This is a genomic window from Streptomyces sp. NPDC001100, assembly GCF_053598575.1.
Genome location: NZ_JBSFKO010000035.1, coordinates 56023 through 113261 on the forward strand (window position 1 = coordinate 56023; position 57239 = coordinate 113261).

Sequence of the window (57239 nt, forward strand, 5' to 3'; positions counted from 1 at the left end):
CCCCCATGGACCGCTGCCCGTGCGCGCACTCCTCGGCCCCTTGGCAAAGGGGACGACCTGTGTCCGCTCTCCCGCGTCCGCGTACCGTCGCCTACGCGGACGAGTCAGCCAGGCCCGCCTCTTCGGCTGGCGGCCCGTCAATCGGGCGGTGAAGAAAAGGGTCTTCTCCCTGCACGGCCGTCGTCTCCACTGCGTCGACCACGGCTCGGGCACGGAGGCGTTCTGTGAGGTTTCGTCGAGCGTCGACCGAAACGGCACTTCCCCTTGAAACTCCAGCAGTGACCGGCCGCTGCGTTGATTGAACCCCGACGATGCACTCCTCGTAGGGGCTGTCCGCCCCTCGTATGCCGCTTCCACGCCGAAGCCAACTGCGGCGGGAATCTGCTCGACACGATCTAGGACCCCGACCCGGCTGCTTTCCACTGTCGCGTCGAGAGTGAGTGCCTTCGCGGAACGGGGACATGGTCGACAAACGCGGAGAGTACTACTGTGCTACTTAGTAGCTTCTGTATTGCGATTGCTCGGACAGGAGGTCGACGTGGGATATCGCAAAGAGAACTGGGGCGTCGTGATGGCCGGTTCCGTCGAGATGCGTTCGGCGGTCGCGGATCCAGAGGCGTCCGCTCATGACGGCCGTGTTCAGTTCGATGATCCGTCTCTCGCTGCCTCCTATGCCGCCTCGTATCAGGGAGAGGGGCCCGCGAAGCGGTATTTCTCCTCCAGGCTCTATGCGGTGTTCCAGATCCTGGATCGATGTCCTGGTGGTGATCTTCTCGATGTCGGCTGCGGGCCAGGGGTGTTCGTCCGGCGTGTGCTCGACACTCGTCCCGGCGTTTTCCGGATCACCGCCGTCGACAGGGCGCCCGCGATGATCGCCGAGGCCGTGGGCCGCACGGCGGGTGCCGAGGTCGAACTGTCTGTCGGAAAGGCAGAGGCGCTGCCGTTCCCGGATGCGAGTTTCGACGTCGTGGTCGCGATGGGGGTGCTGGAGTACTGCGACCCTTCCGTGGTCTTGCGGGAACTTGGCCGCGTTGTGCGCCTGGACGGGCTCGTTCTCGTCAGTATGCTGAACCCGCTGAGCCCGTACCGCCTGTTCGAATGGGGGGTGTACTGGCCACTGCTCCGTCTCCTTGGCCAGGTCGAGGGTGTGCTCGGCCTGCCCCCGGAGCGAAGGCACGGTGTGCCGAAGTCCGGTATCAGGGCGCTCCCGGCTGGGCGTTTGCGGCGGCGGATGAGGGAAGCCGGGCTTCGTCCCGTCGACCTCGTCCACTACGACCTGACCCCCTCGGTCCCGCCATTCGATCGGTTCGTGTCCCGGTGGACGCGTCGACACCAACGACCGGCGGACACCATCGGTCGGGGTCTCTGCCGCTGGCCGGGGACGGCTTACCTGGTCGCCGCCACTCGTTCTCGATGAGAGCCGCGACGTCGGCCGAGGTCGCTCGACGCGGGTTCGGCTGAGGCCAAGGCGACTGAGTGCACGGCCCGGCCATCGGCGCGGCCTGTTCGGCGAGTGTTGCCGGAGGAGGACCGCCGGATCTTGCAAGTGATGAGGGCCGTAGAAGGGTCGGTGATGGCCAAGGGCTTGTGCACCGCCAGCCCGTGACAGCAGTAGAAAGGGTGTAACCAAGTTGCCCCTGGCGGTAGTTGGGATTGGGGTGAAGAAGACCAGCAGTCCCGCCGCGCCGAGGCGCCCGGCCGGAAAGGCCGGACGCCTCGGTCAACCCTGCCGCTCGCACACCTACTTGAAGGACCGCAGCCGCAGGCTGTTGGTCACCACGAAGACCGACGAGAACGCCATCGCGGCTCCGGCGATCATCGGGTTGAGCATCCCGAAGGCGGCGAGGGGGAGTGCGGCGACGTTGTAGCCGAAGGCCCAGAAGAGGTTGCCCTTGATCGTGGCCAGCGTGCGGCGGGAGAGGCGGATCGCGTCGGCGGCCACGCGCAGGTCGCCGCGTACGAGGGTCAGGTCGCCCGCCTCGATCGCCGCGTCGGTTCCGGTACCCATGGCCAGGCCCAGGTCGGCCGTGGCGAGAGCGGCAGCGTCGTTGACACCGTCACCGACCATCGCGACCGTACGGCCCTCGCCCTGCAGCCGCTTGACGACGTCGACCTTGTCCTGGGGGAGGACTTCGGCGATGACCTCGTCGATACCGACGGCCCTGGCAACGGACTCGGCGACGAGCTGGTTGTCGCCGGTCAGCAGGACCGGCTTCAGGCCCAGCCGACGCAGTTCGGCCACCGCTTCGGCGCTGGTCTCCTTGACGGCGTCGGCGACGCTGAGCACGCCGCGCGCCTCGCCGTCCCAGGCGACGGCGACCGCCGTACGTCCCTCGGCCTCCGCCGCGGCCTTGGCCTCGGCCAGCTCCTGGGGCAGGTCGATGGCCCACTCCTTGAGGAGCCTCCCGCGGCCGACGAGTACGGCGTGTCCGTCGACGACGCCCTGGACGCCGAGGCCGGCGACGTTCTCGAAGTTCTCCGGAACGGGCAGGCTTCCGACCAGTTCGGCGGCACCGGCCGCGATGGCCTGGGCGATCGGGTGCTCGGAGGCGTGCTCCAACGCGCCTGCCAGCCGTAGGAGTTCGTCCCTGTCCACGCCCTCGGCGACGTACACGTCCTGGAGCTGCATGCGGCCCGTGGTGACCGTGCCGGTTTTGTCGAGGACGACGGTGTCGACGCGGCGGGTGGACTCCAGGACCTCGGGGCCCTTGATGAGGATGCCGAGCTGAGCGCCGCGGCCGGTGCCGACCATGAGGGCGGTCGGGGTGGCCAGGCCCAGGGCGCACGGGCAGGCGATGATCAGGACCGCGACGGCCGCGGTGAAAGCAGCGGTGGCGTCGCCGGTGACGACCAGCCAGGTCAGCAGGGTGCCGAGGGCGATGAGGATGACGACGGGGACGAAGACGCCGGAGATCCGGTCGGCGAGCCGCTGTACCTCGGCCTTGCCGTTCTGCGCGTCCTCGACCAGCCTCGCCATGCGCGCGAGCTGGGTATCGGCTCCGATCCGGGCAGCCTCGACAACCAGGCGGCCTCCGGCGTTGACGGTCGCCCCTGTCACGGCATCGCCGACCGTCACATCCACCGGCACGGACTCGCCGGTCAGCATGGAGGCGTCCACCGCCGACTCACCCTCGACGACGGTCCCGTCGGTGGCGACCTTCTCGCCGGGTCGTACGACGAAGTGGTCACCGACGCCCAACTGCGTGACGGGAATGCGTACTTCTCTGCCGCCCCGGAGTACGGAGACGTCCTTCGCGCCCAGCTCCAGCAGCGCCCGCAGCGCCGCACCCGCCTTGCGCTTGGACTTCGCCTCCAGGTAGCGCCCGGCCAGGATGAACGTGGTCACGCCGGCCGCGGCCTCCAGGTAGATGGAGGAGGAGCCGTCGCTGCGTGAGACGGTGAACTCGAAGGCGTGCCGCATGCCCGTCATGCCCGCGTGCCCGAAGAACAGCGCCCACAGCGACCAGCCGAACGCGGCGAGTGTGCCGATGGACACCAGTGTGTCCATGGTCGCGGCACCGTGCCGCGCGTTCGTCCAGGCGGCCTTGTGGAAGGGGAAAGCACCCCAGACGACGACAGGAGCGGCGAGAGTCAGCGACAGCCACTGCCAGTTGTCGAACTGCAGGGAAGGAACCATCGCCATCGCCACGACGGGCACGGTGAGCACCAGCGACACGAACAGACGCTGCCGCAGGGACATCAGCTCGCCGTGCGCCGCCTCAGCGCCCTCGCTTTCGTGGGTGGACGCGGAAGCGGGTGGGGGCGGTTCCTCGGCGGTGTAGCCCGTCTTCTCGACGGTGGCGATGAGCTCGGCGACCTCGACACCCGCCGGATAAGAGACCTTCGCCTTCTCGGTGGCGAAGTTGACCGTCGCGGTGACGCCGTCCATGCGGTTGAGCTTCTTCTCGATGCGGGCGGCGCAGGAGGCGCACGTCATGCCGCCGATGGAGAGCTCGACCGCGTTGGCGGGCGCGGGTGCCGCCTCGGGGACTGTCTTCTCGGGAGCCGTGCTGGTCATGGGCGTATCTCCAGAGGGAGGCCGGAACGTACGGCGTCCGTATCAGCGGAGCGGTACGTCCGGGCGCGGGGAGGGATTCGCACTGCCGGGAGGACCCCGACGGGGTCGTCAGGCGTGGCCGACGAGCTCGTAGCCGGCCTCGTCGACGGCGGCACGGACGGCCTCCTCGTCGAGCTGGGCGGTGGAGGTGACGGTCACTTCGCCGGTCTTGGCGACGGCCGTGACCGCGGTGACGCCGTCCAGGGCGGATATCTCCCGGGAGACGGCGCCCTCGCAGTGGCCGCAGGTCATGCCGGAGACCTTGTAGACGGTGGTGACGCCGACGCCGACGCCGTGGACGTCGACGGTGGTGCCGGACCCGCAGGAACCGGTGCCGCAGCAGGAGTCGGAGTTCGTCTCGGTGGTCATGGCTCATTCCTCAGGTGTGGATGCGTGGGGTGGTTCGCCGGGAGGGGTGTCGTTCCTGGCCTCTCCGTCGGAGGCCAACGTTATACCCCCTAGGGGTATTGTCGCTACCTGTGGCGCTACGCACGCCGCTCCGTCCGGTAGGCGCACATCCGCCTAACTTACTTAGTAGGGACTGTGGTTTGGAATGGCGGCTTCACATCGAGGCCCGGCCCGATCTCGGACGGTGGCGCGCATGCCCCGCGTTCGCCGACTCGAAGGCCTGGCCTCCGTCGGCGCCTGCGTGAGGTGCTGGCGCCGATCAAGGTCCTCGACGCCTCAACTGACGTTCAGTGTGCCCCTCATGTTCGTGTCGAAGGTGCAGCGGAAGGCGTTACGACGGGCCTTCGGTAGCGCGGTGGAACGTTCTGGACCTGCCGCCGGAGATGCTTCCGGTGCCGAAGGTGCTGCCCTCGATGCTGTGACGGCGTGCCTGGAGTCCTTGTCGGCGAAAGTCGCGCCAGTACCACGTCAGGGGTGTGTGGACAGCGCCCGCCGACGGCCCGCGCTGGGGGCACGGGCTTCGAGTCCGCCCGGGCACCTGGGTTGCGCGGATCCGTTCTCGCCGTCCTGGACGCCGAATACGAAGCACCTTCGCAGGTGCGGGTTCGTGGTGATGGCGAAGCCCCCTGCGCTGCTCTGCGCTCCGGGCGGATGCGCGCTGTCGCCGTCGCGCCGATCAGTCGTCCCTGACCGTCACGCGACCATCATGAGCAGCATCGTGGACATGGTCCCGCCCATGCCGACGTGCGCCGCCAGCGCCGCGTCCGGTGCGGCTCCGGGTTTGCGGCGCCGACCGTGGCCGGACCTCTGCGCCATCCCGCTGCTGTCCCACACCGAGATCGTCAACGATGCCAGGAATACGAGCACCGTGTCCGGCATGGCGAGCAGCCAACGGCCCCAGCTGAACTGTGAGCCGGCATCCCCGCCGGTTCGATCGGTGCCCCGGACCCTTGCCCACAGGGACGCGCCGACCGACATCAGGAAGTACACGGCGAGCGTCGCGATCACGAACCGCCATACGGAAGAGGACCCACTGTCGGCAGCGGCCTGCGCCATCCCGGCCATGTCCATCCCTGGCATCGACTCCATGCCGGCCATCTGGTGCGTGCTCGTCGTGCTTGCCATGTTCTCCATACCCGGCATGTTCGCCATGGCGGAGCCGCCCAGAGCGAGCACCGGTCCGGACGACGTAGTCGTCATGGCCAGCGTCATGATCACCATGCCGGTGCTCCCGACGACAAGATGCACCCAGTGGCGCCCGTGCTTCCATCCGCCCGTACGGGTGTGCTTGACCGCCATCGCGGCGGCCCCGAGCCCGAGGAGGGCGAACGCCACCGCCCACCACAGGCCGTAGCCCGCGTACCAGCCCACCGTCGCGGGCAGGGCCATAGCGGCCATGCACAGGCCCATCAGAAGGTCGCCGCCCGCCGCGAACCGAGTCTCACCGCTGGTGGTGGCCACTCGGACCACGCTGACAGCGGCCACCAGGGTGGCGATCCCCGCCACGATCCAACTGAGCGCCAGAGTTCCCATCTTCACCTTCTCGATCGTCCGAGCACGGCGGGTCCGCTCCGTCGACGCCACTTCGTCGTACGGACCTGCCCTGGGGCAGTCGCGTGGGTAGTGACTGCTAGGTCCCTTAGTACGTTGAGTGGCCGGAGGGAGTTCAGGCGACCGGTGGGATTTCGCGTCGGGTCCGGCGGCTCGGACCGCTGCTGGGGTGGCCCCCGTGAGGGGTGCGTCTGTCGGGCCTGCTAGCGCCCGCCACCGTGCTCGTGGGCGCGGACCCGCTGGTCTCCGTAGCGCACCATCGTGTACGTGATCACGCTGATGGGCGCGGCCTCTTCACACTCCTGCTGCTCGCGGACGCCTCGCCGCCGGGCGGCGGCATCGTCGCCCGTACGAGGTGCTGGCCCCGCTGACCCTCGCCGCCGGATTGCTGGTGCTGGTACGGCTCTGGTCCACCCCTTCGAGATGGACGCCGTGGTCTCCCTGTTCGGCGGGCGGCTGGTCGCCACCCACTGCGGCCTGTACAACCCCGTCTCCGGCATCGCTATCGCCCCTGGCAACTCGCCGACACCTCCACCGGCCAACCCAGGCTCCTGTGGCGGGCGTCGAGCGGGGTGGGCGCCGGTTGCCCGCCGCCGTAGCAGCGCTGACCCGTACGGCGGGGCGGTTGCGGCCCGCCGAACCCCGGACGGCAGCTGAGCCGGCCGCCGTGGGCTGATCGTTCAGTGGTTGTGGATGTGCTGCCCCACCCTGGTGGTCATTGGCAGGGCTTGCCGAGGAGGAATTCGTCGATGAGGGCGGCGGTCTCGTCGGGCTGGTCCTCGGTGACGAAGGGGCCCGAGTCCTCGATGATGCGCAGCCGGGCGTCGGGGATGAGGCCTGCGAGCCGCTCGCCGTGGGCGAGGGGGAAGAAGTTCTGGCGGGCCCAGGCGATGAGGGCCGGGTGGGGGAAGGTCCGCAGGCCCTCGGCCGCTTCCTTGGTGAAGGTGGTGGAGATGGCGCGTACCAGGCGGGCGAAGTCCTGCCGGGTGGTGGGGTGTTCGCGGAGCGGGCCGGTGTAACTGGCCATGATGTCGGCGGGGATGGCACGGCGGGTGAGCAGGCCGAAGGCGATGGGTAACCGTTGGACGGTGCGCAGCCGCATCGACTCGGCGAGGATCTTGAGTCCGGCGGGAGTGCGGCCGAACACCTGCAGGTGGCGGATGGGCAGCGGCAGGAAGTTGTCGAAGGCGTCGCAGGGGGTGAGGACCAGGGACCCGATCCTTTCGGGGTGGCGCGCGGCCACGGCCTGGCAGATGGCACCGCCGGTGTCGTTGCCGACCAGGGCGGGCGCCTCCAGGCCGAGCGCCGCGATGGTGCGCTGGACGAGGTCGGCGAGGCCGAACAGGGTGAAGTCGGTGCCCGGACGCATGGGTGCGGTGTGCCCGCCCAGCGGCCAGTCCGGTGTGATGCACCGGTAGCGGTCGCTCAACCGCGCGACGACGCCGCGCCAGACGTCGGCGTTGGCGATGATGCCGTGCACGAACAGGATGGGCGGCCCTGTCCCGGTCTCGTGGTAGCGGATCACTCCCTCGGGGAGTTCGACGTCGTGCATGGGGCCCAGTTCGGAGACTGCGGTGGCCATGGCTACTCCTTGGTCTCTGCGGTGGGATCCGCGGCGGTGGTTGTGGCGGTGGTTGTGGCGGTGTCTGCGTCCGCGACGCTGGTCAGGAGTCCGGGGGTGATCAGGTCCAGCAGGGAGTCGGCGGCCCGGTCCGGCGGCCAGGCGTGGCCGGCGCGCATGTGCAGGTAGGTCCTGGTGATCACGTTGAACAGCAGCGTCGCGGTCTCCTCGGCGTCGAGGTGCGGATGCACGCTCCCGTCGCTCTGGCCGTCCTGGAGCAGCCGGCGGAACGGGGCCACGTAGACGTCCCGGGTGGAGCGGCCCGTACGGTCGCTCTCGCCGAAGTGGAAGACCGGGTCCGGCACGGTGGAAAGTCCCGTGAGCAGCCTCAGGTGTTCCTCGACCACCGCGCAGGCGGCGCGCAGCGCGCGCAGCAGTCGGTCCCCGCCGCTGCCCGGTGCGGTCATGGCCGGCCAGATGGCGGCCTGCCAGGCCTGCGCGGCGCCCACCACCAGGGCGTCGACCAGGACGTCCTTGGTGATGCCACGCCGGTAGAGCGTCACCCGGGAGATCCCCGAGGCCTCCGCCACGCGTTCCAGAGTGAAGTCGTGCCAGCCGTGCTCGGCCAGGACCTTGGCGGTGGCGGCGAGGACCGCCTCGTCCAGGACCGGACTCCCGGTGTTCGCCGTGCTTGCCACGTGGCCCCCCAAGGATGCAACACTTGCGTTGCAATAACGATACACACCTAGTTCAGGAGTGGGCGATGGGTACGTGGCAGCAGGGTGCGGCCGCCGCACTGTTCGGGGTGGGCACGGCCGAGATCCTCGCGGCGCTGTGGCAGACCGGGTCGCCGGTGGACGCCGCGGGCAAGCTCGTCGTGGACAGCGGTCCCCGGCCCGTGGTCGAACGCACCGTCAAGTACTTACGTGCCGCGGACAAACCGACGATCCGGGCACTGGTCGCCGGAACGGCTGTCGGGGCCGGTGCGGTACTCGGCCGGGCCGATCGCAGCCTCCCCAGGGATCTGGCGGTCACCGCTGCGGGTGCGGCGGGCTCCGCCCTCGCGCTGCGGCGGCGGGGCGCGTCGGACGCCGCAGGCGGACCCCAGCCGGCCCGGGCGCTGGGCACGGCCGCGGCGGGAGGCCTGGCCACGCTGCTGGCACTGTCCATGCCCCCAGGCGGCGCGCCCGCCCTCGCGCTGGCGGGCGGCGGCGCATTGACGGCGGCCTTGCGGGCCCGGAAGCGGCAGCTGTCCCGGCACGACACCGTCAGAGGAGCCGCCGAGCTGAAGGTGGCGCGCCCACTGCCGCCCCCGCGTGACGGTGCCGAGTCCTGGCCCGGGGTCAGCCCGCTGATGACCCCACCGCACGACTTCTACGTCACGGATGTCGCCATGCGGCCACCGCTGGTCGACCCGGACACCTGGCAACTGGACATCACCGGCGCATGCGCCTCGCCCCTGCGGATGTCGTACGCGCAGTTGCTCGCCAGGGACCTGGTCGAGTTCGACGCGGTGCTTTCCTGCGTCCACAACCGGCTGGGCTGGGGCCGGCTGGGCAACCAGCGCTGGACCGGGCTCTCGCTGCGGGACCTGATCGACGAGGTCGTACCGCATGCCGCGGCGGGCTTTCTGGTGACCCGCGCCACCGACGGCTGGGAGTGCACCCTGCCGCTGGATCTGGTGCGCACGCTGGACGCCTATGTGGTCGTCGGTATGGCCGGACGCCCGCTCAGTGCCGCGCACGGCTTTCCCGCCCGGGTGTTCGTGCCCGGTATCTACGGGCAGTTCACCGGCGCCAAATGGCTGACCGAACTGCGCCTGACCGAGCACCCGAACCAGGACTACTGGCTCCCGCGCGGCTGGCCGCGCGAGCCGGTGCCGGTACGCCCCACGGTACGTATCGACACACCAGCCGCAGGCCGCCTGCCGAGCACCCCGGTGGTGTGCTCCGGAGTGGCCTGGGCACCCCCGCACGGTGTCGAGGCGGTCGAGGTGAGGGTCGACGGCGGCCCCTGGCAGACCGCCGAACTCGCCGACGAACTCGCCCCCGCGGCCTGGCGTCGCTGGCGATTGCCGCTCTCCACGCCCCCGGGCCCGCACACGATCCAGGCCCGCTGCGCAGGGCGGGGCGGAGTGCTGCAGAGCGCGGTTCCCCGCGAACCGTTCCCGACCGGTGCCTCCGGGTATCACACGGTCGCCGTCACCACGACGGCCTGACACAGCCGCCGCAAGGCGGCGCCCGGCCGCCTCAAGGCCGGGACGTGGATGCCGCGTACGAGCGTGGCATCCACGCGCACGGGCAGAAGGCGAGAAATGCCGGCGTCTCGGGGCCGCGCGCACGGCACAGAGGGGCTCGCTGCCCTCAACTCGCTCTCCGCCGCGGTTTCTTGACGTTCTGCTGCATCGCCCCTTGGCTGCCGCTGCCGATGGCGTCCCTAGCGTGGAAGACGCCGACGACACCGCCGGTGTACGCGCACATCCCGCCGCCCCTGCCCCGGAGTGCACCTGACATGGCTGACCACAGTGACAACAAGACTGTCCCCCCGGATCACCGGCCGGTACCGTTCGTGCGCCCCAACAAGTGGTGGATGCTCGGTGCCGTCTCGGTGGCGACGTTCATGCTGCTGCTCGACGTCACCGTCGTCAACGTGGCGCTCCCCGACATGCAGAAGTCCCTGGGGGCGAGCTTCTTCGACCTCCAATGGGTCGTGGACTCCTACGCGCTGACCCTCGCGGTGTTCCTGCTGGCCGCCGGAACCCTGGCCGACCAACTCGGCCGCAAGCGCGTCTTCGTCATAGGCCTGGGCATCTTCACTCTGGCGTCGCTGCTGTGCGGGGTGGCGTCCAGTCCCCTGACGCTCAATCTCGCCCGGGCGGTCGAGGGCGTCGGCGGCGCCGTCATGTACGCGGTGTCACCCGCGCTGATCGCCAACGACTTCCACGGCAAGCAGCGCGGCATCGCCTTCGGCATCTCCGGAGGCGTCACCGGCCTCGCCGTGGCGGTCGGCCCGCTGCTCGGCGGCGCGCTGACGGCCATCAGCTGGCGGTGGATCTTCCTGCTGAACGTGCCGATCGGCTTGCTGGTGGCTCTGGTCATGGTCACCCGCGCCGCCGAGTCCCGCGACCCGGAACGCAAGCGAATCGACTGGCCCGGCCTCGCACTGTTCTCCACCGCGCTCGCGATGCTCGTCTTCGGGCTCATCCGTGGCGAATCGCAGGGCTGGACGCACCCGCTGATCATCGGTCTGTTCGCCGGCGCCGCGGTCCTGATGGCCACCTTCGTGGCCGTGGAGCGGGTACGCCCCGATCCGATGCTAGACCTGGCCCTGTTCCGCAACCGGTCCTTCAACGGACTGTCCATCGCGACGCTCGCCGCGAACGCGGCTCTCAACGTGGCCATCCTCTTCCAGGTCCTGTACATGCAGTACGTTCTGGGGTTCTCCGCCTACGGCACCGGGGTCCGCTATCTGCCGCTCACCGTCGCGGTGTTCATCGCGGCGGCCGTGGCGGGTACCTACTCGACCCGCATTCCCGCCCGGCTGCTCGTCGGGGTCGGATGCGTCGCACTGGGCATGGGGCTGCTCGCGACCGACGGCCTCGACGTCAACTCCACCTGGACCGATCTGCTGCCCGGCATGCTGCTCGCCGGTTTCGGCGCTGGTGTGTTCAACCCGGTCCGTGCCGCCGCCGCCGTCGCCCTCGTCCCGCTGCGCAGGGCGGGGATGTCCTCCGGCATCAGCGAGACCTTCCAGCAGGGCGGAGTCGCACTGGGCGTCGCGGCACTCGGCTCCGTGGCCCACAGCCAGACGAAGGAGAACTTCGCCGCGGCGATCAGCGCCTCCGGCGAGCTCACCGGCCGCCAGGCGAGCGAACTCGCGCAGATGGTCTCCGCGGGCAGGCTGACCGAGGTCGCCGGCACCGTGCCGGCCGGCCAGCGCGCCCTCGTCGCCCGCACCGCGAACGACGCCTTCATCGCGGGCCTCGACATCGTCATGCGGGTCGGCGGGATCGTCGCGATCGCCGGCGGGATCCTCGGCTTCGTCCTCATGCGGCAACGCGACTTCCCCGACGAGTCCCCGGCACCCGGCCCGGAGCAGCCCGGCGCGGACCAGCCCGCCGAGCGGGCGCCCGCCCGCTGAAGAAGCGCATCCCGAACAGCACAACAGCCCATCCACCCCCGGAAGAGGGATCCCCGCCATGAGCCGCTGTCTCGTCTACACCGCCCCCGGAAGCGGACACATCTACCCGCTGATCCCCACCCTGTCCGAACTGCGGCGGCGCGGCCACGAAGTGGTCGTCTACGCCGAGGAAGCGGGCCTGGAGAACCTGCGCCGGCAGGGATTCGAGGCCGACGCGATCCACCCGGCCATCGAGCGCCGCGAGGACGACACCTGGAAGGCCCGCACTCCCATCGGCGCACTGCGCCGCTCGGTGGCGATGTACTCCGACCGGGCCCGCTACGAGGTCACCGACCTCCAGGAGGCCGTACGGAAGTGGCGGCCGGACGCGATCGCGCTGGACAACAACTGCTGGGGGGCAGCCGCGGCGGCGCAGGCGTCCGGGCTCCCCTGGGCGCAGATCGCCACCTTCCTGCTGCCGCTGACCACCAGGGACGCGCCGCCGTTCGGACTGGGCCTCAAGCCGCCGACCACCTGGGTGGGCCGACTGCGTGACGACATACTGCGGCAGAGCGCCGTCCCGCTGTTCGACATCTCCCTGCCGCCGATCAACAAGCTGCGGCGCGGCCTGGGTCTCCCGCGTGTCAAGCACGTGCCGGACCTCTACATGACGGCTCCTCTCATCCTGTCCTACACGGCGGAGCCGCTGGAGTACCCGAGGACTCAACTGCCCGCGTCGGTAAGGATGGTCGGGCCGAGCAGCTGGGATCCCGCCGCGGACGAGGCCGAGCCGGAGTGGCTCGCCGCGATCGAGCGGCCGATCGTCCTGGTGACGGTCTCCACGGTGTTCCAGGACGACGCGAAACTCATCCAGACCGCCCTCGACGCGCTCGCCGACGAACCCTACGACGTCGTCGTCACCACCGCCTCCACCGACCCCGACACCTTCCGCGCGCCTCCCAACGCCCACCTCCACCGGTTCGTGCCGCACAGCCTGGTGCTGCGACGGTCCGTCTGTGTGGTGTCCCACGGCGGCATGGGGATCACCCAGAAGTCGCTGCTGGCCGGTGTTCCGGTGTGCATCGTGCCCTTCGGCCGTGACCAGTTGGAGGTCGCGCGCCGGGTGCAGATCGCGGGCGCCGGGACTCGGCTGCCCGCGGGACGGCTGAACGCACGCCGACTGCGTGACGCGGTGCGCGAGGCGGTGACGAAGAAGGCCGCGGCCGAAGATGTCGCGACCCGGCTGCGGAGTGCCGGTGGCGCGGACAGGGCGGCCACCGAACTGGAGGGACTGCTCGCTGGTCCGGTGGCCGGTTCGTCCTCGACCGCCGGACGGGCTGACATCAGCCCGTCCGGCGATTGAGAACAAGCAGGGCCGAAGGCTGCGCGACCCGGTGAAGCTTATGTCACCGCTACGTTCTCGCGGTGTTCGACTCCGCCTCGGTGGCATCGCGCAGCGCCGACGCCGACACAACCCGGGGCAGGACCGCCCGCGCGATCAGGCCGTGCGGTGCGGCGTCCTCGAGTTCGAGCCGGGCCTCGCCGGCGGTGAGCAGGGCTTTGGCGATGGCCAGGCCGAGGCCGGAGCCGCTTCTGCCGACGGGCTGTCGTCCGCGCCAGAAGCGGTCGGCCGCCCGGTCCTTGTCACCGCCCGTCATACCGGGGCCCTCGTCCTCGACCTCCACATACACCCAGGTGTCGTCGGAGCGGGTCCGGATGATCACCCGGCCGCCAGGCTGGGAGAAACTGACAGCGTTGTCGAGGAGGACGTCCAGCACCTGGTCAAGGGCCCCGGGCAGGCAGACGGCGGCCACCGGACGGCCCTGGACCGCGATGGTGACATCGGCCTCCTCCGCCCGGTCGCTCCAGGCCTGGGCGCGGGACTCCACGACCGAGCGGACCTCGACCGTGATGGTCCCGGAGCCTGCGGCCGAGGCGTTGGCCAGGGCGAGGAGCTCGTCGAGGATCCGGCTGAGGCGGTCCGCCTCGGTGATGGCCACCACCAGGTCCTTCTGCCCCTCCTGCGGGACGACCGTTTCCAGCGCCTCCACCCGTACACGAAGGGCGGTCAGCGGATTGCGCATCTGGTGGGACGCGTCGGCCACGAAGCTGCGCTGGGCTTCCAGGACCGAGACCAGTCGGTCCGTCATCGCGTTGACGGCTTCGGCCAGGTCGCGCAGTTCGACCGGGCCGCGGTGGGCCGGAGCGCGTACCGAGTACTGGCCCTGGGCGATCTTCCGAACCGTCTCGTGCAGTTTCCGGGCCGGACCGAGGCTCCACCGTACGAGGGGTATGGCCACCAGAGCGGAGGCCAACAGCCCTATCAGGCCTGCTCCCAGGAGCAGTAGGAAGTCTTCCGTCACCTCCGAGCGCAGGGACGAGGTGGGGGCGATCGTCGCCACCGCTCCGGCTGGTTTCCCGTGCTGAAGGATCGGCTCCGCCACGAACAGGGGCCGTGCGCTGACGTTGAAGGAGTAGTCCAACGGGACCGTGCTCCGTCCCGCGAGCGCCTTCTCCAGAACGTCCTCCCACTCGTCCTCGTTCACCAGGGCGCCCGGGCGGGTGCTGCGAATCTGCTTTCCCTGGGTGTCGAACAGGAGGACCACAGTGTCGTGGTCGCGGGCGTAGGCGTCGGCTCTGTCGGCCCAGGCCTGTTCCGGCTCCGGATTGTCCGCGTCGGCTGCGGCGGCGGAGGCGAGTACGAAGGTGTCCGAAACCTGGCGGATCACCAGATGGTGATAGGTGTTCATGGCCAGGCTGATGCCAAGAGGAACCTCCGTGGCCAGCAGGAGCAGCGCGGTGAGGGTCAGGTACGTGATCAGCAGACGGCGGCGCACGAAGGATGCCTCCAGACGGGGGTGGTCATTAGGGCCTGGCGTGTGGATCCCCGTGGAGGAACGGGCGGAGTCCTCCGCCTGCGATCGCAGGGCGGAGGAGGGAGGCAACGCGAACGGGGTCTCGCTGATCGGGCGAAGCCGAGAGCTTGGGGGAGTTGTCGACTGACGACAACGCCGTGAGTGCCGATGCCAGGGCCCGCGCCGCCACGGAGATCCACACACCGGGCCCTAAGCGGCAGGAGGGGTGCCGAGGCGGAATCCGACGCCGCGCGTCGTCTCGATCCACTCGTACGATCCGAGTTTCTGGCGCAGCGCGCCGATGTGGACGTCCAGGGTGCGCGTCGAGCCGAACCAGTTCTCGTCCCACACCCGGGCGATGATGGCTTCCCGGGTGTGGACGGTGTCCGGCTGTTCCATCAGCATCGCGAGTAACTCGAACTCCTTGCGGGTGAGTTGGACCGGCAGGCCATCCAGGGTGACGTCGCGGCTGCGGAGATCCAGGGAGAGGGGGCCGGCCGTCACGATCTCCTGGGGGGTGGCGCCGCACGACGGGTCGTGTCCTCCCGGGCCCACCCCGCAGCGGCAGGACCGGCGCGTCACCGCCTCCATCCGCGCCCGCAACTCGTGGACGGAGTACGGCTTGACGACGTAGTCGTCGGCTCCGGCGTGGAGGCCCAGCACCTTGTCGATCTCGTCGGCCCTGGCGGTGAGTACGATGATCGGTACCGAGGTCCGGGCCCGCATCCGTTTGCACACCTCGATACCGTCCAGGTCCGGCAGACCCAGGTCGAGTAGGACCAATTCACAGCCGTCGAGGCTGGCCAGTGCTTTGGCCGCCGTCGGCGCGGACACGATGTCGTGCCCTTGCTGACGCAGCGCCGCGCACAGAGCATCGGCCACATGCTCGTCGTCCTCGACCAGCAGAACACGCATAATTCCCCCATGAAGGGTCCAATTTCACACTCCACACAACGGAGTGGACAGTTTCGAGCTTAGTTGAACCGCAGCACGACTTACAGAGCTACTGACTTGTCATTCATTTGAACGTCACCTGCAGATCCGCTGCATTCCCGGCCGGTAACGTCGTACTAGACCACTGTGCACCGGTTCCGACCATCCCGACGGAGCTGGAAATGGAATGGTGTCTTCCGTAGCCGCGTTCCCCGACGTGGCCTGTGCGGCAGCGAGCGATCCTCTTCCTGGCCGGCCCACCTGATCCTGAGCCGGAGCGTTCGGATCGAGGAGTGAGAGCGATCGGCATCGGAAGGAGCCGCATGCGCCAGCCGACCATCGTGGGAAGCATCGAGATCGCTGCCCGCCCGACCACGATCTACGGCCTCATCGCGGATCTGTCGCGCTGGGACCGGTTCGTCGTCGAGACCCGCGTGCCCGCCCGGGCCGTCCCTGACAGCCTTGCCCCTGGTACGACGTTCCGTGCCTGGAACCGGAACGGCCTGTGGCGTTGGCGCACGACCACCAAAGTGCTGCAGGCCGTGCCGCCCCGAAGTCTCGCCTTCGAGGTCACGTCATTAGGCATGCCTGTGGCCACTTGGCGTTACGACATCGTGCCCACGGCTCGCGGTAGCCGGGTCACCGAGAGCACCCGTGACATGCGCGGCAGGACCATGTGCCTGGTGTCCGTGGCGGCCACCGGGGTGGTCGACCGCACCTCCCACAACCAGCGCAATATCGAACAGACCCTGGCCCGGCTCAAGGCTGAGGCGGAGAAGCCGGCATAGCTTCATCCGGTGTTTCCCGCTTCTCATTCATGCACCCCGAAACGGTTGTTACTTCCTCACGCCTTCGTTCATGGGATGTCCAGCGCGGATGCCATTCATGGCAGGGAAGACCTGACATCCAATTGCAGTCCACTTGAACCGTCGTTGCATCACAGGTGTTTAGCGTTGGGAGCGTCGCAGCGGCGAAGGGGAAACTTCCCGCCGCCCCGCATCCAGAAATTCCAGCGATCTGGCCGACCGACGTGAGGGCTCACGGAAAATGATATATATGGAACGTGAACGTGCAGTTCTCGAAAAACTTCTCCCCGGGCTCGATGACGCCCTGACCGCCTCCCCATTGCACACCTGGGAATCGCCGGACAGTCCAGGACTGGAGGAATTTCGCAAAGCTGGCGGTCCCGCCCTGCTGGTGCCGGTCGAACACGGTGGTAAGGGTGCCGACCTGCTCACCGCGGTGCGTGTGCAGCGCGCGGTGGGCTCCCGGTCCCCGTCCCTGGCGGTCGCCACCACCATGCACCACTTCTCGGTGGCCTCCCTGGTGGAGACCGCGGCCCAGAGTGACGGCATGGAATGGATGCTGCTGGCGGCGATCACCAAGGACAACCTGCTGCTCGCCTCCGCCTTCGCCGAGGGCCGCACCGGCCAGGGCATCCTCAATCCCTCGATCACTGCACGGGTCGACGGGGACAAGGTGTGGCTGACCGGCACGAAGAAACCGTGCAGCCTCTCCAGGTCCATGGACCTGCTCACCGCGTCCGTCGCCCTGCCCGACGCGGACGGAACACCTCGGCTGGCCGTCGCCGTCGTCCCGGCCACCGCACCCGGCCTGGAAGTGCGGCCGTTCTGGAACAGCCCGGTGCTGGGCGGCGCGGAGAGCGACGAGGTCGTGCTGTCCGACGTGGAGGTCCCCGCCGATCTGCTGGTGCGTACCGACGTCACCGCCGACGGCGAGCTCGACCGCCTCAACACGGTCGGGTTCCTGTGGTTCGAGGCTCTCATGACTGCCAGTTACCTCGGCGCCGCCTCGTCCCTGGTGGAGCGCACCCTGGCCAACACCCGGATCGCCCCCGCAACCCGGGCGCACGCGGTCACCGCCGTCGAAGGCGTCGCCCTGATGCTGGAAGGGCTCGCCGCGGGCGCCGCTGCCGGGCCGGTCGACGAAGGGACGCTGGCCCGGGCTCTGGTGTGCCGCTACGCCGCCCAGGACGCCATCAGCCGCGTACTGGAACTGTGCGTCGAGGCACTGGGCGGGATGGCCTTCATCTCCTCCGGTGACATCGCCTACCTGCACTCGGCCTGCCGCGCCCTGGCCTTCCACCCACCGGCCCGTGCCCGGATGTCCGAGCCGCTGGTCGAGTACTTCGCGGGCAACCCGCTGCGCATTCCCTCCTGACGGCACACCTCTCCGCACAACCTGCTCTGTCCGGCACGGCGGGCCCAACTGAGGCCAAGCCGTCGATGGGCACTGCCCCTGTACGGCGTCCTGCCGCACGACCGCCGGCGACGGACCGCGCCGTAATCCCTGTCGACCGACTCCCCGAGGTGCACCATCGTGTCTGCTTCCCGTCCCAACGTCCTACTCACCGGCGCCTCGGGCGTCCTCGGCACTGCCCTGCTGGCCGAGCTCCCCTCCTCCTGCCACGTGACCGCCCTGGTCCACCACTGCCCCTGCCCGGTCGCCGACGACCAGCTCACCGGCGACCTGACCGCCCCCGGCCTCGGTCTGAACCGTGAGACGTACCAGGCCCTGGCCCGCCAGGTCGACGCCGTCGTGCACTGCGCCGCCGTGACCGACTTCACCCGCGGGCCCGAGGCCACCCACGCCACGAACGAGGCCGGCACCCGTGCGGTGGCCGAGTTCACCGCCGACGCCGGTGCGACGCTCTACCACGTCTCCACCGCGTTCGTTGCCCGGCATGAACTGACCCGCTCCCGACTGGGTCGCGACACCGGGGAAGCCGCCGCCCGGCCGGAGGACTACCTGGACTCCAAACGCGCCGGTGAGCAGGTCGTGCGTGACTCGGGCATACCGGCGGTGATCATCCGTCCGTCGATCGTCATAGGCGACTCCCGAACGGGGGAGATCTCCGCGTTCCAGGGACTGCACAACATCCTGCAGATGCTGCTGCGCGGCCTCATGCCGCTGGTCCCGCTGCCCGCCACCTCACTCATCGACTTCGTCCCGCAGGACCTGGTGGCCCGTACCATCGCCGCGCTGATCGCCGAGGAGCGCCGCGACGGCGAGGTCTGGGTGACCGCCGGGCCGCAGGCGCTCCGCGCCGAACAGGTGATGGACGTGGTCGCGGACACCTGCGCCGAACTCGGGCTGAACCGTAGGATGCCCCGCTTCGTCGGCACCGACATGGTCGACCGGCTGATCCGCCCGGTCTTCCTGGCCGACGGCCTCCCGGACCGGATGCTGCGCCGCTTCGACGACATGCTCGCCATGACCGCGCTGTTCGCCGACGCACCCACCTTCCCCACCTCGCTCGGCGAACTGCCGGGCGGGCCGCCGCCGGTGACCCGGTCCAGGTCGGACTCCGCCCTGCGCAGCTCGATCCTGTACCTCGCGGAGACCAAGCGGATCGGCGAGGTCACAGCCACCGGCAGCCCGGTCCGGACGGCCCCGGCGGGGGTGCCCGCATGACGCCGGTGACCACGCCGACCGTACGCGGTACGGCGCCGCAGGAATCGTCGGTGGCCGACGTGCTCGACGCCTACCGGAAGCACCTGGGCCGGGGGAGGGCCCGGCTGGCGTCCATGACCGGTGGCGTGATGGAGATCGCCTCGTACGGCGCCCGGGTCTTCGCCGCGGACGGCAGGGAGTACGTCGACTGCGGCGGCTACGGGGTCTTCCTGCTCGGCCACTGCCACCCCCGGGTCGTCGAGGCGGTGGTCGCCCAGGTCCGCCGCCACCCGCTCGCCTCCCGCCTGCTGCTCGAACCGGTGGCGGCCGGCGCCGCGACCGCGCTGGCCGAGATCACCCCGCCCGGACTGGACTACGTGCACTTCGTCAACTCCGGTGCGGAGGCGACCGAGACGGCCATCAAGTTGGCGCGTGCCCACGGACTGCAGCGGCTCATCTCCGCGACGGGCGGCTATCACGGCAAGACCACCGGTGCCCTCGCGCTGACCGCCAAGCCGTTCTACCAGGACCCCTTCCGTCCGTTGCTGCCCGCCGAACACATCCCCTACGGAGATGCCGAAGCCCTGGCCTCCGCGCTGGCCGCCGGGCCCGCGGCCTGTGTCGTGATCGAACCGGTGCAGGGGGAGGGCGGAGTCGTCCTGCCGCCTCCGGGCTACCTCCGTGATGTCCAGCTGCTCTGTGTCCAGTACGGAGCGTTCTTCGTTCTGGACGAGATCCAGACCGGCCTCGGCCGCCTGGGCACCTGGTGGGGCGCGGACACCGAGGACGTACGCCCCGACGTACTCCTGGTCGGCAAGAACCTCAGCGGCGGGGTGATTCCCGTAGCGGCCGCGGTCGCCACCGCCGAGGCGTACGCGCCCTTCGACCGCGACCCCTTCCTGCACACCTCCACCTTCGCCGGCGCCCCCGTCGCCATGGCCGCCGCGCACGCCGCCGTACGAACCATCGCCGAGGAAGGCCTCGTGGAGCAGGCGCACCTGCTCGGGATCGACCTCATCGACCGGGTCCGCGACACCCTCGCACCGCTGGGTGACGCCGTCGCCGACATACGCGGCAAGGGACTGCTCATCGGCATCGAGATGCGCGACGAGGCACTCGCCGGCGAACTCGTACTGCACCTGCTCGAAGCAGGGCTGCTGGTCAACCACTCCCTCAACGCGCACCGCGTGGTCCGCCTGACCCCGCCGGCGGTGCTCACCCGCTCAGACCTGGACCGGATCTCCGAAGCCTTCACCGCCGCGTCCGCCGCCCTATCGAAGGGATTCCACTGACATGCCCGAGGTCACTCTCGACGTCCACGTGCCCGACACCGCCGCACCGGAAGTCTTCGGCCTGCTGCGCGACTTCGCCGCCTACCCCAAGTACACCGACGCCATCCGCGAGGTCCGCGTCACCGAGGTCGACGACCGCACCGTGGACTCCCACTGGTCGGCCAACTTCCGCAACGGGGTGCTGTGCTGGTCCGAGCGCGACCGCTTCGACCCGGCCGCGCTCACCATCGAATTCACCCAGCTCGACGGCGACTTCGAGACCTTCGAGGGCGGCTGGTACGTCCAGCAGGAAGGGCCCGACACCCGCGCCCGGTTCGCTGCCGCCTTCGACCTCGGTATCCCCAGCCTCGCCTCGCTCATCGACCCCATCGCGTCCCGCACTCTGCTGGACACCATGGCGCTGATCGCGCAGGGGCTGTTCGGGTGCCGCATCACCCTGCACGAGCCGGAGCCCGTCGCGGCCGATGCCGGCGGTCGGCCGTGACCTGGCACACCCCCATCGCCCTGCCACCGCTCCCCGGTTCCGCCCCCGCGTCCGTTCCCGGCGAACCCTGCGCCCAGCCGTCCGCCCAGGCGTTCCGTGACGTCATGGCCCACCTGCCCGCCGGGGTGAGCGTCATCACCACCGACGGGATCCACGGCCCGGCCGGCATGACGGCCAGCGCCGTCTGCTCCCTGTCCCTCGACCCGCCCCTGGTCCTGGTGTGCGTCGACAACAACAGCCGCACGCTGGTCCGTATCCGCGACCACGGCACCTTCGCCGTCAACGTGCTGCGCCAGGACCAGGCGAACCTCGCCAAGGACTTCGCCGACCGTGACACCGACCAGCGCAAGCGCTTCGCCGCGGCTTCCTGCCGGCACGAGGCCGGCGGGTCACTCGTCCTCGACGGGGCACTGGCCTGGCTCTCCTGCCAGGTCCAGGACACCTATCCCGGCGGCGACCACACGATCCTCACCGGCCGCGTCAACGCCCTCGGATACACCCACAGCCAGCCCCTGGTCTGGTACTCGCGCCGCTTCCACGCCCTCGCCTGACCGCCGCCCGAACCCCAACAACTCCCCACCCAGGAGGACCCGTGTCGAGGAAACTGACCAACCAGGTCGTCGCCATCACCGGCGGCAGCCGCGGCATCGGCCGCGCCACCGCCGAGGCATTCATCAAGCAGGGCGCCAAGGTCGCCATCGGCGCCCGCAACCACGACTTCGCGGCCACGGTCGCCGACCAGATCGGCGCCCACGCCTACCCACTGGACGTGACCGACCCGGCATCCGCCAAACAATTCTGGAAGACGGTCGAGGCCGACCTCGGCCCCATCGACATCTTCGTCAACAACGCGGGCGAGATGCTGGTCAGCCGCTTCGAGAACGAGAGCGACGAGGCCACCCTCCACCAGATCAACGTCAACCTGCTCGGCACCATCAACGGCATGAAGTCCGCGCTGGGCCCGATGCGCGAGCGCGGACACGGCCACATCATCAACATGGTCTCCGCCGTCGGCATGATCGGCCTGCCCGGCTGCGCCACCTACTCGGCCGCCAAGCACGCCGTGGTGGGCCTGTCCGAGGGAGTACGCGCAGAACTGCGCGGCTCCGGCGTGGACCTGTCGATCATCCTGCCCATCCCCGCCCAGACCGAACTGACCTCCGGCGTCAGCAAGGGCCGCTTCGTCCCCCTGCTCACCCCCCAGGACATCGCCGCGGCCGTGCTCCGCACCGCCCGCCGCCCCCGCTACAACGTCTACGTCCCCGGCTGGACCAACCCGGTCACCCGCTCCCTGTTCCTGCTGCCCCAGCCCTGGCGCGACGCCATGGGACGGCTCCTGAAGGCCGACCAGCTGCTGCGCACCACCGACTACCAGGCCCGCATCGGCTACGAGGCACGGCTGGGCCACATGGGACCCAGGGAGGCGAGTCTGTGAACGCCCCGACCAAGCCGGCCTCCGTCAGCAAGGGTGCCGTCAGGCGGGGCAACGCCCCCTCCGTGACCGGCATTCGGCTCCTTGACAAGCTCATCCATGTCAGCCCGGCCACCACCGTCATCATGTTCGCCCCCGTAGCCGTCGGCGCCACCGTCGTCTCGGTCGGCCGCGGCGGCGGCTGGTCCCTCCTCGGCTGGGGGCTCGCCGGCTACGTCTACTGGACCCTGTCCGAATACTGGGGCCACCGGATCGTCCTGCACTACGAGCCCGAGCGCGGCTTCGGCGCCAAACTTCACTACCTCCTGCACGGCGTCCACCACGAGTACCCGCAGGACGCCCGCCGCTCCATCCTCAGCCCCCTGCTCAGCATCCCCATGGTCGGGTCGGCCTTTTACTTCTCCAGCGGGCTGCTCGGTGTGCCGCTGGTCTTCGGAGCCGGCTACATCGTCGGATACCTCGCCTACGACCTGTTCCACCTCTACTTGCACCACGGCAAACCGAAGAACCGCCTGCTGCGCACCCTGCGCGAGTACCACATGCGCCATCACTTCCGCGATGACACCCGGGGTTTCGGCATCAGCGCCCCCTACTGGGACGAACTGTTCGGCACCTCCATCGCCCGCTCGCCCCGGACCGGGCAGTCCGTCGGCGCCGCACCCGGCAGCAGCGCCTGACGCCCGGCCGCCCCCGAGAACCGCGTGGGCGTCTCGTCGTCACCGGGACCACAACCTGTCGTCGGTGCCCGGCCCCGGTGACCGGCGCAGGCGCCCACGCGCACTACAGCGGGCGGCCACCGGCCGCTCCTCCCGACACCCGCCGCCCCGGGCCGAGCTGCCCCCTTCCGAGGACAGGCCATGAACCCTTCCGACACCCTTGCCGCACGCCTCGCGCCCCACCCGCCCCCGCGCCCCCAGCCCACCTACGAGGACCCCGCGTCGCTCCCTGTCTCCGGCGGGGCCGGCCAGGCCGACCCAGCCGAAGCCGAGGACTTCATCCGGATGCACCACCGCGAACACCCCGACCAGCCGCACTCCCTCCACACGCGGCTCCAGGAGATACAGCGGCAGATCCGCGACACCGGCACCTACCGCCACAGCTCCGCCGAACTCGCCTTCGGCGCCCGGGTGGCCTGGCGCAACAGCAGCCGCTGCATCGGCCGCCTGTACTGGAACAGCCTGCAGGTCCTGGACCGTCGCGATGCCACCGCCCCCGAGGAAATCCACCAGCACCTGATCACCCATCTCCGGCAGGGCACCAACGGCGGCCGCATCCGCCCGGTGATCTCCGTCTTCGCCCCCGACGTCCCCGGCCGCCCCAGCCCGCGGGTATGGAACGACCAGCTCATCCGCTACGCCGGTTACCGGCAGAGCGACGGCAGCGTCATCGGGGACCCCGCGTACGCCGACTTCACCGAACTGGTCCAGCGAATGGGCTGGAACGCCCCCGGCGGCGCCTTCGACGTCCTGCCCCTGGTCGTCAGCACCCACGACACCAAGCCGCAGCTCTTCGACGTCCCCGCCGACGCCGTCCTCGAAGTCCCGCTCAGTCACCCCGAACACCCCTGGTTCGCCGACCTGGAACTGCGCTGGCACGCACTGCCGGCCATCTCCAACATGCGGCTGCGCATCGGCGGCCTCGACTACCCGCTCGCCCCCTTCAACGGCTGGTACATGGGCACGGAGATCGGCGCCCGCAACCTGGTCGACGAAGGCCGCTACGACCTGTTGCCGCTCATCGCCACCCGCCTGGGCCTGGACACCGACAGCGAAACCTCCCTGTGGCGCGACCGCGCCCTGGTCGAACTCAATGTGGCCGTCCTGCACTCCTTCAACGAGGCCGGCGCCCGTATCAGCGACCACCACACCGAGTCCCGGCGCTTCCTGACCCACCTGGAGAAGGAACAGCGCGCGGGCAGAACCGTCCCCGCCGACTGGACCTGGATCGTCCCCCCGCTGTCCGGCGGCATCACCCCGGTCTTCCACCGGTACTACGACCAGGCCGACCAGCGCCCCAACTTCTACCTCGACGACCAGGCCCGCGACCTCGGCCGCGGTCAGTGCCCCTACCACGGCGGATGAGCCGGGTGCCGTCCCACGACAGAGTCACGGCGACACGCGTGCGCCGCTTCGACGGAGGTCCGATCCAGTGACGAGTCAGGTCAGCAGCCCAGCGGCCGAACAACCGGTCCTCGGTGAGCAGCGCCGTCCGGCCAAGGAGATCCGGCGGCTGGATCGGGTGATCATCCGATTCGCCGGGGACTCCGGCGACGGGATGCAGCTCGCGGGGGACCGGTTCACCTCGGAGACGGCGTCGTTCGGGAATGATCTGTCGACGCTGCCGAACTTCCCGGCGGAGATCAGGGCCCCCGCAGGCACCCTGCCGGGAGTGTCAAGTTTCCAGCTGCACTTCGCCGATCACGACATCCTGACGCCGGGCGACGCCCCCGACGTGCTGGTGGCGATGAACCCGGCCGCGCTGAAGGCGAATGTCGACGACCTGCCGCGCGGCGCGGAGATCATCGTGAACACCGATGAGTTCACCAAGCGCGCACTGGCCAGAGTCGGTTACCCCGCCAGCCCGCTGGACGACGGTTCGCTCCAGGGTTACTCGGTGCACCCGGTGCCGCTGACGACCCTGACCGTGGGCGCGTTGAAGGATTTCCCGCTGTCGCGGAAGGAGGCCGAGCGCAGCAAGAACATGTTCGCGCTCGGGCTGCTGTCCTGGATGTACCACCGTCCGACAGAGGGCACCGAGGGCTTCCTGCGGAAGAAGTTCGCGAAGAAGCCGGACATCGCCGAGGCGAACATCGCCGCTTTCAGGGCGGGTTGGAACTTCGGCGAGACCACCGAGGACTTCGCGGTCTCCTACGAGGTGCAGCCGGCCGCAGCGGCCTTCCCGGCCGGCCAGTACCGCAACATCTCGGGGAACCTGGCCCTGTCGTACGGCCTGATCGCCGCGAGCAGGCAGGCCGACCTGCTGCTGTACCTGGGCTCGTACCCGATCACCCCGGCGAGCGACATCCTGCACGAGCTGAGCAGGCACAAGAACTTCGGGGTGCGCACGTTCCAGGCCGAGGACGAGATCGCCGGCGTCGGCGCCGCCCTCGGCGCGGCCTTCGGCGGCTCGCTCGCGGTGACCACCACCTCCGGTCCCGGCGTCGCGCTGAAGTCGGAGACCATCGGCCTCGCGGTCTCCCTCGAACTGCCGCTCCTGGTGATCGACATCCAGCGCGGCGGCCCGTCCACCGGTCTGCCCACCAAGACCGAACAGGCCGACCTCCTCCAGGCGATGTACGGGCGCAACGGCGAGGCCCCGGTACCCATCGTCGCGCCGCGCACCCCCGCGGACTGTTTCGACGCCGCGGTCGAGGCCGCCCGCATCGCACTCACCTACCGCACCCCCGTCTTCCTGCTCTCCGACGGCTACCTCGCCAACGGCTCCGAACCCTGGCGGATCCCCGAGGCCGACGAACTCCCAGACCTGCGGGTCCAGTTCGCCACCCGGCCGAACCACACCGCTGCCGACGGCACCGAGGTCTTCTGGCCGTACAAGCGGGATCCGCGGACCCTGGCCCGGCCCTGGGCGGTCCCCGGCACACCCGGACTCGAACACCGGATCGGCGGCATCGAGAAGCAGGACGGCCCCGGCAACATCTCCTACGACCCGGCCAACCACGACCTGATGGTCCGCACCCGGCAGGCGAAGATCGACGGAATCGCCGTCCCGGACATCGCAGTCGACGATCCTTCCGGGCAAGCGCGCACTCTGGTGCTCGGCTGGGGTTCCACATACGGGCCCATCACCGCGGCCGTCCGGCGCATCAGGCGTGCCGGCGGCGCCGTCGCGCAGGCGCATCTGCGCCACCTCAACCCCTTCCCGGGAAATCTCGGCGAAGTGCTGCGCTCCTACGACCGCGTCGTCGTCCCGGAGATGAACCTCGGCCAGCTCGCCCAACTGCTGCGGGCCAGGTACTTGGTCGACGTGCGTTCGTACACCCAGGTCACCGGCTTGCCGTTCAAGGCCGAGCAACTCGCCCGCGCCATCACGACCGTGCAGGAGGAGAGCGCAGATGTCTGAGGCACCCGTCGTCGACCACCCGACGCAGGGGATCACGGCACTCTCCCTGGTCCCGAAGACCGACGCGAAGCAGTCGATGAAGGACTTCAAGTCGGACCAGGAAGTGCGCTGGTGCCCCGGCTGCGGCGACTACGCGATCCTCGCCGCGGTACAGGGCTTCATGCCCGAACTCGGTCTGGCCCGCGAGAACATCGTCTTCGTCTCCGGCATCGGCTGCTCGTCCCGCTTCCCGTACTACATGAACACCTACGGGATGCACTCCATCCACGGCCGCGCCCCCGCCATCGCCACCGGCCTGTCCACCTCGCGCCGCGACCTGAGCGTCTGGGTGGTCACCGGCGACGGCGACGCGCTGTCCATCGGCGGCAACCATCTGATCCACGCCCTGCGCCGCAACGTCAACCTCAAGATCCTCCTCTTCAACAACCGGATCTACGGCCTGACGAAGGGCCAGTACTCACCGACCTCGGAGGTCGGGAAGATCACGAAGTCGACGCCGATGGGTTCGCTGGACGCCCCGTTCAACCCGGTGTCGCTCGCGATCGGCGCGGAGGCGTCCTTCGTGGCCCGCACGATCGACTCCGACCGCAGGCACCTGACGGAGGTCCTCCGCGAGGCGGCCGCCCACCCCGGTACCGCGCTGGTCGAGATCTACCAGAACTGCAACATCTTCAACGACGGCGCCTTCGACGCACTCAAGGACCGGCAGTCCGCCCAGGAAGCCCTCATCCGCCTGGAACACGGGCAGCCGATCCGGTTCGGAACCGACGGTTCGCGCGGTGTCGTACGGGATCCCGCCACCGGCGACCTGCGGGTGGTCGATGTCACCGAGGCCAACCAGTCGGACATCGTGATCCACGACGCGCACGCGGCCGGCTCCACCAACGCCTTCGCGCTGTCCCGCCTCGCCGACCCCGACACCCTGCACCACACCCCGATCGGCGTACTGCGCGACATCGACCGCCCGGTCTACGACGCCGACATGGCCGACCAACTCGAACGAGCCGTCGAACAACACGGCAAGGGCGACCTGGGCGCACTCCTCACCGGCAACGACACCTGGACCGTCACCGGGCCGGCACGCAGATAAAGCCACTGTGGCGCAGATGCGTTGCCGGCCGACAACAAGAGGAATGCACTGTGCATCCGAAAACAGACCGCAAGTTCAATTCCAGCGAATTCGCCGATCTGCGACGCACCGTCGCCATTCGCTCCGAGACCCGGAGAAACCTCGTCCTGGATCCGGGATACGCGACGCCGATGCCGCGTGAGGTGAGCATGCAGCTCACCTATCGTTGCAATCTGCGATGCGACCACTGCTACCAGTGGAGCGATCAGGGCTTCTTCCACGACTTCAGCAAGGAGAAGCAACGCACCGAGCTGGACGTGGACGTGGTCGACCGGGTGCTGCGGGCCACCGAGGAGACGCGGGCCAAGGTCTTCCTCTGGGGCGGCGAGCCGCTGATGCACACCCGCTTCGCGGAGATCTCGGAGCTGCTGGCGCGGACCCCGCGCACCATCAACATGTGCACCAACGGCCTGATGCTGGAGCGCAATCTGCCCCACCTGCTGCCGCTCGGGCCGGGCCTGAATCTGCTGGTGAGCCTGGACGGCCTCGGCGGCGACCACGAGGCGCTCCGCGGACGCGGCACCTTCCCGCGCACGATCCGCAACATCGAGACGATGCTCGACCTCCAGCGCTCAGGAGAGTTCCAGGGCGAGATCTCGATCTCGTGCATGGTGAGCGACCAGACCGTGGGCGGCATGTACGAGTTCATGGAGTGGGCCGAGGAACTCGGCGTCAACTCCGTCTACTTCCAGTTCCCCTGGTACATCAGCCCGCCGGTGGCCCAGTCCATGGACGAACTGTACGAGAAGTCCTTCAAGTGGCTCGACCAGCCGTCCCCCGGCGCGAAACCGACCTGGCACTCCTACACCTACCGCCTGAACCCCGACCTCATCGAGACACTGCGCGGGTCCATGGCCAAGCTCGCCGAACGGACATGGCGGGTGCGCATCCGCTACCAGCCGCAGCTGCAACCCGACGAGGTCGCCGACTTCGTCCTGGGAACGCCGCAGCCGGCGCAGCAGCGCAGCCGCTGTCTGGCGGTGTCCAACCGGCTGGAGGTTCACGCCGACGGCAAGGTCAGTTCCTGCAAGTTCTTCCCCGAGTTCGTCATCGGGGACCTCTACGCGAACAGCGTTGCCGAGGTCTGGCAGGGCGAACCGTTCCGCCGGGTGCGAGAGGTACTCAGCGGCACCGGACTGATGCCCGTCTGCTCCAAGTGCATCCTTCTCTATCTGAACGGAGTGTGACCAGGTGAACGGTTATGGATCGGGTGCCTCGGTCCAGGAACGGGTCAAGGCCGTCCTGGGCGGGATCCTCGGCCAGGATCTGGTGGCCGATATCACCGACGACACCGGAATCGTCAACGACCTCGGGCTCGACTCGATCCAGATGATCACGTTCCTGCTCCGTATCGAGGACGAATTCGACCTGGAACTCGACTTCGAGAGCCTGGAGCTCGCACAGCTCGACTCGGTACGGCAGTTCTGCGAATTCGTGACGACCGACGCGTACCAGCAGCATCAGCGCCAGCCGATATGAGCGAGAGCAAGCTGATCCGGCTCGGCACGTTCGACGCCGAGCGCAGCTGGCGCCCGAGCGGGCTGGCCACGCTCCCCAATGTCCGCAGCCCGGGCGGCGACCGGGTGGTCGCTGCCATGGATGAGCTGCTTGCCGTACTGTGCGGCCCCGATGACCTGCTGATTACCGGGTCAGCCCTGCCGGACTCGTTCATCGGCGCCCTGGCCGGAGCCGGCATCGCGCTGCGGTACCGGCCGGCGCCGTCCCCCGGTACCGACGACACGCACCTGACGGTCGAGCAGCGGCTGCTGCACGCGCCGCCCGGAGACCTGGCCGGTTACGGCCTGGCGCCCTACGCCGTCCTGCCGGAGACCGCACCCCTGATCCGCGCCTGTGGTCTGCGGGCGGATCTGCCCGGTGCCGACGTGGTGCGCCGGGTCTCCTCGAAGACGTGGTCGAACGCGCTCGTACGGACGATGGGACTCCGCGGCGCCGGCACGGTGGCCAGGTCGGTACCGGAACTACTGGCGCAGGTGAAACAACTTGGCACCGCTGCGGCAGTGATCAAGGACCCCTACGGCGTGGCCGGTCGCGGCACCATCGCGGTGTCATCACCACGGATGCTGGGCACCGTCGCCCGGGTCCTTCAACGGCAGGTGGACCAGGGCGCGACTGTGGAGCTGTTCGTGCAGCCCCACTACGACCGGGTCGTCGACTTCTCGGCGCAGATCCACGTCACCGGGGACGGCGAGATCCGCTGGCGCGGCATCAGGCTCATGCAGAACACGGAGTTCTCCTACACCGGATCACGTCCCATCCCGGCGGCTTTGGAACAGCGCCTCGCCCAGGCCCGCTACCGGGAGTTGATCAACGGCGTCGGTGCGGCCCTGGCCGCCGAGGGGTACCACGGTCCGGTCTGCGTCGACTCGATGCTCCTGCGCGACGGTTCCCTCGTCCCGGTTCTCGAAATCAATCCCCGGGTCTCGATGGGCCTGATCAGCCTGGCCCTTGAGCGGCGGCTGGCCGGCCCGGGCACGACCGCCCGGCTGTCCGTCCGTACGGTGCGCCTGCCCGAACCGTCCACGGCCTCCCGTGTCTTCGACCGACTGACGACCGTCCTCGACGAACGTGGCGCACTGCTCCGGGCGGGCCGTCCAGGACTGCTTCCGCTGACAGCCGGAACACTCCGACCGCCGCGAGGCCGCCTTTACTACGCCGTGGTGGCCCGCAGCCAAGAAGAGGACCGTCTGCTGGACGAGATCATGGGCGAGGCCCTCGACCTGATGGGCCGGCAGCCCACCGAGGTGTCACATGCCCCATGAGATCGGGCTGCTCGGCGCGACCCGGATCGCGGAGCGGGCCATCGTACGGCCCTCGGCCGGACGGCCCGGCATACGGGTGCGGGCAGTCGCCGCCAGTACCGCCGACCGGGCCGAGACCTTCCGCTGGACCCACGGGATCCCCGTCGCCCACCCCAACTACCGGGCATTGCTCGCCGACCCAGGCGTCGACACCGTCTATGTGTCGCTGCACAACTCGGCTCACGCCCAGTGGGCCGCCGAGGCCGCCCGCGCGGGCAAGCACGTGATCGTGGAGAAGCCGCTGTGCCTCGGGCGCCACGAGTTGCACGCGCTGCGGACCGCTGCGTTGGCCGGAGGTGTCCACGTCATTGAGGCGGTGATGACCGCCCATCACCCCTGGCAGACCGTGATCCGAGCCCTGATCGCATCGCGGGAACTGGGCGAACTGACCGGGATCCGCTCCCGGATCTCCTTCGACGTCGCGGTCGGCTCCGGTTACCGCTTCGTGCCCGAGCTGGGCGGCGGCGCGTTTCTCGACACTGCGAGCTACTGGTTGCAGGCCGTACAGGCCACGGTCGGTCTCGCCAACACCACCGCGGGCGGTCACTCCGACTTCAGCGGTCCGGGCGGTGTGGACCTGGACTTCACGGCCACGCTGACCTGGCCGTCCGGTCTGCGCGCCACGCTTGACGCGGCTTTGGCCGAGCCGCATCGCGCGGAGCACGAGTTCACCTTCAGCGGCGGCCGCGTACGGCTGAACAACTTCCTGCGACCGGCTGCCGGGCCGTTCCCCGTCAATCTGGTCATCGCTCCGCAGGAGGGCCGGCGCCGGGTCGAGTCCTTCCAACCGTCCGCCTATTACGACGATCAGTTCTCCCGAATCCTCCACACGCTGGACCAGCCAGGCACCGCGAATTACTCAGACGCCGCCGAGCGGGTCGCCGTCATGGAAGACATCTACCTCGATGCCCTCAGCGGAAGGCCCGGACGATGACCGGAGCCGTCGGAACATCCATCAACGCGGGCCCATCTACCCGTGCGCGCAAAGGACCGCTGCGCAGGATCACCAGCGCTTTGGCCGCAGCAGGTGCCGCGGGTGCGATCTGCTGGTGGGCACTGCGCGGAGTTGACCGGACGGCTCTGGCCCGAGCCCTCCACGAAACCCACCCAGGGGTGATCGCTCTGGTGGCACTGGGCTACACCGTGGCGTTCTACGCCTTGGACACCACCGGGTTCACACTGGTCTACCGCCGCCATCTCGCCCCTCATGTGCCCATCCGTCACGTGGTGACGATCGTGTGCGGCAAACAGCTTCTCGGGCTGATCTTCCCGCCTCTCACCAAGCTGATCGCCCCGGTGTACTTTCACCGCCGCTGGCGGGTGGGGATGGCACGGACCCTTGGAGCCACCGAGGTCCTGACCCTCGCCGACGCCGCCGCGGTGATCGCATTCGTATTGGCCGGCGCGGCGCTCGGCAGTACCGGACTGTCCGCAGACGTCGTGCTGCTGGGCATCAGCGCGTGCCTGGCACTGGCTCTCCTCCTCTTCTGGGCCTGGCTGCCGGCGGCACGTCGGGTCTTCCCCCGGATACGCGGCAGTGAGTTCCTGGCCGCCTTCATCCGTAGCAGCCCCGCCGAGATGACGATGCAACTGGCGCTGCGGCTCGCCCTGGCGCTTGCAATGATCGCCGCCTGGTGGCTGTTGCTGCTCGACTCGGGCCACCGCCTCGGCCCGGGACACCTCGCGCAGTTCGGCGCGTTGTTCCTCCTCGCCACCCAACTGCCCGTCTCCGTCGGGGGGTTCGGCGGTCCGCAAGGAGTCTGTGTCCTGCTGCTCACCGACACGTGGAAGCTGCTGCCCCGCTCCGACGCGGTCGCCCTGAGCCTGCTGTGGTCCACCGCCTACCTGCTGTCCCGTGCCCTGATCAGCGCGATGTTCGCGGCACCCATGATCCGGCTACTGCGGTCCGACACCGGCCACACAGCCAAGGAGGGAGCGCCATGCACACTCGAACCAGGCAAGCGGTGAGCGGCGAGGAACTGTCCGCAGCGGTGAGCGAGGCCTTCGGCCAAGGCACCGCCGTCCTGGCGACCCGCGAAGTCCGTACCGATAGCCGCGTATCGAAGGACTTATCGACGCCGAGCGGGCCTTCTGGGGTGACCCGCACGCCGACTTCGTCTCCCTGGCCCTGTTCGACGACATCGAGAAGGACGCCGCCTTTGTGGCCTGCTACCGAGAGGCCGGAGGACAGGTCGCTTTCACACCTCGGCTGCGCCGGGCTCCGTGATCTCGTCACCCGGCGCCTCCGCAGCCACAAACTGAAGGACGCGCTGCGTGCCCCGGCCTGCGCCACCGGGGCCGACCGATGATCGCCGTGCTCACCTCGGGCGTGGCACTGGGAGTGCACGTACCGGGACTGCTGCTGGCCCGTCGGCTCACCGAGTCCGGCCGACCGGTCCGCGTCGACGTGCTCGAGCGGTTCCTGCCGCCGGACAGGCGCAGCCGGATACCCGCGTCCAAGCACGCCTTTCACCGTGACTTCCGATTGGCCCTGGCCGGGCAGCGGCTGTCGAACCAGAACTCCGCGGGCCTGGACGAGGAAGCCGTCCGGGCGTTGCTCGCCGAGTGGACGGCCGCAGAGGTGGACCTGCTCGTGGTGCTCTCCGGATTCTGGCTGCCCGCCGCCCGGTGGTACGCCGCACAGCGGCCCGGCGTCCGTGTCCATGCCTGCCACGTCGACTCGGTCGCGTCGCCCTCGTTCACGTCCGCCGCGTCGTCGGGCATGGGGACAGAGGGGGCGCGGACAGGCTGCCGGGACGTCTGGCTGCTGGAGGAACACGCGGGTTCGATCGCCCGGACCATCCCGGTGAGCCCGGCCGAACCGGTCGGTTGGGCGGAACGGGAACCCCGCTTCCTGGTCCATGGAGGCGGCTGGGGCATGGGGACGTACGCGGCGCGTGCCCGCGAACTGGCCGACTGCGGGCTGGCGTTGGACATCATCGCGTACGAGCGCGGAGACATCCCCGGCGCCGGAGCCCAGGCCCGCGCCTCTGACTGCCGGTATTTCATGATCGACCCGAACTGGCACCCCTGGCACGACGACGGATTCCCGCTGTTCGGCCAGGTGCAGTCCGACGGCAGGGCCGACTTCCGGCGATCCGCGGCGCACCACGATTCCTTCCACCTGGCCCGCAGCGCCATGGCGATGATCAGCAAGCCCGGCGGCGGCACTCTGATGGACTCGCTGGCCGCAGCGACCCCCGTCGTCCTGCTTGAGCCCTTCGGGGCGCACGAGGCACACAACGCCCGCCTGTGGGAGCGACTCGGCTTCGGGATCCCGTACGCCGCCTGGCAGCGGAGCGGGCGGTCTCCAGCGCTCCTCGAAGGCATGCACCACCGCCTGCTCGACGCCCGAGCCCGCGCCACGAGCTACCCGGACTCCCTGATCAAGGAGAGCGCACGATGAGAAGCGAGATGTCCCTTTCCCAGAGGAACGCCATACAGGCGGAGGAGATCCGGCCCGGAGCCGTCACCAACCCCCGGAACACCATGAACATCGTCGTCGACGTGCAGGGAGCGCTGGACCCCCAGGTCCTCGACGCGGCGTTCCGGGACCTGATCGCGCGGCACGAACCCCTCCGGTCCCGACCAGTGGCAGGCACCACCGAGATGGAGATCGAGCCCGTCGAGGATGCCGCGCTGGAGCCGCTCGACACGTCCGGCGACCCCGCAACCGACGGGAACCGGCTGGCGGCCCTCCTGGAAAGGACTCCGGTCGATCTCGGCTCGCCCCCGTCCCTCAGGGGTTTCGTCCTCACCTGCCAGCCGCAGAGGCACCTGATCGGGCTGGTCTTCCACCACTTCGCCGTCGATCCGACGTCCCTGCGGCTGGCCGTCACCGAACTGGCCGCGCTGTACACCGCCCGGCTGCACGGACAGCAACTGCCGCCGAACACAATGCAGTACGGCCAGTACGCGCGTTGGCAGGTCGAGCGGCTCGCCGACAGGGCAGCATCCGATCGTGAGGCATGGCGGACCGAGCTCGCCGGCGTCCAGCCGCCCCGGTACGTACGCGACATCTCCTTCCGGCCGGGGTCGTCCCCCGCCAGCCGAGTGCTGCGCACCGAATTGCTAGACCACGCCGAGATGCGCACGGTGCTCGCCTGGTCGCGACGTCATCGCAGCACGCCGTTCACCACGCTCCTGGCCGCGTTCGCCCTCGCCCTGCGGGCCCGCACCGGCACTGATGACCTGTTGCTGGCCACTGTCTTCGAGCAGCGCGACCGTCCGGAAGCCCGGCAGCTGATCGGCCCTTTCATCTATCCCACCGTGCTGCGGTTGCGCACCCGGTCGGGCGAGTCCGGGCCCGACTGGGTGACCAGGGTCCGGACCTCCGTCACAGGCACTTACCAACGCGCCCAGTTCCCCCTGCGAGATCTGCTCGGAACCGTCCCTCAACTGGTTCCCGGACTCACAGGCAAGGAGCCGACCTGGTACCGCATGTTCGAGTACCTCCCGAACGTCGACACCGCCGTTCTCGCCTTCGGCCAGGCGCACGGCAAAGTCGTCCACTCCACCGGCACCGAGCTGGAGGACAACCACATGGGCTTCTTCCTGCGGGTTCGACGCACCCCGCAGGGCGCTCTCGTGGGACGGACCGCCTACGACGCGGCCGAGTTCAGCGAGGCCGGCGCCCTGGCGCTGCTCGACGACTTCCGTTCACACCTGGCACGGCTCTGCGTGACGCGGGAGACCGCTTCGCGGTGACGGAGTCCCGCGCCTTCCCACCGCGCCGCCAAATGCCATCGGTGACGCCAAGTGCCCGGCCGGGTCACCACGTTGGGCACACACCCACCCAGCCGAACCCGATAGGAATCCCATGATCCGCAAAGCTGTGATCCCGGTGGCCGGCCTGGGCAGCCGCCTCCTCCCGCTGACCAAGGCCCTGCCCAAGGAGATGCTTCCCATCGGCGACAAGCCGGTGATCGAACACACCGTGCGCGAACTCGTCGCCTCGGGGATCAGGGACATCACCATCGTCACCTCCAGCCGGAAGACCCTGATCCAGCAGCATTTCGCCCCCGACACCGACATGGAGCTGCAACTGCGCACCACGAACAAGCACGAACTCGCCGACACCGTGCGCGAACTCTCCGACCTGGCCGCGCATGTCAGCTTCATCCACCAGAACGGGCCGTACGGCAACGGCACCCCCATCCTCAACGCCTCCCGCATCATCGGCGACGAGCCGTTCATGGTCCTGTGGGCGGACGACGTCTTCGTCTCCGACATCCCGCGCGCCCAGCAGCTCAAGGCGGCATACGAGGCCACGGGCGCCCCCGTCCTGGCCCTGATGCCGATGGACCCCGCCGACTCCTCCCGCTACGGCGTCCCGGTCGTCAAGGACGATCTCGGGGGCGGTCGCCTACGCATCTCCGGACTGATGGAGAAACCGAAGCCGAAGGACGCCCCTTCGCCGTACGCCGCGATCGGCGGATACGTGATCACCCCCGGTATCGTCGCCGAGTTGGAGGAGCAGACCCGCCGCTGGCACCACAACCCGCAGGGGGAGATCTACCTCTCCGACGCTCTGCACGCCTACGCCTCCGCCAATCCGGTCTACGGGCAGGTCATCGCCGGCACCTGGTACGACACCGGCTCCCCGCAGGCGTACCTCGAAGCCCAGTTCGCCCACGCCCTCACCCACCCCGAGTACGGCCCGGCACTGCGCCGGCTCGCATACGGCCTCGACGTCGACGCCGGGACGGACCAGTCCGGCTGAACCCCGCGAGGAGACCGGGCAATGCGGTACGGGGGGCACCGGTATAGGGAAACCGGCGCGTCAACTCGGCGCGCCGCCCTTCTTCCAGGTGGTCCAGTCGACGTTCCAGTCGTCGTAGACGTTGTTGGTTGCCACGGTGTCGACGGAGTTGAAGACGGTGACCGGGTCGCCGAGGTGGACCTGGTCGTAGAACCAGTTGGCGTCACTCGTGCTCATGCCGATGCAGCCGTGAGTGCCGTTGACCACACCGAACTTGCCCAGTCGGGGCGCTGTCGGTGCCGATTGCGGTGTGTGTCAGACTTCTTCCATAGCTACTAAAGGTTTTCGTAGTCTCGCCGCTTCTTCCGTGCAAGGCGATATCGCCGAGGGGGATTCCGAGACTCGGGCCGGGGAGCCCAAGGGTGAGTATCCGGGTACCCCCAGGGGGTAGGATGCCGGTTCCGACGATCGGTACCCACGACACAGGTGGAGATCATGGCGATACGGACAGCGCGTGGCGGAGGCGGTACGGCCGTCCGCTGGACGTACGGGGTGTTCCTCACCCTCTGCGTCGCGCTGGCCGTGCTCGTGCACCACGAGACGTCCGCGATGGGAACGTCGTCGTCCATGTCGGGGTCGGTCCATGCCGGGCACGTGATGCCGGGTTCTGCCCAGTCTGTACACGTGATGGGTGGCGATGCGTCGACGTCGGTCTCGGACGACTCCTCGCACGACGTCGAAGACGGCGGGTGCGCCATGCCTGGCATGCAGCACTGCACCTCGGCGAGCGTCGACACCGTGCAGCTCGCCGTACCGGGCCGGAGCTCGTTCGACGCTCTGGTGAACCTGGGGCAGGCCGCGGCGGGACGCACACCCGCCGCCGCGGTCGGTCGTGCTCCGCCCGATCTCTCCGTCCTCTCTCAACTGCGTCTGTAGGCCGCGCCGGACGGCGCGCGATGTGCCGTCCCTCCGTGACCACATCGGCAGTTGCGAAACAGAGGACACAACGCAATGAACAGCATCAACCGACGCTCCGTCCTGCTCGCCGGCCTGGGAGCCGCCGGAGCAGGCGTACTTGCCGCCTGTAGCAGTGGCTCCGGCTCCGGCGGCGGCAATGCCCTGGTCAGTCCCACCGCCTCCGCCGTCACCGCCGCCGACATGAAGCGCAAAGCCACGGGACGGCGGAAGAAGGTCACCCTGACCGCGGCGCCCGCGATGATCGACCTGGGCGGCGGGGTCATGCCCAGGACCTGGGCCTTCGACGGCCGTACTCCCGGCAAGGAGGTCCGCCTCTCCGCCGGCGACACCCTCGTCGCCGAGCTGTCCAACCAGCTCCCGAACAGGACCACCACGTCGGTCCACTGGCACGGCATCGCGCTGCGCAACGACATGGACGGCGTGCCGCCCGCCGTCCAGACCGCCGTACGGGCCGGCTCCACCTTCACCTACTCATTCATCGCCCCCGACCCCGGCACGTACTTCTTCCACCCGCACGTCGGCGTGCAGCTCGACCGCGGCCTGTACGCCCCGCTGATCGTCGAGGACCCCAAGGAGCCTCTGTCGTACGACGACGAGTGGGTCGTCCTCCTCGACGACTGGCTGGACGGCGTCACCGGCACCCCCGACGATGCCTTCGCCGAACTCAGGCGCGGCATGGCCGACATGGGGGACATGAGCGGCATGGACATGGGCAGCAGCCCGAGCCCTGGCAGTTCGGATACCGGCATGGGTGACATGGGGGACATGGGCGGGATGGACATGGGCGGTTCCGCCTCACCGTCCGCCTCGGCCTCCTCATCCGGCGAGATGTCCAAGAAGTTCATGCTCACGGGCGCCACCAGCAAGCTGCTCGGCGGTGACGCAGGCGACGTGAAGTACCCGCACCACCTCATCAACGGCCGGGTGGCCGCCGACCCCGACGTCCACACCAACAAGCCCGGCAAGAAGGTGCGCCTGCGGATCATCAACGCCGGCTCGGACACCGCTTACCGGGTCGCCCTCGGCGGCCACAAGCTGACGATCACCCACACGGACGGCTTCCCGGTCCAGCACCAGGACGTGGACGCCCTGCTGGTCGGCATGGGCGAGCGGTACGACGTCCTCGTCACCCTCGGCGACGGAGTCTTCCCGCTCGTCGCCCTGGCCGAAGGCAAGAACGCGAGCGGCCTCGCCCTGGTGCGCACGGGGTCAGGGAGCAAGCCGTCCGCGACGGTGCGCCCGAAGGAACTCGACGGCATGATCATGACGGCGGCCCAGCTGCAGGCCGCCGACGACGTGCGGCTCAAGTCCGCCAAGACCGACGTCACGCACCAGGTCAAGCTGACCGGCAACATGATGAAGTACGACTGGTCCATCAACGGCACGCCGTTCGACATGAACAACCCCGAGGCGCACCCGATCGTCATCGAGGAGGGTCAGCGCGTACGGCTCGACTTCGTCAACACGACGGAGATGTGGCACCCGATGCACCTGCACGGCCACACGTACCAGCTCGGTACCACCGGCCCGCGGAAGGACACCGCGATCGTGCTGCCCAAGAAGACGGTGTCCGTGTTCCTCGACGCCGACAATCCGGGCCAGTGGATGCTGCACTGCCACAACGCGTACCACGGTGAGGTCGGCATGATGGCGAACGTGGCCTACAAGGCCTGACGCTCTCCGTTCATCGCCCGGGTGCGCTCATCGGTTCGCGGTGGGCGCGCCCGCACCGGTGCGAATACGAAGGCTGAGTCCAGGAGACGGGCGTGAAATCCCCCTGGCGGGCGGCGAGTTCGCCGCGACGACCGTAGCCGCTGGTTCACGGCCCATCGACGGGCGCGGTACCACCTGACAACGCCGGACGCCATCGGTGCTGCCTCAGCATGCGCGAGGGCCACCTTGCCCGGACGTAGTACTGTCCGGGCAAGGTGGCCCGTTGTGACGTCGGCGCGCCTCAGAGCACGCGTACCGCCCCGGTCGGCGGGTCCCAGGAGAGGGGCCTTTCGACGATGCCCGTGGACGGGTTCTCAGCCCCTACGAAGTTGCCACCGCCCACGTAGAGCGCCACGTGGTAAGCGCCGCTGCCGGCGGAGCCCCAGTAGAGGATGTCGCCCGGCTGGAGGTTGCTCAGCGAGACCGGGGTGCCCGCGGTCGACTGGTCCTGCGACACCCTCGGGAGGCTGATGCCCGCCTGCTTGAACGCGGCTTGGAGCAGGCTGGAGCAGTCCCAGGAGTTGGGGCCGGTGGCGCCGAGCACGTAGGCGTCGCCGATCTGCGCCTTGGCGAAGGCGATGACTGCGGCCGCCGAACCAGTGGCCGTCGACGAGCTCGTCGGGGCGCTGGAGGTCGTGGAAGTTGCCAGGGTGGTCCGCTCGGTGTTGCGGGAGGTGGCCTGCTCGGCGGCGGCCTTGCGGGCCGTCTCGGCCTTCTTCTTGGCCTCCGCCTTCTTCTGCGCGTCGGCGAGGTCCGCCTTGGCCTGCTTGGCGGCATCGGCCGCGGCCGCGTCGCGCTCCGCCTGCAGCTCGTAGTGTGTGGCGGCCTGCTGTGTGGCGTCCGCGGACTGGGCGACCTGAACGGCCAAGTCGGCGGTGAGCGTGGGCAGTTCCAGGGTCTGCGTCACCGGCTCGGAGGCGTTCGCCGCGCCGGACGCTCCGGCCATTGCCAGGGTGCCGAGGACGCCACTGGCAACTCCGGCCCGCACTGCCATTCTCGACGTGTTGCGGCTGGGCTTCCTGTGGCTTGGTATCTGAGCGGTGTGGGGCATGGGGACAACTGGTACCAGGGTCTCCCCCGAATCTTCAAGGAACGTGTGGTGCGCCACATGTGCCCAGCGTGCACCCCGAATTCCGGGTGCGTCGCCCTTTGCTGGCACCATAACGGTCATTGCGGGCCTCGCGCACAAGCCTTCAACTAAGCACCTTCGTTGTTAGGTCCGAATTGCGACTGTCCTATCACTGGCCAGGGTTGGTGGCCAAGCTCGGTTCCCTTGAGTACGAGGGGCGCGTGACGCAGGTCACGAATTGCAGCTTGTTGTGGCCGCGAATTGTGGAGACGTTCGGTCGCCGGGTGGGCTCATCGGTTGGCGGGCCTCTCTGGAGCGGTCGACAGCAGCGGTGGGAACCCGACAGACCTGTACGCCCTTGCAGGCGAACCTGGATCAGACCCGGACCCCGAACTCGAACGCGCCGCCGATGGTGCTCATCGACTCGTACCGGACGACCGTGCCCGTCCGGGGGGCGTGCAGGATCTGCCCGTTGCCTGCGTAGAGGCCGACGTGATGCAGATCGCCGAAGAAGAACACCAGGTCGCCTACCTGGAGATCGCTCTGTGAGTAGATGCGCGTACCGATGTTGGCCTGCTCTTGCGACGTGCGCGGTATGGAGACACCGGCCTGCGCGTACGCCCAGGAGGTGAGGCCCGAGCAGTCGAAGGAGCTGGGGCCGGAGGCACCGTACACGTACGGCGTGCCGATCTTGGTCTGTGCGGCCTGGAAGGCGGCACCCGCCCGGCCGGAGGCCGGCTTCGCGTCGCCGAGCACGCTGCGTGCGCTGTCGCGGCTGGCTCGTTCCTCCTTTGCGGCCAACGTCGCCTTCTCCTGGGTGGTCAGGGTGTTGAGGAGCTTCTGCGCCTGGCCGAGCTTCGCCTGGACCTCTTTCTTCTTCTTGCCCAACTCCGTGCGGGTGTCCGCGAGGTCCTTGAGCTTGGTGGAGGCTTCCTGACGCTGTTGGGCGAGTACGCGTTGCTTCGCTTGGACCTTCTTCAACTGCTCGATCTGCTGGGCGCTCAGCTGGTCGAGTGTGGACGCCTTGTCGAGGTAGTCGTCCGGGTCGGAGGAGAGGAAGAGCTGGACCGACGGGTCGATGCCGCCGGTCCGGTACTGGGCGCTGGCCAGCGAGCCGAGGCCGTCTCGCAGGGTGTTCAGGTCGCTCTGGCCGCGCGCGACCTTGTCCTGGAGATCGGCTATCTCCTTCTCGAGCTTCTTCTGCTTGTCCTTGGCCCCGTCGTATTCCTCGGTGGCCTTCTCCGCCTGCTCGTAGAGGGTGTCGGTCTTCGCCTTGACCTGGTCCTTGCTCGGTTTCGGTGCGGCCTGGGCGGCCTGGGACGTCAGGGCCACGGCTGCTGCCGCGGTCGCGGTGAGGACGGTCACGCGGGTGCGGCTCGGCTGCTTGGGTCGACGGTGTGACGCCATAGAGGCGAGCTCCTTCTTCCTTCAGCCGCCTGCCAACGTGCCGGCGGGCGGGACCCTCCGTCGTCACTCCTCATGAGTGAACACCCGGCCGGAGGTTCGAAACTGGAATCTACTAAGCTTCTTACGAGTAGTTCAAATCCTCGTGGAGGTCTCCTTGTCCCCGGCTGCAATCAGCCCGTTCAACTCACCTGAGACGCTGGCGTGGTGACGATGCGTCGCGTAACGGGTTTCGCGAATCGGGGCGTCTTGCGTGTTTGCCGTGATCGGTGCCTCATACTGCAGCCGCAGTTACGGGTGCCGGTGGCTGCTGCGGCGGTCTGAGGGCGGCCATGCGACGTGTCGAGCTCGGGCCACCGAGTGGCCTCAACTCGTCACCAGTGACGTCACCCAATCGGCAGCGCCGGAAAACAGCTCGCGCAAAGACCAGGCAGTCGGCACCCTGGTCCTCTATGTCGAAGGGGGCCGAGTGGCGGAAGCACAGGGATTTACCTACGAGGGGCGGGGCGACGGCTCCGTAGTGATCCTGCACCGCGGCCGTGTGGCGACGGTACTGCGCGGAAGCCGGAAGGCACAGTTCGTACGGGAGGTAGCGGACGGGGATCCACAGCTGGTGATGGCCCGCTGGACGGGTAACTACCGGCGCGGCAACGAACGGACGGCGCGCCGGCATCCGCGCAATGCGTGCTGAAAGGGCAGGTGGAGTTACGGAGGTCGGTGACCTCGGCGGCGGTAGTGGCTGAGGCGGGCGCGGTGTTGAGGGCGGCGGAGTGACCAGTGCAGGATGTGTCCGGCCTCGTGCCGGACGCCGTGGGTGAGTCTGCCCAGCAAGCGGTGGATTTCGTTCGCGCTCAGTCGGATCAGGTCGCGGTTGCCTCCCCCTTTTCGGCGGTGGCAGCCCGCACGGCGGTCAGGTGGGCGGCGGCCATGGCCAGGGTGATATGTCGGTACCGGCCCGGGTAGTGACGGACCTGGTAGTGATCCAGGACGGCTTCGTTCTTCGCGGCCTGGAAGCACTCCTCGATCGCCCAACGGGCGCCGGCGGCCCGCACAATCTCCGCCGTCGCAGTACCCGCCGGCATGTGGGTGAGGTAGCAGGCGCGCTCACCGTCGGCGAGGCTGCGGCGGATCAGTGGGGCGTCTTCGAAGCCGTCATCACTCGCCCCCGGGCAGCGGGACCAGGGCCGAGGCGTATTCACGCAGACCGTGGGCACCCTCCCCGGCCGAGCGGATCTCCCGGGCGTGCTCCGGCAGGATCGCCGAAACAGTGCGGGCGTTCTGCCCGCGCGGCCCGCACCGGTGCTTGCAGGCGATCGCCAGCACGTAGCTCAGGCGCTGCCCGGCCAGCCAGCCGCGCAGGACGGGGTCCTGGCCGTAGACCTCGTCGCCGGTCACCCAGCGAAACGGCACCTTCGCGACAACCGCCGGCTCCAGCATCGCGCGGGCCAGTGAGGGCTTGGTGCGGAAGGTGACCTCGTCGCCGATCCTCGCGTCCGCCCATCGGGCCGCATCCCCCAACCAGGAGGTCGGCAGGTACAACTTCCGGTCGATCAACGCCCGCCCCCTCGTGGAGGCGTAGGCCAGGAACACCCCCACCTGGCAGTTGTCGATCTTCCCGGAGGCGCCGGTGTACTGCCGCTGCACACCGGCCGACCAGGTGCCCTTCTTGATGAACCCGGTCTCGTCCACGGCCGGCACACCGTCCTCGGCGCCCAGATGCTCCGGTACGAAACCACGAACCTCGTCACGGACCGCATCCGCATCCCAGTCGGCCTGGTTCAGCAACCGCTGCATACCGTCCGGGCACAGCTCACTGGCCTGCTCGGCCAACGTCCAGCCGTTCTTGCGCTCCAACGGCGCAAGCGGGCCCCGCAGATACTCCCTCGCCCGCCGACGCGGCTCCGACCTCCGGAAATACTCACCGATCCGAGCATGCAGTGCGTCCAGACCGGCCGCCCAGCGGTGCACCTCTTCAACCGTGACGTCCCCACCCATGCCCAGTTCAACGAGCAGTCCGGCCACCCGTCATATCAACCGCGGCTGCAGTACCGAGCGGCTATCGACCTGAAAGGTGTTTGCGGAGGATCTTGCAGATCTTTGTCAGTGTGAAGGCGTGCTTGATGCCGGTCCCCACTTTGCGGTGGCGGCGTCGTCCGCTTCCTTGTCCGTCAACAGCGGCCCTCTTCGCTCTCCCTTCTCGCAGAATGCGCCACCGTTGAACCTGAAGTCCCGTACTCGCTATCGTCATCGTCGGCATCGCCGTATCCCCACTCGTGCTGTGGAGTGGCGACGATGCGGCTGGTGCCAGGTCGACGCGATCAACTGTTCGCGCACTATCGGGAGTTGACCAAGGCGTACAACGCCCATATGACGTTCTTCCTCACAGACGTCTACCTGCTGCCCAAGGCCAGGGCCTCGCTGTACGTTCGCTGCGTGTCCTTCCGTGAACTGGCCGACTCGATGGACGTGCGGAAACCGGAGACGCTGGAGCGCCCGCGCGGCCCGGACCCCGCCCAGTCGCCGGACTGGACGACCGTCGTCAAGCAGCCCGGGTCGGGGGAGCGCGACACCGGTGGGGCGGGATCGCCGCACAGTACGGAGCTGCTGCCGACTCTTCGGCAGCAGCTCCGTCGCCAATGAGTGGCGGACGGTCGTCTGTTGACTCGTGCAGCGCCCGCCCCGAGGCCGCGGAACTTCGCTCAGCCTGTCATGGTCGACTTCTTGCCGGACGGGGTGACGGCGAACCACATCTTTTCCTTGGCCTGGCCGTTCATCTGTCCGGCCTTCGTGTCGCCCATGTACCGGTACAGCGGCCAGCCCCCAAGGGTGAGCTGCTTCATGCCGTCCGAGCGGTCGACGGAGCCGAGGAGGTTCTCTTCCACCCCCATCGTCTGGACGGAGTCCTGTGCCATTACCGGCATCCAGGTCTTCGCGCAGTCACCGGTACACATCGACATGGACGGGGTCGCCTTGTCCATGTCGTAGCGGTAGAGGGTCATCCCCTTGTCGTCGGTGACCACGCTGCCCATGCCCTGGACTGTCTTGGCCATCAGCATGGTCGTGGTGGCCATGTGTCCGCTGGCGGAGTCACCCGTGGCAGCCGGTGTCGACATCGCGGGAGCCGAGGTGGCCGTGGCGACCGGAGCGACCTTGGCCGGGCTCGTACTCGAGGAGCTGTCCTTCGAGCCGCCGCACGCCGCCAGCAGGAGCGTCGAGGTGAGCCCTGCGGCCGCGGCGAGGACGATACGTTGCCGGATCACGGCGTTTCCCTTCGTCGGGAGCTGGTTCTACTTACTCACTTAGTACGTCGAGCAACTCCGTTCCGCTCAGGCGCTGATGCCACATGACCCAGTCTTGACTCTTGATCGCGCGCCCGATCGGCGGGTCGCCGTCGAGTCGCCTCGACCCGGGGCGCGGGCCAGGGCCTCGATGGGGTGCAGTCCCTTGCCGAACCGCATGATCGCCTCCCGGTTGGCCTGGCGCTCGCAGTACGGCAGGTGCCGCACCTTCAGGTCCGCGACCCGTGCTGCGGCCGGGACCGGAGGGAGCGCCTCGGGTCGCCCGCCGGGCACGACCATGAGCTGCTGCCGCGCCCTGCCGATATCCGCGCTGCTCAGGCCGCCAACAGCCCTATTTTCCTGGGCAGTTCGTTGATCTCCTACTGCTTGGGGCCACAGTCGTGCGCGCCGTCGACCTCTCGGAGCGGGTTCTTCTGGTTCCCGCGGATGCCGTTGCACTCGTCGGTGGGAGTCTCGGTCTCCGCGTAGGGCTTCTCCACCCGCTCGCGCACCTCGTCCACCGAGAGCTCCGGCGGCGACTGGCTCTGCGGCGGCAGGCGGCTCATGGCGCCGGCCGCTACGCCGAGGGTGGCGATCCGTGTGCGACCGGGTGGTTCCGGCCGTCGGTCGGTGCCACGGCAGCGGCAGGATGTCGGTGAGAACTTAGTAGGTTCCTAGTTCGTGTCGCAATCGGGTCTGAGGCACAGTGATCACGCACGCGGCCTGTCGGTCAAGGCTGCTGAGCGGTTCAGCCGAGGCCGGGCGGGCAGGCGACCAACAGCGGCAGCAGCGGGACCATCAAGGCCGCGGCGGCCACGGATCCCCACAGGGCGGGGTGCGCGGTCCTGCGCGGACCGAGGACCCGCTGCAGCCGGATGAGTACCGTGTGGCCACCCGCGGCGAGGGCACCCTTCGGGGCGCGCGCCGCGGCCATCTCGTACATGGCGGTGGCCAGCACCTCGTGGGAGTGACGGCGCAGCGCCCGGTCGTCGGCGATCATCTCCAGCAGCAGTGCCGTCTGCTCCCGGGCGTGGTGGGCGAGCGGCACCCATGGGAAGACCGTGTGGAACGCCTCGACAGCGGCGAGGACCAGGTGGTGGCGGCCGGCGATGTGGGCCTGCTCGTGTTCCAGGACGGCGCCGAGTTGGTCGGGCGTCAGCCGGCGTACCGCCGCGTCGCTGATCACGATCCGGGGGTGACGGCCGGGCAGGCAGTAGACGGCCGGGATGTCGTACGGCAGGACGGTGGCGCACAGGCGGGCCGAGTGACGCCCCACCAGGTCCACGGCTTCCCGGTGTTGTGTCCGCGCCCGACGGGCTCGTACGACGTGGAAGACGAAGCTAGCGCCGAGGGCGATCCCGATGGCGACCGGGAGGCCGACGGCCAGCCGATCGGCGGTGTCGGGACTGGGTTGTTTCGCGCCCTGGGTCAGTCCACAGGTGTGCAGTAAGCCCAGGAGTCCCGCGTGCAGATGCTCGGTCGGCGTGGCCAGGGTGGCCGCGGTGAGCGCGGTGGCGATCGAGAACGAGACCGCCAGCGCGTGCCACACCGCCGCGGCCAGGGCGGGGGCCCGGTGCGTCCACCTGCCGCGGAGCAGCAGGTGCGGGGCGGCGAACCCCACCGCTGCCGTGTAGGCGACCAGAGCGGGGGCCGCGTTCACGGCTTCGCCTGTCGGCTCACGTTCCGCAGGGCCCTGCGCAGGGCGGCGACCTCTTCCTCGGACATGTTCTCGACGAAGTGGACCAGCGCGGCCGGGCGGTCCTTGCTCTCGCCCAAACCGTCCTCCATGAGTGCGGCCGAGTAGGCCTCACGGCTGCGGACCGGCGAGTACAGCCATGCGCGACCGTGCTTGCCGCGCAGCAGCCAGCCCTTGTTGTACAGGATGTTGGTGACGGTCATCACGGTGGTGTAGGCGACCGGACGGGTCTTGTTGATGTCGTCGACGACCTCACGCACCGTCGCCGGACGGTTCCACGTCCAGAAACGATCCATGATCTCCGCCTCAAGATCCCCCAGCCGTCGCATGGCACTGACTCCCTTTCGCCACCGAATACGCAAGCACATAGTAGACGGCTGGCCTGTGGGGCTTGCGCGGATCCCACGGCGTTCTCGCAGTGGCGGCACGTCATGGCGGATACGTAGCACGTACTACCGGGTCGTGAGTACGTCGGGCCCGGGTTCCTTCCTGTCGGGAAGTCTCAATACCATGGGTGGGTACCGCCCGTCCGCGGGTACTCCGGTGACGTGCGGGATGCAAGGGGCCGGTGATGCGTGCCTACGATGGAGGCGTGACAGGCTCCGAGCAGTTCGCCCGACCGCAACGGACTTTGCGGTTCTGCGAGTTGCTCGTGTGCGCCTTGCTGTTCGGCCTGCTCGGCATGCACGGTCTGGGGCCGGTGCCTGCGCCCTTTGACTCCGGGCACGGCGGGATGGCGGCGTCCGCACACGGATGTCATGGCCTCGATGCCGGACGAATGCGGTCCGGGCGACGGCGGCTGCACGGGCCGTGTCGGTCATGCGGACCCGACCTGTGCGTCCGCGTCCGTCGCCGGGGCCCCTGTGTTGGTGCCGTTACTGCTGCCCGATGTAGGGGAGTGCTTCGAGCCGGCGGACGTAGGTACCTCGCCGTTCGGTAGCGGTCCTGACGGCGGCCGGGTCCCGCCCTCCCTCTCCGAACTCCAACTCCTGCGGATCTGGACCGTCCCGCGCGTCGCCGCCTGCCTCGCGGATGCGGCGCCGTGCCTCGGCATGCCCTTCACGGATCCGAACACAGGAGCTCAACCATGACCGCGCACGGCAAGCTCATCCGTCGTACCGCCCTTCCTCTGCCCACCGTTGCGGCCGCTCTCGTGCTGACCGCCTGTGGCGGCGGGAGCGGTGGTCACGACATGGGGTCGATGAGCTCGGACTCCAGCTCCAGCCCGTCCGCGACCGACTCGGCCAAGGCCGGCGCCCACAGTGCCGCGGACGTCTCGTTCTCCAAGGAAATGATCCAGCACCACCGTCAGGTACCCGCCGGATTCCACGGCAGTTGGTCGGCGGACGCCTGACCCACCTCAACGGTGAGCCCTTCTCCGGGCCCGCGGGCCCGGAGAACGGCTCCCGCCGAAGGGCCGCGAAGAGCCGGACGGATACCGGGAGGGATCGTGCGCAGCCTGCTGAGCCGGGGCCGCACCCAGTTGGCCACCGCCCTCGCCGCCACGGCGGACACTCCGCACGGACCCGCCGAACAGCGGATCCGCGCGCGACGCGTCGAGGCCTGCGAGTTCCTCGCCGCCGCCGACGGATGCACGGTCCCCGCCTCTGCCTCGACCGGCGACTTACCTGACCGCCTCACCGTTCGGTGCTGAACTCCCCGAAGTAATGGCCCTCTTCGATGTCCGGGACCAGTGCGGGGTGTGCCGGCCTCCATCCGGTGAGCTGCCGGGTGAGCGCGCTCGACGCCGGGTTGTCGATCGAGACGAAGGAGGCGAGGAAACCGGCGAAATGCCGGCTGGCCTCGTCGGACGTCAGGCTGACGGCCGGGACCCGCAACCGGCGGCCGATGGCCCGCGCGACCTCGCGGAACGGCACGCCCTCCTCGGCGACCGCGTGGAGGCGGGCGCCGGCCGGGGCGGATTCCAGGGCCAGTCGGTACAGGGTCGCCGCGTCCCGTCGATGCACCGACGGCCACCGGTTCGATCCGTCCCCGACGAACGCGGACACGCCCGTCGTACGAGCGACGTCGATGAGAGCCGGGACGAAGCCGCGTGCGTCTCCTCTGCCGTGCACGGTCGGCGCCAGCCGTACGGAGGACGAGCGCACTCCGTGCTCGCTCAGCGCGAGGACGGACAGTTCGACCTGGAGTCGTGGCGCCGCGACGGTCGGGACAGTGGGGGTCTCCTCCGTGAGCAACTGCCCCGGGGTGCGGCCGAGGACCCCTGAGGTCACCACGAACGGCCTGTCCGTGCCTACCAGTTCGGCGCCGATCGCCGCCACCGCGGCCAGCTCGGTCTTCGCGCGGGCGGCCGGGTCGGTGGTTTCGGAGATGTGCTGGTTCGCGGTGTGGATGACACCGTCCGCCGCCGTGGCACCGGTGCGCAGGCTGTCGGCGTCCGCGATGTCACCGCGGTGCACTCCGGCGCCGGATCGCGTCAACGCGTCGGCGGCCGCGTCCGAACGGGCCAGGCCGACGACCTCGTGCCCCGCTCCGAGGAGTTCACGAACGACCGCTGATCCGACGTAACCCGTCGCACCCGTAACGAAAACACGCACAGTGGAGATCCCTCAGATCGGTCCGGGTCGACCCGACGGCGGAGGGCGGCGGGCTCGTGGACCACGTTAGGAACGGAGGTGCACGGGTGTCCAAGGCCTGTGCGGCATACGGTGATACGTGGCAGGCATGACCTGGGGGAGGGGACGGCGCGAGACGGCTGCGGCGCCGGGACCCATGACCTCGGGTCCCGGCGCCGTAACCGTCATGTCGGCCCGTCACGAACGGCCTCGACCGTTCAGCATGCCTCAACGTGCCGACAGCACAGGTCAGTTGATGTGGTAGCTGTCTCCGTAGACCTTCCAGGACAGCGGCGGGTCGAGGTCGAGATTGCCGTTGCGGAGGAAGACGCGCTGTTCGGTGTCGACGCGGGTGGTGTCGCTGTGGGCCTCCTCCTGCTTCATGGCCCACACGCGTGCGTCGAGGAAGGCGTTGAGGTACGTCGTCTCGTTGCCGCCCCGGGCCGGCGGCTTGGCCGAACGCAGTGCGCGGGCGCGGATGTTGCGGAAGCTGGTGGGGTCGTCGCCGTCGCCGTGCATGACGATGGCGTCGTAGTACGTGAACTGGCCCAGGGCACGCAGCCCGTCGGTCTTGCCCTGGCTGACGGCGGGGTTGAAGTAGACGCGGTCGCGTTCGTCGTTCTGCGCCTGCTGGAACACCGTGTCCTGTGCCGCGGTGCGCCAGTCCTTCGGGAAGTTCGGGTCGAGGCCGGAGTGCGAGTCGGTGCCGTTGACCGAGCGGAGCGCGGGCAGGTACTTGGCGAGGACGTTGCCGGGCTTGCGGGTCGCGTAGAGCTGGACGAGGTCGAGCATGTCGCCGGTGCCGGAGCAGAAGCCGATGATCCCGGCGGTGTAGCCGCGGCCGTCGCCTATGTCCTCGATGTACTTGTACTGGGCCTTCCAGTTGAGGGAGGAGTTCTCCGCGCTCGACACCAGCTGCATGGCGATCTCCTTCTTCGCCGGGTCGTCGAGGCCGACAGCCCGGACCGCCGGAGCGGCGGCCGAGGCCTGCGGAGTGCGCAGCAGAGGTACTGCCGTGAGCGACACGCCGAGGAGCGCGAGGAGGGTACGGCGCGAGGGGCTCGCCGGTTCGGGGGTCGCTGAGGCACGGAACGGGTGGACCACTGGGACTCCAAAGGGTGGTGGGGGGTTGGGAGTTGGTCTTGCCGCCGAACTGATAGGAAACTTAACTATCAGAGGTTCGACGGGGACGGCACCCGCCGGGAGTCAAGTTCGTAGATATGAACGAGAGTCGTGTGTCTGTGCGAGGGTGATGCTTGACGGTTTGCCCGTCCTTGTCGCAGTGGCCATGAGGCGAGGCCCGCGGCATCGGGCGGGAGCTACTATGCGGCTGCCGAAGATCGGGAGACGCCATGGCACCAGGGACAGGACGCGGCGCGGGAACCGCACCGCGCAGTGTGGACGTGGCGCGCCTGGCGGGCGTGTCGCAGAAGACGGTGTCCCGGGTCATGAACGACGAGCCGTACGTCTCCGCGGAGGTGCGCCGTCGGGTCCTGGCGGCGGCCGAAGAACTCGGTTACCGCTCGAACAACGCGGCCCGCGCGCTGGCCTCCGGACGTACCCGGTCCATCGGCGTCGTGACGCTCGGCACCGCTCTCTACGGCCCCGCCTCGCTGCTCATGGGCATCGAGCGCGCCGTACGCGACACCGGTTACGCGCTCCGGGTGGTCAACACCATGGAGGGGGAGTCGGCGGGCGTCGCCGGTGCCGTCGACTCGCTCCTCGACCAGGGCGTGGACGGCATCGTCATCTCCGAGCCGATCGACGAGGAGGACGGCGCCGACCTGTCCGCACGGGTCGATGTGCCGGTGCTCGTCCTCGGCGCGCCGCCGCCCTTCGTCGCACCCCACGTGGTGACCGCCGGGATCGTCTCCGGCCGGCTGGCGCGGGCCGCCACCGAACACCTGCTGGAGCTCGGCCACACCACGGTCCATCATCTGGCGGGACCCGTGCGCTGGTACTCGGCCCGGGACCGTCTCGAAGGCTGGCGGGCGGCGCTCGCCGCGCACGGCCGGGCGGAACCGCCGGTCGTACAGGGCGACTGGTCGGCCGCCTCCGGCTATGCGGCCGGTCGCGCACTGGCCGCCGACCCCGGAGTCACCGCGGTGTTCGCCGCCAACGACGACATGGCGATCGGCCTGATCCGCGCCCTGACGGAGGCCGGCCGACGGGTGCCGGAGGACATCAGCGTGGTGGGCTTCGACGACACCCCGGTCTCCGCCTATGTGACTCCGCCGCTGACGACCGTACGGCAGCCGTTCGACGCGATGGCGCGGACCGGACTCCGGCTTCTCGTGCACGCCATCGAGAACCCGCAGGCACCCCCGCTGCCGGTGACCGACCCACCGGTCGAACTCGTCGTCCGCGCTTCGTCGTCGGCGCCGCCTCGCTAGGCTCTCCGGCATGAAGGTCCGTCACAAGGTGCGGGTCGTGCTGCTCGACCGCGGTCGGCTGGTGTTCCTGAAGCGGGGATGGCCGGGCGGTGACTCCTACTGCACGACCGTCGGCGGCAGCGTCGAGCCCGCCGACGCGGACCTCGAAGCGGCCCTGCGCCGCGAGGTGATGGAGGAGATCGGTGCCACGATCGGTCCCGCCACCGAGTTCCTCACCCTGACCGAACGGGGCGGGACGGTCACCGTCGTACAGCACTACTTCATCGCCGACCTGCTCGACATGGACCCGGACCGCCGGCACGGTCCCGAGCTCGACGACCCCGACACGGGCGACTTCGAACCGGTCCGGGTGACGCTGAGCCGTCCGGCCGTGGCGGCCCTCAACCTCCAGCCGGCCGAGCTCGCCGACCATGTGCTCCAGCATGTCGACGCCTGGGGCGCCGCCTGACGGTCGGCGTCGCGGGAAGGACGTAAGCCGTTGGAAGGCCGTCCTACGGTGTCAGTACGACCTTGCCGGCGACCGTGCCCGACTCGGCGAGGCGCAGGGCGTCGGAGACGCGGGCGAGCGGCAGCCGGGCCGCGATCCGCGGTGTGACCTCACCGCGCTCGACGGCCGCGAAGACCTGGGAGAGGTCGGTGCGCAGCTGGGCGCGGAACCGGTTCTTGTTCAGGGCGCGCCCGGCCCAGACGTTGAAGAAGTAGGCGTGGCGGCCGTTGGGCAGCGCGTTCCACATCCAGACCCGGCCGAGGATCTTGAGCACGGGCAGCTGCTTGGAGCCCTCGTCGTCACGGGTGGCGGCGCTGCCGTAGGAGACGAGGGTGCCGCCGGGGGCGAGGAGGTGCCAGGAGCGGACGACGCTCTCGGCGCCGACGTGGTCGAAGACGGCGTCCACCCCGCGCGGGGCGAGCTCGCGGACCCGGGCCGCGAGGTCCGGGGTGCGGTAGTCGACGGGCTCGACGCCCTGGTCGCGCAGGGCGTCGTGGTGGCGCGGTGACGCCGTACCGATCACGTGCACGCCCATCGCGCGGGCGAGTTGGACCAGGACCGTGCCGACGCCGCCGTTGGCACCGTGCACCAGGATTGTCTGGCCGGCGCGGATCCGGGCCTTGCGATGCAGCATCTGCCAGGCGGTGATGCCGTTGACCACCACGGTCTCGGCCTCCGCCGCACCGACCCCGGCCGGCACCGGCACCACGTCGGCCGCGTCGACCAGCACATGGCTGGCCCAGCCGCCGACCTTCACCAGCGCGGCCACCCGGGTGCCGACCAGGCCCGGTGCCACGCCGGTACCGGTGCTCTCGACGGTACCGACCAGGTCGTAGCCGGGGACGAAGGGGAACGGGGGCTGGTCGTAGTACCGGCCGCGGCGCATCTGCTGCTCGGCGAAGGAGACCCCGGTCGCCTCCATCCGGATCACGACCTGGCCGGGGCCCGCGACGGGGACGGCTCCGTGCCGGACCTCCAGGCCCTCGGGCTCGACCTTGCCCGGCAGGACGACCTCGACGAGTGCGTCGGTGGTGTTGTTCATGGCGACCTCCACTGTGAGCTGCGGCGAGCTATGCGCTTTCGTGTTCGTTATAAGTTCTAACGCACGCTAGAAGGGGTCGTCAAGTGCAAGCGTGATACCTTCTAACTGAAGCTTGAGTGTGTAGTCCCGTGATGGTGAAAGGCGGCCGGTCATGGCGGAAACAGGCACGAGGACACCGCGTGAGCGCTACCGCGACCAGGTGCGCACGGAGATCAAGGACCACGCGCGAGAACAGATCGCCACGGCGGGCGCCTCCGCGCTCTCCCTCAACGGCATCGCCAAGCGGATGGGCATGAGCGGCCCCGCGCTCTACCGCTACTTCGCCAGCCGGGACGACCTCATCACCGAACTCGTCCGGGACGCCTACCGCAGCCTCGCCGACACCTTCCGCAGGACCGCCGGGACCGGCACCGACCTGCCCGGACTGGCCCACACCCTGCGGGCGTGGGCCCTCGACGACCCCCAGCGGTACTTCCTCGTCTACGGCACTCCCGTCCCCGGCTACCACGCGCCCGACGACATCACCGCCATCGCGTCCGAGATCATGGCGACCCTGCTGGACTCCTGCGCCGCCGCAGGGCTCTCGGACGGTCCCGCGACACCGTTCGAGGCGCATCTCGGGGACCACCGCGACTGGGCGGGCGACCACCCCGCCCCACCCGAGGCCCTCCACCGGGCCCTGACCTTCTGGACCCGCCTGCACGGAGTCCTCTCCCTGGAACTCGCGGGTCACTTCACCGGCATGGGCTTCGACCCGGCCGAGCTTTTCGCGTCCGAGGTGGCGGCTCTTGTGGAGAAGCAGGGGGAGTGAGGTCTGCCGGGTGCGGGGTGTTCGGCAGGACGGGTGAGGTAGTAGGGGGCGATGGCGGCGGGCGTCCGAGGCGGACGAGGAGGGCGCGCCACGTTGCGAGTGCCGCGTACGGCGTGTCTGTCAGGAGGGGCGCATGACGGTTCCGGTGTCGTGCGGCCGGTTGGAAACGGTGCCGTGGGACAGGCCGCCGACGGCCACGAGTTCACCGACCGCGGCAGCGGACTCGGCACGGGCAGTGGCCGGATGCCCTCTGACCGGGTCGAGGGCAGGACTGGTGGACGGCCCGCGCCCACGTACCGCACCTCCGGTTCGAGGCACTGCGCGAGACCGAAGACGCAGTCGGCGGGCGCGGTGGGCGGAGTGCCTCAATTATCCGCACTGCGCCGGTAGTTGACACTCCGAATGACAAGGTGCGCCTCGGGTCGGGCTGCCCGGGCCGGTGATCGCTCCGGGCAGCCGTACCGGCTTGATCAGGTGGTGAAGCGGTGGGTGCCTGAGCCGACCCGGTACACGGCGCTGTCGTCCTCCTGGCGCAGGTAGGTCCCGTGCGTGTGGGTCACCGCGTTCGGGGTGGACGCGGGGATCCACACCTCGGCGGTCGTGTTGGGCGGCACGGTACAGGTCAGCGTGAACCGGCCGGACCGCTGCCGCCAACGGGTGGAGACCGGGCCGTAGACCGAGGTGAACATGGCCCGGGCGGTGGTGACGGCTCCGCCGGGGCGGGGGCGGATGACGATCTCGCGGTAGCCGGGCCGGCCCGCCGCGATGCCGGCGATGTTCGTGTACATCCATTCCCCCACCGAGCCGTAGGCGTAGTGGTTGAAGGAGTTCATGCCCGGGTCCTGGAAGCTGCCGTCGGGCCGGATGGAGTCCCAGCGTTCCCACATCGTGGTGGAGCCCCGGTCGATCTGGTAGCCCCAGCTGGGGAACGAGCGCTGTTGCAGGAGACGGTAGGCGACGTCGGTGTGGCCGGTGTCGGTCAGGACGGGCAGCAGCCGGGGAGTGCCGAGGAAACCTGTCGACAGATGCCAGTCCTTGGCCTCGATCAGGGCGACGAGCCGGTCGGCCGCGGCCTTCCGTGACGTGTCCGGCAACAGGTTCATCGACAGGGCCAGGACGTAGGCCGTCTGTGTGTCGCCCTTGATCCTGCCCTCGGAGGTGACGTAGGCGTTCTGGAAGGCTGTTCGTATCCGTTCGAAGAGATCGAGATAGGGGGCGGTGTCTGTGCCGAGTTCCCCGGCCATGCGGGCTGCGAGGTCGGCGCTGTGTGCGAAGTACGCGGTCGCGATGACGTCCTTGGGGGTCTCGTCCTCGACGTTCAGCCAGTCGCCGTATCCCTGGTCCGGGCGCAGCAGCCGGTCGCTGTTCTTCTCCAGGTACGTCAGCCAGGTCTGGACGGACGGCCAGGCGTCCGCGAGGACTTGGCGGTCGCCGTACGCCTGGTAGAGGGACCAGGGGACCGTGACCCCCGCGTCGCCCCAGCCCGCCGTGCCGTTGCCGATCGTGCCGACCATCGGTGCCACGTCCGTGAACGCGCCTTCCGCGGTCCGGGAGTCCCGAAGGTCGACGAGCCACTTGGACAGGAAGCGCGCCGACTCCATCGTGTACGCGGCCGTGGGCGCGAAGACGTTGATGTCTCCCGTCCATCCGAGGCGCTCGTCGCGCGCGGGTGTGTCGGTCGGAACGGAGAGGAAGTTGCCGCGCTGGCCCCAAGTGATGTTGTGGTGCAGCTGGTTGAGCATCGGTACGTCGGTCTCGAAGTCGAGGGTGAAGGGGGCGGACGTATGCATGACCCGGCCGGTGACGGATCTCGCGGAGGGAGTGCCGGGGAATCCGGTCACCTCGACATACCGGAAACCGTGGAAGGTGAAGCGCGGCTCGTAGACCTCCTCCTTCCCGCCTCCCTTGAGGGTGTACGTGTCGGTCGCCGCCGCGGTCCGCAGGTTCGTGGTGTACACGGTGCCGTCGGGGTTGAGCACCTCGGCGTGTCTGAGCCTGACGGTCGTCCCCGCGTTGCCCGACACGCGCAGCCGCACCGACCCGACCATGTTCTGGCCCAGGTCCAACACGTAGACGCCGGGCCTGGGTTGGGTGATCTCCTTCGGCGTCAGCTCCCGCTCCACCCGCACCGGACCGTCCACCTGCGCGGTGATCAGGTCGGGACCGATGTCGCCGACGCCCCCCATGCCTCGTACGCCGAGCCAGCTCGTGTCGTCGAAGCCGGGCGAGGTCCAGCCGGGGGTCTCCTTGCGGGCGTCGTACGTCTCGCCGTTGAGCAGATCGGCGGCGACGATCGGCCCTGCGGTGGCCCGCCAGTCGGCGCCCGACGCGATGCGCTCGCTCGTCCCGTCTGCGTATTCCACGTCCAACTGGGCCAGGAGCGCCGGGACTTGACCGTACTGACCGGGCCCGAACATGCCCACGTTGCCGGCGTACCAGCCGGGTGCCAGATACGCCCCGATGGCGTTGGCCCCGGGCCGAAGGAGTTCGGTGACGTCGTACGTCTGGTACTGGACGCGGGTGCGGTAGTCCGTCCAGCCGGGAGCGAGTTGGTCGAGTCCCACCCGGGTGCCGTTGAGGTGGCTCTCGTACAGACCGAGCGCCGTGGCGTACAGGCGCGCGCGGGCCACTTTCCTGCGCGGCAGCCGGAATTCGTGCCGCAACTGTGTGACGGCGTACGACACCGGGACGACTCGGCCCCATGGTCCGCCGCCCCAGGCCGCTGCCACCCGGACCGCAGGCCAGCTCCCGTCGTCGAACCCCGACTCCCGCCACCCGTCGGCCGGTTCCTGGTCCGTCGCCTTCCAGGAGGCCTCGGTGAACACCTTCTGCTCGCCGGAGGCGGTGCGGACGACAAGCACTGCGACGAGCCCCGCCGGGCCTTCCGTCGCGTTGGTGGCGGCGACGGCGATAACGTTGTCGCCGGCCCGCACGCGACCCAGTACGTCGATCACCGCCGGGCGTTTCCAGTCCTCGTTGTCCGTGTCGAGGTCGGTGTGGGCGACCTCGACTCCGTTCAGAGAGACGGTGTACACGTTGTCGGCGGTGATGGCGAGCGTGGCCTCCGTGATTCCGTCGGGCAGCCGGGCGGTACGGCGGAACCAACGGGTCGCCGCAGGAACGCTGTTGGCCGGATCGCCCTCGGCGAACCAGATCCAGGAACCGCCCTCGAAGGACGGTGCGTCCACGAGGCCTGCCGGTGCGGAGATCCAGTCGGCGGTCCACTGCCCGGTGTCCATCAGTCCGGTCTCCCACCATGAGGGCGGGCTCCAGGCGGAGACCTGTCCGTCGGCGTCCCACACGCGTACGGACCAGTGGTAGCGCGTCCGGGGCTTGAGCCCAGGACCTCGGTAGGACACCAGGATGGACTCCCCGGAGATGACCTTCCCGCTGTCCCAGACGTCCGGGCGGGACAGGCCCGACGCGGTGGTGGCAACGCGGATCTGATAGGCGCTCTGGCGTATGTCCACTCTGTCGGAGGCCAACGGCCAGCTCAGCCGAGGCCGTTGTGCGTCGATCCCCAGCGGGTGTCGGACGTACTCCACGGTCGGCGCCGTGACGCGCAGTCCGTCGCGCAGTGTCTGTGTCTCTGCCTGGGTCTGCCCGGATGCCGGCGCAGCCATCGCCGGTACGCCGTCGACGGTCGCTGCCGCGACCGTGGCGACCGCGCCCGCGAGTATGTTCCTCCTGCTGATCACTACGACTCCTCACTCGCACGGAATGGATGAATCGATTCAAACTTGAGAGGCGTGGGTAACGTAGAGCCTGGTGAGGTCGGGGTCAATCGTCGTGCAATTGTTTTCCTGAAGCGGCTACTTCGCGATCGCTCCGGGCGGGGCCGGCGAGCGAGGTGGTTGCGAGGGCATTGAACGGTTTCAATCCCAGTCCGCAAACCCTTCTGCTGGGCAGGGCTCGGCACGCCGTGATCAGGGCTGCGCGGCGGCGTACCCGGCCGCG

The 57239-nt window shown here is 69.3% G+C and carries 52 protein-coding genes and 1 pseudogene; 34 read left to right on the top strand and 19 right to left on the bottom strand.

The window, feature by feature from the left end:
- Positions 1-538: 538 nt before the first annotated feature.
- On the top strand, positions 539-1417 hold the full coding sequence (locus ACWDEW_RS37255) for a class I SAM-dependent methyltransferase (protein ID WP_450519009.1): 879 nt from the start codon (positions 539-541) through the stop codon (positions 1415-1417).
- A 324-nt stretch (positions 1418-1741) separates the two neighbouring features.
- Here the strand turns inward: ACWDEW_RS37255 and ACWDEW_RS37260 are convergent, their stop codons facing one another.
- The 5 genes from ACWDEW_RS37260 to ACWDEW_RS37280 all read right to left on the bottom strand — a co-directional run bounded on the left by ACWDEW_RS37260 (position 1742) and on the right by ACWDEW_RS37280 (position 8275).
- The gene (locus ACWDEW_RS37260; protein ID WP_450519011.1) at positions 1742-4018 is read right to left on the bottom strand and encodes a heavy metal translocating P-type ATPase; all 2277 of its coding nucleotides are present in this window, start codon (positions 4016-4018) and stop codon (positions 1742-1744) included.
- Positions 4019-4126: 108 nt separating this feature from the next.
- Entirely contained in the window at positions 4127-4426 is a 300-nt protein-coding gene (locus tag ACWDEW_RS37265; protein ID WP_450519013.1) for a heavy-metal-associated domain-containing protein, read from the bottom strand.
- Between the two features lie 732 nt (positions 4427-5158).
- Positions 5159-5998, bottom strand: coding sequence for a DUF5134 domain-containing protein (locus ACWDEW_RS37270; RefSeq protein WP_450519015.1), 840 nt, complete (start codon positions 5996-5998; stop codon positions 5159-5161).
- Between the two features lie 733 nt (positions 5999-6731).
- The gene (locus ACWDEW_RS37275) at positions 6732-7598 is read right to left on the bottom strand and encodes an alpha/beta fold hydrolase (protein WP_450519017.1); all 867 of its coding nucleotides are present in this window, start codon (positions 7596-7598) and stop codon (positions 6732-6734) included.
- 2 nt (positions 7599-7600) lie between these two features.
- Positions 7601-8275: a TetR/AcrR family transcriptional regulator gene (locus tag ACWDEW_RS37280; RefSeq protein ID WP_450519019.1), complete on the bottom strand. Its 675-nt coding sequence runs from the start codon at positions 8273-8275 to the stop codon at positions 7601-7603.
- Positions 8276-8340: 65 nt separating this feature from the next.
- On the opposite strand from ACWDEW_RS37280, the gene ACWDEW_RS37285 reads away from it, so the two are divergent.
- The 3 genes from ACWDEW_RS37285 (at position 8341) to ACWDEW_RS37295 (ending at position 13059) form a co-directional block, all read left to right on the top strand.
- Positions 8341-9795 (top strand): molybdopterin-dependent oxidoreductase, encoded by a 1455-nt coding sequence (locus ACWDEW_RS37285; RefSeq protein ID WP_450519021.1) that lies wholly within the window; start codon positions 8341-8343, stop codon positions 9793-9795.
- Between the two features lie 293 nt (positions 9796-10088).
- The gene (locus ACWDEW_RS37290) at positions 10089-11717 is read left to right on the top strand and encodes an MFS transporter (protein WP_450519022.1); all 1629 of its coding nucleotides are present in this window, start codon (positions 10089-10091) and stop codon (positions 11715-11717) included.
- Between the two features lie 58 nt (positions 11718-11775).
- Positions 11776-13059, top strand: a complete 1284-nt coding sequence (locus ACWDEW_RS37295) for a glycosyltransferase (protein WP_450519024.1) — start codon at positions 11776-11778, stop codon at positions 13057-13059.
- A 49-nt stretch (positions 13060-13108) separates the two neighbouring features.
- On the opposite strand, the gene ACWDEW_RS37300 is transcribed toward ACWDEW_RS37295, so the two are convergent.
- A complete protein-coding gene (locus tag ACWDEW_RS37300; RefSeq protein ID WP_450519026.1) occupies positions 13109-14533 on the bottom strand; it encodes a sensor histidine kinase in 1425 nt (474 codons plus the stop codon).
- Positions 14534-14761: 228 nt separating this feature from the next.
- A complete protein-coding gene (locus ACWDEW_RS37305) occupies positions 14762-15466 on the bottom strand; it encodes a response regulator transcription factor (protein ID WP_450519027.1) in 705 nt (234 codons plus the stop codon).
- A gap of 341 nt (positions 15467-15807) precedes the next feature.
- Here ACWDEW_RS37305 and ACWDEW_RS37310 point away from each other — a divergent pair, with 341 nt between their 5' ends.
- From ACWDEW_RS37310 to ACWDEW_RS37405, 20 genes are all read left to right on the top strand, one after another.
- On the top strand, positions 15808-16272 hold the full coding sequence (locus tag ACWDEW_RS37310) for an SRPBCC family protein (protein WP_450519029.1): 465 nt from the start codon (positions 15808-15810) through the stop codon (positions 16270-16272).
- Between the two features lie 409 nt (positions 16273-16681).
- The gene (locus ACWDEW_RS37315) at positions 16682-17665 is read left to right on the top strand and encodes an acyl-CoA dehydrogenase family protein (RefSeq protein ID WP_450519030.1); all 984 of its coding nucleotides are present in this window, start codon (positions 16682-16684) and stop codon (positions 17663-17665) included.
- Between the two features lie 159 nt (positions 17666-17824).
- Complete coding sequence (locus ACWDEW_RS37320; RefSeq protein WP_450519032.1) at positions 17825-18919, top strand: SDR family oxidoreductase; 1095 nt, start codon at positions 17825-17827, stop codon at positions 18917-18919.
- Positions 18916-20190: an aspartate aminotransferase family protein gene (locus ACWDEW_RS37325; protein WP_450519034.1), complete on the top strand. Its 1275-nt coding sequence runs from the start codon at positions 18916-18918 to the stop codon at positions 20188-20190. The genes ACWDEW_RS37320 and ACWDEW_RS37325 overlap by 4 nt, the downstream gene beginning before the upstream one ends.
- A 1-nt stretch (position 20191) precedes the next feature.
- Positions 20192-20674 carry a type II toxin-antitoxin system RatA family toxin gene (locus tag ACWDEW_RS37330; RefSeq protein WP_450519036.1) on the top strand — a complete coding sequence of 161 codons (483 nt, stop codon included), beginning with the start codon at positions 20192-20194 and terminating at the stop codon, positions 20672-20674.
- A complete protein-coding gene (locus ACWDEW_RS37335; RefSeq protein ID WP_450519038.1) occupies positions 20671-21225 on the top strand; it encodes a flavin reductase family protein in 555 nt (184 codons plus the stop codon). Before ACWDEW_RS37330 ends, ACWDEW_RS37335 begins: the two co-directional genes overlap by 4 nt.
- Before the next feature lie 41 nt (positions 21226-21266).
- On the top strand, positions 21267-22109 hold the full coding sequence (locus ACWDEW_RS37340; protein ID WP_450519040.1) for an SDR family oxidoreductase: 843 nt from the start codon (positions 21267-21269) through the stop codon (positions 22107-22109).
- Positions 22106-22783, top strand: coding sequence for a sterol desaturase family protein (locus tag ACWDEW_RS37345; protein ID WP_450519042.1), 678 nt, complete (start codon positions 22106-22108; stop codon positions 22781-22783). The genes ACWDEW_RS37340 and ACWDEW_RS37345 overlap by 4 nt, the downstream gene beginning before the upstream one ends.
- Positions 22784-22963: 180 nt before the next feature.
- Entirely contained in the window at positions 22964-24187 is a 1224-nt protein-coding gene (locus ACWDEW_RS37350; RefSeq protein WP_450519044.1) for a nitric oxide synthase oxygenase, read from the top strand.
- Between the two features lie 67 nt (positions 24188-24254).
- Positions 24255-26186 carry a 2-oxoacid:acceptor oxidoreductase subunit alpha gene (locus ACWDEW_RS37355; RefSeq protein WP_450519046.1) on the top strand — a complete coding sequence of 644 codons (1932 nt, stop codon included), beginning with the start codon at positions 24255-24257 and terminating at the stop codon, positions 26184-26186.
- Complete coding sequence (locus ACWDEW_RS37360) at positions 26179-27276, top strand: 2-oxoacid:ferredoxin oxidoreductase subunit beta (RefSeq protein WP_450519048.1); 1098 nt, start codon at positions 26179-26181, stop codon at positions 27274-27276. Before ACWDEW_RS37355 ends, ACWDEW_RS37360 begins: the two co-directional genes overlap by 8 nt.
- A 188-nt stretch (positions 27277-27464) precedes the next feature.
- Positions 27465-28502, top strand: a complete 1038-nt coding sequence (locus tag ACWDEW_RS37365) for a radical SAM protein (RefSeq protein WP_450519050.1) — start codon at positions 27465-27467, stop codon at positions 28500-28502.
- Between the two features lie 4 nt (positions 28503-28506).
- The gene (locus ACWDEW_RS37370) at positions 28507-28794 is read left to right on the top strand and encodes an acyl carrier protein (protein WP_450519052.1); all 288 of its coding nucleotides are present in this window, start codon (positions 28507-28509) and stop codon (positions 28792-28794) included.
- A complete protein-coding gene (locus ACWDEW_RS37375; protein WP_450519054.1) occupies positions 28791-30095 on the top strand; it encodes a peptide ligase PGM1-related protein in 1305 nt (434 codons plus the stop codon). Before ACWDEW_RS37370 ends, ACWDEW_RS37375 begins: the two co-directional genes overlap by 4 nt.
- Entirely contained in the window at positions 30085-31068 is a 984-nt protein-coding gene (locus tag ACWDEW_RS37380) for a Gfo/Idh/MocA family protein (RefSeq protein WP_450519055.1), read from the top strand. Before ACWDEW_RS37375 ends, ACWDEW_RS37380 begins: the two co-directional genes overlap by 11 nt.
- The gene (locus ACWDEW_RS37385; protein ID WP_450519057.1) at positions 31065-32102 is read left to right on the top strand and encodes a lysylphosphatidylglycerol synthase domain-containing protein; all 1038 of its coding nucleotides are present in this window, start codon (positions 31065-31067) and stop codon (positions 32100-32102) included. Before ACWDEW_RS37380 ends, ACWDEW_RS37385 begins: the two co-directional genes overlap by 4 nt.
- A gap of 91 nt (positions 32103-32193) precedes the next feature.
- Positions 32194-32361 (top strand): hypothetical protein, encoded by a 168-nt coding sequence (locus ACWDEW_RS37390; protein WP_450519106.1) that lies wholly within the window; start codon positions 32194-32196, stop codon positions 32359-32361.
- 78 nt (positions 32362-32439) lie between these two features.
- Positions 32440-33540: a hypothetical protein gene (locus ACWDEW_RS37395; protein WP_450519059.1), complete on the top strand. Its 1101-nt coding sequence runs from the start codon at positions 32440-32442 to the stop codon at positions 33538-33540.
- A gap of 8 nt (positions 33541-33548) precedes the next feature.
- Positions 33549-34841: a condensation domain-containing protein gene (locus ACWDEW_RS37400; protein ID WP_450519061.1), complete on the top strand. Its 1293-nt coding sequence runs from the start codon at positions 33549-33551 to the stop codon at positions 34839-34841.
- Between the two features lie 112 nt (positions 34842-34953).
- A complete protein-coding gene (locus ACWDEW_RS37405; protein ID WP_450519063.1) occupies positions 34954-35856 on the top strand; it encodes a UTP--glucose-1-phosphate uridylyltransferase in 903 nt (300 codons plus the stop codon).
- A gap of 60 nt (positions 35857-35916) precedes the next feature.
- Here the strand turns inward: ACWDEW_RS37405 and ACWDEW_RS37410 are convergent, their stop codons facing one another.
- Positions 35917-36102: a L,D-transpeptidase family protein gene (locus ACWDEW_RS37410; RefSeq protein WP_450519065.1), complete on the bottom strand. Its 186-nt coding sequence runs from the start codon at positions 36100-36102 to the stop codon at positions 35917-35919.
- Between the two features lie 228 nt (positions 36103-36330).
- Here ACWDEW_RS37410 and ACWDEW_RS37415 point away from each other — a divergent pair, with 228 nt between their 5' ends.
- Together ACWDEW_RS37415 and ACWDEW_RS37420 are read left to right on the top strand one after the other, a co-directional pair.
- Positions 36331-36771 (top strand): DUF6153 family protein, encoded by a 441-nt coding sequence (locus ACWDEW_RS37415; protein ID WP_450519067.1) that lies wholly within the window; start codon positions 36331-36333, stop codon positions 36769-36771.
- Between the two features lie 75 nt (positions 36772-36846).
- The gene (locus ACWDEW_RS37420) at positions 36847-38487 is read left to right on the top strand and encodes a multicopper oxidase family protein (RefSeq protein WP_450519069.1); all 1641 of its coding nucleotides are present in this window, start codon (positions 36847-36849) and stop codon (positions 38485-38487) included.
- A gap of 280 nt (positions 38488-38767) precedes the next feature.
- On the opposite strand, the gene ACWDEW_RS37425 is transcribed toward ACWDEW_RS37420, so the two are convergent.
- Both ACWDEW_RS37425 and ACWDEW_RS37430 read right to left on the bottom strand, forming a co-directional pair.
- Positions 38768-39577, bottom strand: a complete 810-nt coding sequence (locus ACWDEW_RS37425) for a C40 family peptidase (RefSeq protein WP_450519071.1) — start codon at positions 39575-39577, stop codon at positions 38768-38770.
- A 393-nt stretch (positions 39578-39970) separates the two neighbouring features.
- Positions 39971-41002 carry an NlpC/P60 family protein gene (locus ACWDEW_RS37430; protein WP_450519072.1) on the bottom strand — a complete coding sequence of 344 codons (1032 nt, stop codon included), beginning with the start codon at positions 41000-41002 and terminating at the stop codon, positions 39971-39973.
- Positions 41003-41468: 466 nt separating this feature from the next.
- On the opposite strand from ACWDEW_RS37430, the gene ACWDEW_RS37435 reads away from it, so the two are divergent.
- Positions 41469-41690, top strand: a complete 222-nt coding sequence (locus tag ACWDEW_RS37435; protein ID WP_450519074.1) for a hypothetical protein — start codon at positions 41469-41471, stop codon at positions 41688-41690.
- A 169-nt stretch (positions 41691-41859) separates the two neighbouring features.
- Here ACWDEW_RS37435 and ACWDEW_RS37440 read toward each other — a convergent pair.
- Positions 41860-42994 (bottom strand): annotated as a pseudogene (locus ACWDEW_RS37440) (IS701 family transposase).
- A 306-nt stretch (positions 42995-43300) separates the two neighbouring features.
- Between ACWDEW_RS37440 and ACWDEW_RS37445 the strand changes: the two are divergent.
- Positions 43301-43639 (top strand): hypothetical protein, encoded by a 339-nt coding sequence (locus ACWDEW_RS37445; RefSeq protein ID WP_450519110.1) that lies wholly within the window; start codon positions 43301-43303, stop codon positions 43637-43639.
- Positions 43640-43698: 59 nt separating this feature from the next.
- Here ACWDEW_RS37445 and ACWDEW_RS37450 read toward each other — a convergent pair whose 3' ends face one another.
- The 4 genes from ACWDEW_RS37450 to ACWDEW_RS37465 all read right to left on the bottom strand — a co-directional run bounded on the left by ACWDEW_RS37450 (position 43699) and on the right by ACWDEW_RS37465 (position 46302).
- On the bottom strand, positions 43699-44259 hold the full coding sequence (locus tag ACWDEW_RS37450) for a hypothetical protein (RefSeq protein WP_450519076.1): 561 nt from the start codon (positions 44257-44259) through the stop codon (positions 43699-43701).
- A gap of 398 nt (positions 44260-44657) precedes the next feature.
- The gene (locus tag ACWDEW_RS37455) at positions 44658-44843 is read right to left on the bottom strand and encodes a hypothetical protein (RefSeq protein ID WP_450519078.1); all 186 of its coding nucleotides are present in this window, start codon (positions 44841-44843) and stop codon (positions 44658-44660) included.
- 182 nt (positions 44844-45025) lie between these two features.
- A complete protein-coding gene (locus ACWDEW_RS37460; protein ID WP_450519080.1) occupies positions 45026-45937 on the bottom strand; it encodes a M56 family metallopeptidase in 912 nt (303 codons plus the stop codon).
- On the bottom strand, positions 45934-46302 hold the full coding sequence (locus ACWDEW_RS37465) for a BlaI/MecI/CopY family transcriptional regulator (protein WP_381237945.1): 369 nt from the start codon (positions 46300-46302) through the stop codon (positions 45934-45936). Before ACWDEW_RS37465 ends, ACWDEW_RS37460 begins: the two co-directional genes overlap by 4 nt.
- A gap of 438 nt (positions 46303-46740) precedes the next feature.
- Between ACWDEW_RS37465 and ACWDEW_RS37470 the strand changes: the two genes are divergently transcribed.
- The 3 genes from ACWDEW_RS37470 to ACWDEW_RS37480 all read left to right on the top strand — a co-directional run bounded on the left by ACWDEW_RS37470 (position 46741) and on the right by ACWDEW_RS37480 (position 47627).
- Positions 46741-47064, top strand: coding sequence for a DUF6153 family protein (locus tag ACWDEW_RS37470; protein WP_450519108.1), 324 nt, complete (start codon positions 46741-46743; stop codon positions 47062-47064).
- Positions 47061-47327, top strand: a complete 267-nt coding sequence (locus ACWDEW_RS37475; RefSeq protein ID WP_450519082.1) for a hypothetical protein — start codon at positions 47061-47063, stop codon at positions 47325-47327. Before ACWDEW_RS37470 ends, ACWDEW_RS37475 begins: the two co-directional genes overlap by 4 nt.
- A 96-nt stretch (positions 47328-47423) precedes the next feature.
- A complete protein-coding gene (locus ACWDEW_RS37480) occupies positions 47424-47627 on the top strand; it encodes a hypothetical protein (protein ID WP_450519084.1) in 204 nt (67 codons plus the stop codon).
- On the opposite strand, the gene ACWDEW_RS37485 is transcribed toward ACWDEW_RS37480, so the two are convergent.
- Together ACWDEW_RS37485 and ACWDEW_RS37490 are read right to left on the bottom strand one after the other, a co-directional pair.
- On the bottom strand, positions 47611-48531 hold the full coding sequence (locus ACWDEW_RS37485) for an SDR family oxidoreductase (RefSeq protein ID WP_450519086.1): 921 nt from the start codon (positions 48529-48531) through the stop codon (positions 47611-47613). The genes ACWDEW_RS37480 and ACWDEW_RS37485 overlap by 17 nt on opposite strands.
- Positions 48532-48798: 267 nt before the next feature.
- Positions 48799-49653: a chitosanase gene (locus ACWDEW_RS37490; protein ID WP_450519088.1), complete on the bottom strand. Its 855-nt coding sequence runs from the start codon at positions 49651-49653 to the stop codon at positions 48799-48801.
- 248 nt (positions 49654-49901) lie between these two features.
- Here ACWDEW_RS37490 and ACWDEW_RS37495 point away from each other — a divergent pair, with 248 nt between their 5' ends.
- Both ACWDEW_RS37495 and ACWDEW_RS37500 read left to right on the top strand, forming a co-directional pair.
- Entirely contained in the window at positions 49902-50942 is a 1041-nt protein-coding gene (locus ACWDEW_RS37495) for a LacI family DNA-binding transcriptional regulator (RefSeq protein ID WP_450519090.1), read from the top strand.
- A 10-nt stretch (positions 50943-50952) separates the two neighbouring features.
- Complete coding sequence (locus ACWDEW_RS37500; protein WP_450519092.1) at positions 50953-51390, top strand: NUDIX domain-containing protein; 438 nt, start codon at positions 50953-50955, stop codon at positions 51388-51390.
- A gap of 43 nt (positions 51391-51433) precedes the next feature.
- Here ACWDEW_RS37500 and ACWDEW_RS37505 read toward each other — a convergent pair whose 3' ends face one another.
- Positions 51434-52471, bottom strand: a complete 1038-nt coding sequence (locus ACWDEW_RS37505; RefSeq protein WP_450519094.1) for a medium chain dehydrogenase/reductase family protein — start codon at positions 52469-52471, stop codon at positions 51434-51436.
- Between the two features lie 151 nt (positions 52472-52622).
- Here ACWDEW_RS37505 and ACWDEW_RS37510 point away from each other — a divergent pair, with 151 nt between their 5' ends.
- Positions 52623-53282 (top strand): TetR/AcrR family transcriptional regulator, encoded by a 660-nt coding sequence (locus ACWDEW_RS37510; RefSeq protein WP_450519096.1) that lies wholly within the window; start codon positions 52623-52625, stop codon positions 53280-53282.
- A gap of 470 nt (positions 53283-53752) precedes the next feature.
- Here the strand turns inward: ACWDEW_RS37510 and ACWDEW_RS37515 are convergent, their stop codons facing one another.
- Positions 53753-56980 (bottom strand): alpha-L-rhamnosidase, encoded by a 3228-nt coding sequence (locus ACWDEW_RS37515; protein WP_450519097.1) that lies wholly within the window; start codon positions 56978-56980, stop codon positions 53753-53755.
- Positions 56981-57239: the final 259 nt, after the last annotated feature.

What these genes read in the sequence shown, in the direction of transcription:
- ACWDEW_RS37260 (WP_450519011.1), bottom strand. Translation starts at nt 4,018, where the DNA reads ATGACCAGCACGGCTCCCGAGAAGACAGTCCCCGAGGCGGCACCCGCG.
- ACWDEW_RS37265 (WP_450519013.1), bottom strand. Translation starts at nt 4,426, where the DNA reads ATGACCACCGAGACGAACTCCGACTCCTGCTGCGGCACCGGTTCCTGC.
- ACWDEW_RS37270 (WP_450519015.1), bottom strand. Translation starts at nt 5,998, where the DNA reads ATGGGAACTCTGGCGCTCAGTTGGATCGTGGCGGGGATCGCCACCCTG.
- ACWDEW_RS37275 (WP_450519017.1), bottom strand. Translation starts at nt 7,598, where the DNA reads ATGGCCACCGCAGTCTCCGAACTGGGCCCCATGCACGACGTCGAACTC.
- ACWDEW_RS37285 (WP_450519021.1), top strand. Translation starts at nt 8,341, where the DNA reads ATGGGTACGTGGCAGCAGGGTGCGGCCGCCGCACTGTTCGGGGTGGGC.
- ACWDEW_RS37290 (WP_450519022.1), top strand. Translation starts at nt 10,089, where the DNA reads ATGGCTGACCACAGTGACAACAAGACTGTCCCCCCGGATCACCGGCCG.
- ACWDEW_RS37295 (WP_450519024.1), top strand. Translation starts at nt 11,776, where the DNA reads ATGAGCCGCTGTCTCGTCTACACCGCCCCCGGAAGCGGACACATCTAC.
- ACWDEW_RS37305 (WP_450519027.1), bottom strand. Translation starts at nt 15,466, where the DNA reads ATGCGTGTTCTGCTGGTCGAGGACGACGAGCATGTGGCCGATGCTCTG.
- ACWDEW_RS37310 (WP_450519029.1), top strand. Translation starts at nt 15,808, where the DNA reads ATGCGCCAGCCGACCATCGTGGGAAGCATCGAGATCGCTGCCCGCCCG.
- ACWDEW_RS37325 (WP_450519034.1), top strand. Translation starts at nt 18,916, where the DNA reads ATGACGCCGGTGACCACGCCGACCGTACGCGGTACGGCGCCGCAGGAA.
- ACWDEW_RS37330 (WP_450519036.1), top strand. Translation starts at nt 20,192, where the DNA reads ATGCCCGAGGTCACTCTCGACGTCCACGTGCCCGACACCGCCGCACCG.
- ACWDEW_RS37350 (WP_450519044.1), top strand. Translation starts at nt 22,964, where the DNA reads ATGAACCCTTCCGACACCCTTGCCGCACGCCTCGCGCCCCACCCGCCC.
- ACWDEW_RS37360 (WP_450519048.1), top strand. Translation starts at nt 26,179, where the DNA reads ATGTCTGAGGCACCCGTCGTCGACCACCCGACGCAGGGGATCACGGCA.
- ACWDEW_RS37365 (WP_450519050.1), top strand. Translation starts at nt 27,465, where the DNA reads ATGCAGCTCACCTATCGTTGCAATCTGCGATGCGACCACTGCTACCAG.
- ACWDEW_RS37375 (WP_450519054.1), top strand. Translation starts at nt 28,791, where the DNA reads ATGAGCGAGAGCAAGCTGATCCGGCTCGGCACGTTCGACGCCGAGCGC.
- ACWDEW_RS37380 (WP_450519055.1), top strand. Translation starts at nt 30,085, where the DNA reads ATGCCCCATGAGATCGGGCTGCTCGGCGCGACCCGGATCGCGGAGCGG.
- ACWDEW_RS37385 (WP_450519057.1), top strand. Translation starts at nt 31,065, where the DNA reads ATGACCGGAGCCGTCGGAACATCCATCAACGCGGGCCCATCTACCCGT.
- ACWDEW_RS37395 (WP_450519059.1), top strand. Translation starts at nt 32,440, where the DNA reads ATGATCGCCGTGCTCACCTCGGGCGTGGCACTGGGAGTGCACGTACCG.
- ACWDEW_RS37400 (WP_450519061.1), top strand. Translation starts at nt 33,549, where the DNA reads ATGTCCCTTTCCCAGAGGAACGCCATACAGGCGGAGGAGATCCGGCCC.
- ACWDEW_RS37405 (WP_450519063.1), top strand. Translation starts at nt 34,954, where the DNA reads ATGATCCGCAAAGCTGTGATCCCGGTGGCCGGCCTGGGCAGCCGCCTC.
- ACWDEW_RS37415 (WP_450519067.1), top strand. Translation starts at nt 36,331, where the DNA reads ATGGCGATACGGACAGCGCGTGGCGGAGGCGGTACGGCCGTCCGCTGG.
- ACWDEW_RS37420 (WP_450519069.1), top strand. Translation starts at nt 36,847, where the DNA reads ATGAACAGCATCAACCGACGCTCCGTCCTGCTCGCCGGCCTGGGAGCC.
- ACWDEW_RS37425 (WP_450519071.1), bottom strand. Translation starts at nt 39,577, where the DNA reads ATGCCCCACACCGCTCAGATACCAAGCCACAGGAAGCCCAGCCGCAAC.
- ACWDEW_RS37430 (WP_450519072.1), bottom strand. Translation starts at nt 41,002, where the DNA reads ATGGCGTCACACCGTCGACCCAAGCAGCCGAGCCGCACCCGCGTGACC.
- ACWDEW_RS37455 (WP_450519078.1), bottom strand. Translation starts at nt 44,843, where the DNA reads ATGAGCCGCCTGCCGCCGCAGAGCCAGTCGCCGCCGGAGCTCTCGGTG.
- ACWDEW_RS37465 (WP_381237945.1), bottom strand. Translation starts at nt 46,302, where the DNA reads ATGCGACGGCTGGGGGATCTTGAGGCGGAGATCATGGATCGTTTCTGG.
- ACWDEW_RS37470 (WP_450519108.1), top strand. Translation starts at nt 46,741, where the DNA reads ATGCCGGACGAATGCGGTCCGGGCGACGGCGGCTGCACGGGCCGTGTC.
- ACWDEW_RS37475 (WP_450519082.1), top strand. Translation starts at nt 47,061, where the DNA reads ATGACCGCGCACGGCAAGCTCATCCGTCGTACCGCCCTTCCTCTGCCC.
- ACWDEW_RS37495 (WP_450519090.1), top strand. Translation starts at nt 49,902, where the DNA reads ATGGCACCAGGGACAGGACGCGGCGCGGGAACCGCACCGCGCAGTGTG.
- ACWDEW_RS37500 (WP_450519092.1), top strand. Translation starts at nt 50,953, where the DNA reads ATGAAGGTCCGTCACAAGGTGCGGGTCGTGCTGCTCGACCGCGGTCGG.
- ACWDEW_RS37505 (WP_450519094.1), bottom strand. Translation starts at nt 52,471, where the DNA reads ATGAACAACACCACCGACGCACTCGTCGAGGTCGTCCTGCCGGGCAAG.
- ACWDEW_RS37510 (WP_450519096.1), top strand. Translation starts at nt 52,623, where the DNA reads ATGGCGGAAACAGGCACGAGGACACCGCGTGAGCGCTACCGCGACCAG.